The sequence below is a fragment of the Hydrogenophaga luteola genome (genome assembly GCF_042648585.1).
Taxonomy (GTDB): Bacteria; Pseudomonadota; Gammaproteobacteria; order Burkholderiales; family Burkholderiaceae_C; genus Hydrogenophaga; species Hydrogenophaga luteola.
The window spans coordinates 1-56300 of record NZ_JBHRXX010000005.1 but is presented as its reverse complement, the minus strand read 5'-3'; the positions used below and the strand labels follow the sequence as shown (position 1 = coordinate 56300).

Annotated in this window: 54 protein-coding genes and 1 riboswitch (1 of these 55 running past the window's edge); of the genes, 43 read left to right on the top strand and 11 right to left on the bottom strand. The window is 67.5% G+C overall.

Annotated features, from left to right (window positions below):
* From guaD to ACFOPI_RS10315, 5 genes are all read left to right on the top strand, one after another.
* A protein-coding gene (guaD, locus tag ACFOPI_RS10335; RefSeq protein ID WP_382173565.1) for a guanine deaminase crosses the window boundary here: on the top strand, positions 1 to 425 show its final stretch. Its footprint begins 850 nt before the window's first position; 425 of the gene's 1275 nt are visible here — the last part of the coding sequence; its start codon lies off the left edge, out of view; it ends in the stop codon at positions 423 to 425.
* Between the two features lie 60 nt (positions 426 to 485).
* Positions 486 to 1055: a dCTP deaminase gene (gene dcd / locus ACFOPI_RS10330; protein WP_066156404.1), complete on the top strand. Its 570-nt coding sequence runs from the start codon at positions 486 to 488 to the stop codon at positions 1053 to 1055.
* Between the two features lie 180 nt (positions 1056 to 1235).
* Positions 1236 to 2339, top strand: a complete 1104-nt coding sequence (locus ACFOPI_RS10325) for a fatty acid desaturase (RefSeq protein WP_382173563.1) — start codon at positions 1236 to 1238, stop codon at positions 2337 to 2339.
* A gap of 114 nt (positions 2340 to 2453) precedes the next feature.
* On the top strand, positions 2454 to 3359 hold the full coding sequence (gene ypfJ / locus ACFOPI_RS10320; protein WP_382173561.1) for a KPN_02809 family neutral zinc metallopeptidase: 906 nt from the start codon (positions 2454 to 2456) through the stop codon (positions 3357 to 3359).
* Positions 3360 to 3427: 68 nt separating this feature from the next.
* Positions 3428 to 4894, top strand: a complete 1467-nt coding sequence (locus ACFOPI_RS10315) for a DEAD/DEAH box helicase (protein ID WP_382173559.1) — start codon at positions 3428 to 3430, stop codon at positions 4892 to 4894.
* A 10-nt stretch (positions 4895 to 4904) separates the two neighbouring features.
* On the opposite strand, the gene ACFOPI_RS10310 is transcribed toward ACFOPI_RS10315, so the two are convergent.
* Positions 4905 to 5735: a symmetrical bis(5'-nucleosyl)-tetraphosphatase gene (locus ACFOPI_RS10310; RefSeq protein ID WP_382173558.1), complete on the bottom strand. Its 831-nt coding sequence runs from the start codon at positions 5733 to 5735 to the stop codon at positions 4905 to 4907.
* 9 nt (positions 5736 to 5744) lie between these two features.
* On the opposite strand from ACFOPI_RS10310, the gene ACFOPI_RS10305 reads away from it, so the two are divergent.
* Positions 5745 to 7043 carry a hemolysin family protein gene (locus tag ACFOPI_RS10305; protein ID WP_382173556.1) on the top strand — a complete coding sequence of 433 codons (1299 nt, stop codon included), beginning with the start codon at positions 5745 to 5747 and terminating at the stop codon, positions 7041 to 7043.
* Here ACFOPI_RS10305 and ACFOPI_RS10300 read toward each other — a convergent pair.
* The gene (locus tag ACFOPI_RS10300; protein ID WP_382173554.1) at positions 7030 to 7923 is read right to left on the bottom strand and encodes a LysR family transcriptional regulator; all 894 of its coding nucleotides are present in this window, start codon (positions 7921 to 7923) and stop codon (positions 7030 to 7032) included. The two genes, ACFOPI_RS10305 and ACFOPI_RS10300, sit on opposite strands and share 14 nt — an antisense overlap.
* 115 nt (positions 7924 to 8038) lie before the next feature.
* On the opposite strand from ACFOPI_RS10300, the gene ACFOPI_RS10295 reads away from it, so the two are divergent.
* From ACFOPI_RS10295 to ACFOPI_RS10280, 4 genes are read left to right on the top strand one after another with little or no spacing between them, the layout of a single operon-like run.
* Complete coding sequence (locus ACFOPI_RS10295) at positions 8039 to 9460, top strand: form I ribulose bisphosphate carboxylase large subunit (RefSeq protein ID WP_382173552.1); 1422 nt, start codon at positions 8039 to 8041, stop codon at positions 9458 to 9460.
* A 33-nt stretch (positions 9461 to 9493) separates the two neighbouring features.
* Positions 9494 to 9847 carry a ribulose bisphosphate carboxylase small subunit gene (locus tag ACFOPI_RS10290; RefSeq protein ID WP_449272020.1) on the top strand — a complete coding sequence of 118 codons (354 nt, stop codon included), beginning with the start codon at positions 9494 to 9496 and terminating at the stop codon, positions 9845 to 9847.
* Between the two features lie 14 nt (positions 9848 to 9861).
* Positions 9862 to 10665 carry a CbbQ/NirQ/NorQ/GpvN family protein gene (locus ACFOPI_RS10285; RefSeq protein WP_382173550.1) on the top strand — a complete coding sequence of 268 codons (804 nt, stop codon included), beginning with the start codon at positions 9862 to 9864 and terminating at the stop codon, positions 10663 to 10665.
* A 5-nt stretch (positions 10666 to 10670) separates the two neighbouring features.
* Positions 10671 to 13028, top strand: coding sequence for a nitric oxide reductase activation protein NorD (locus ACFOPI_RS10280; RefSeq protein ID WP_382173548.1), 2358 nt, complete (start codon positions 10671 to 10673; stop codon positions 13026 to 13028).
* Positions 13029 to 13038: 10 nt separating this feature from the next.
* Here the strand turns inward: ACFOPI_RS10280 and ACFOPI_RS10275 are convergent, their stop codons facing one another.
* A complete protein-coding gene (locus tag ACFOPI_RS10275; protein ID WP_382173546.1) occupies positions 13039 to 14118 on the bottom strand; it encodes an ornithine cyclodeaminase in 1080 nt (359 codons plus the stop codon).
* A 128-nt stretch (positions 14119 to 14246) separates the two neighbouring features.
* Between ACFOPI_RS10275 and ACFOPI_RS10270 the strand changes: the two genes are divergently transcribed.
* Complete coding sequence (locus ACFOPI_RS10270; RefSeq protein ID WP_382173544.1) at positions 14247 to 14666, top strand: Lrp/AsnC family transcriptional regulator; 420 nt, start codon at positions 14247 to 14249, stop codon at positions 14664 to 14666.
* Between the two features lie 45 nt (positions 14667 to 14711).
* Here the strand turns inward: ACFOPI_RS10270 and ACFOPI_RS10265 are convergent, their stop codons facing one another.
* The gene (locus ACFOPI_RS10265; protein ID WP_382173542.1) at positions 14712 to 15422 is read right to left on the bottom strand and encodes a hypothetical protein; all 711 of its coding nucleotides are present in this window, start codon (positions 15420 to 15422) and stop codon (positions 14712 to 14714) included.
* A 155-nt stretch (positions 15423 to 15577) separates the two neighbouring features.
* Between ACFOPI_RS10265 and ACFOPI_RS10260 the strand changes: the two genes are divergently transcribed.
* Both ACFOPI_RS10260 and ACFOPI_RS10255 read left to right on the top strand, forming a co-directional pair.
* Positions 15578 to 16522: a DUF6502 family protein gene (locus ACFOPI_RS10260; protein ID WP_382173541.1), complete on the top strand. Its 945-nt coding sequence runs from the start codon at positions 15578 to 15580 to the stop codon at positions 16520 to 16522.
* Positions 16519 to 17994, top strand: coding sequence for a DUF5666 domain-containing protein (locus tag ACFOPI_RS10255; protein ID WP_382173539.1), 1476 nt, complete (start codon positions 16519 to 16521; stop codon positions 17992 to 17994). The genes ACFOPI_RS10260 and ACFOPI_RS10255 overlap by 4 nt, the downstream gene beginning before the upstream one ends.
* A gap of 7 nt (positions 17995 to 18001) precedes the next feature.
* Here ACFOPI_RS10255 and ACFOPI_RS10250 read toward each other — a convergent pair whose 3' ends face one another.
* Positions 18002 to 20302 carry an ATP-dependent DNA helicase gene (locus ACFOPI_RS10250; RefSeq protein ID WP_382173537.1) on the bottom strand — a complete coding sequence of 767 codons (2301 nt, stop codon included), beginning with the start codon at positions 20300 to 20302 and terminating at the stop codon, positions 18002 to 18004.
* 67 nt (positions 20303 to 20369) lie between these two features.
* On the opposite strand from ACFOPI_RS10250, the gene ACFOPI_RS10245 reads away from it, so the two are divergent.
* From ACFOPI_RS10245 to ACFOPI_RS10230, 4 genes are all read left to right on the top strand, one after another.
* Positions 20370 to 21191: a hypothetical protein gene (locus tag ACFOPI_RS10245; RefSeq protein ID WP_382173536.1), complete on the top strand. Its 822-nt coding sequence runs from the start codon at positions 20370 to 20372 to the stop codon at positions 21189 to 21191.
* A gap of 29 nt (positions 21192 to 21220) precedes the next feature.
* A riboswitch (yybP-ykoY riboswitch) is annotated at positions 21221 to 21388 on the top strand.
* A 17-nt stretch (positions 21389 to 21405) separates the two neighbouring features.
* Positions 21406 to 21984, top strand: a complete 579-nt coding sequence (locus tag ACFOPI_RS10240; protein WP_382173534.1) for a TMEM165/GDT1 family protein — start codon at positions 21406 to 21408, stop codon at positions 21982 to 21984.
* 92 nt (positions 21985 to 22076) lie between these two features.
* Positions 22077 to 22880: an ABC transporter permease gene (locus tag ACFOPI_RS10235; RefSeq protein WP_382173532.1), complete on the top strand. Its 804-nt coding sequence runs from the start codon at positions 22077 to 22079 to the stop codon at positions 22878 to 22880.
* A gap of 3 nt (positions 22881 to 22883) precedes the next feature.
* Complete coding sequence (locus ACFOPI_RS10230) at positions 22884 to 23633, top strand: ABC transporter ATP-binding protein (protein WP_382173530.1); 750 nt, start codon at positions 22884 to 22886, stop codon at positions 23631 to 23633.
* An 87-nt stretch (positions 23634 to 23720) separates the two neighbouring features.
* Here the strand turns inward: ACFOPI_RS10230 and ACFOPI_RS10225 are convergent, their stop codons facing one another.
* The 4 genes from ACFOPI_RS10225 to ACFOPI_RS10210 form a co-directional block, all read right to left on the bottom strand.
* A complete protein-coding gene (locus tag ACFOPI_RS10225) occupies positions 23721 to 23933 on the bottom strand; it encodes a SlyX family protein (RefSeq protein ID WP_382173528.1) in 213 nt (70 codons plus the stop codon).
* The gene (cysK, locus tag ACFOPI_RS10220; RefSeq protein WP_382173527.1) at positions 23930 to 24850 is read right to left on the bottom strand and encodes a cysteine synthase A; all 921 of its coding nucleotides are present in this window, start codon (positions 24848 to 24850) and stop codon (positions 23930 to 23932) included. The genes ACFOPI_RS10225 and cysK overlap by 4 nt, the downstream gene beginning before the upstream one ends.
* Positions 24847 to 25266, bottom strand: a complete 420-nt coding sequence (gene msrB, locus ACFOPI_RS10215; protein ID WP_382173525.1) for a peptide-methionine (R)-S-oxide reductase MsrB — start codon at positions 25264 to 25266, stop codon at positions 24847 to 24849. The genes cysK and msrB overlap by 4 nt, the downstream gene beginning before the upstream one ends.
* Positions 25267 to 25337: 71 nt before the next feature.
* On the bottom strand, positions 25338 to 26936 hold the full coding sequence (locus tag ACFOPI_RS10210) for an MFS transporter (RefSeq protein WP_382173523.1): 1599 nt from the start codon (positions 26934 to 26936) through the stop codon (positions 25338 to 25340).
* A 212-nt stretch (positions 26937 to 27148) separates the two neighbouring features.
* Between ACFOPI_RS10210 and ACFOPI_RS10205 the strand changes: the two genes are divergently transcribed.
* From ACFOPI_RS10205 to ACFOPI_RS10100, 22 genes are all read left to right on the top strand, one after another.
* Positions 27149 to 28792, top strand: a complete 1644-nt coding sequence (locus tag ACFOPI_RS10205) for a 3-(methylthio)propionyl-CoA ligase (RefSeq protein ID WP_382173522.1) — start codon at positions 27149 to 27151, stop codon at positions 28790 to 28792.
* A gap of 138 nt (positions 28793 to 28930) precedes the next feature.
* Positions 28931 to 30160: a branched-chain amino acid ABC transporter substrate-binding protein gene (locus ACFOPI_RS10200; RefSeq protein WP_382173520.1), complete on the top strand. Its 1230-nt coding sequence runs from the start codon at positions 28931 to 28933 to the stop codon at positions 30158 to 30160.
* Between the two features lie 224 nt (positions 30161 to 30384).
* Positions 30385 to 31407 (top strand): branched-chain amino acid ABC transporter permease, encoded by a 1023-nt coding sequence (locus ACFOPI_RS10195; protein WP_382173518.1) that lies wholly within the window; start codon positions 30385 to 30387, stop codon positions 31405 to 31407.
* Positions 31408 to 31413: 6 nt separating this feature from the next.
* Positions 31414 to 32706, top strand: coding sequence for a branched-chain amino acid ABC transporter permease (locus tag ACFOPI_RS10190; protein WP_382173516.1), 1293 nt, complete (start codon positions 31414 to 31416; stop codon positions 32704 to 32706).
* Positions 32707 to 32750: 44 nt separating this feature from the next.
* Positions 32751 to 33545 carry an ABC transporter ATP-binding protein gene (locus ACFOPI_RS10185; protein ID WP_382174900.1) on the top strand — a complete coding sequence of 265 codons (795 nt, stop codon included), beginning with the start codon at positions 32751 to 32753 and terminating at the stop codon, positions 33543 to 33545.
* Between the two features lie 13 nt (positions 33546 to 33558).
* A complete protein-coding gene (locus tag ACFOPI_RS10180; protein ID WP_382173515.1) occupies positions 33559 to 34254 on the top strand; it encodes an ABC transporter ATP-binding protein in 696 nt (231 codons plus the stop codon).
* A gap of 103 nt (positions 34255 to 34357) precedes the next feature.
* Positions 34358 to 36466: a 3-hydroxyacyl-CoA dehydrogenase NAD-binding domain-containing protein gene (locus ACFOPI_RS10175; protein WP_382173514.1), complete on the top strand. Its 2109-nt coding sequence runs from the start codon at positions 34358 to 34360 to the stop codon at positions 36464 to 36466.
* Between the two features lie 33 nt (positions 36467 to 36499).
* A complete protein-coding gene (locus ACFOPI_RS10170; RefSeq protein WP_382173512.1) occupies positions 36500 to 37675 on the top strand; it encodes an acetyl-CoA C-acyltransferase in 1176 nt (391 codons plus the stop codon).
* A 36-nt stretch (positions 37676 to 37711) separates the two neighbouring features.
* Entirely contained in the window at positions 37712 to 39067 is a 1356-nt protein-coding gene (locus ACFOPI_RS10165) for an acyclic terpene utilization AtuA family protein (protein WP_382173511.1), read from the top strand.
* Positions 39064 to 39387, top strand: a complete 324-nt coding sequence (locus tag ACFOPI_RS10160; RefSeq protein WP_382173510.1) for an AtuA-related protein — start codon at positions 39064 to 39066, stop codon at positions 39385 to 39387. Before ACFOPI_RS10165 ends, ACFOPI_RS10160 begins: the two co-directional genes overlap by 4 nt.
* 31 nt (positions 39388 to 39418) lie before the next feature.
* Positions 39419 to 40384 (top strand): Bug family tripartite tricarboxylate transporter substrate binding protein, encoded by a 966-nt coding sequence (locus tag ACFOPI_RS10155; RefSeq protein WP_382173508.1) that lies wholly within the window; start codon positions 39419 to 39421, stop codon positions 40382 to 40384.
* A gap of 28 nt (positions 40385 to 40412) precedes the next feature.
* A complete protein-coding gene (locus ACFOPI_RS10150; RefSeq protein ID WP_382173507.1) occupies positions 40413 to 42263 on the top strand; it encodes an acyl-CoA dehydrogenase in 1851 nt (616 codons plus the stop codon).
* 25 nt (positions 42264 to 42288) lie between these two features.
* On the top strand, positions 42289 to 43080 hold the full coding sequence (locus tag ACFOPI_RS10145; protein ID WP_382173506.1) for an SDR family oxidoreductase: 792 nt from the start codon (positions 42289 to 42291) through the stop codon (positions 43078 to 43080).
* Positions 43081 to 43506: a PaaI family thioesterase gene (locus ACFOPI_RS10140; protein WP_382173505.1), complete on the top strand. Its 426-nt coding sequence runs from the start codon at positions 43081 to 43083 to the stop codon at positions 43504 to 43506.
* Positions 43506 to 44303 (top strand): SDR family NAD(P)-dependent oxidoreductase, encoded by a 798-nt coding sequence (locus ACFOPI_RS10135; protein WP_382173503.1) that lies wholly within the window; start codon positions 43506 to 43508, stop codon positions 44301 to 44303. The genes ACFOPI_RS10140 and ACFOPI_RS10135 overlap by 1 nt, the downstream gene beginning before the upstream one ends.
* Before the next feature lie 20 nt (positions 44304 to 44323).
* The gene (locus tag ACFOPI_RS10130; protein WP_382173502.1) at positions 44324 to 45340 is read left to right on the top strand and encodes an NADP-dependent oxidoreductase; all 1017 of its coding nucleotides are present in this window, start codon (positions 44324 to 44326) and stop codon (positions 45338 to 45340) included.
* A 21-nt stretch (positions 45341 to 45361) separates the two neighbouring features.
* Positions 45362 to 47014: an isovaleryl-CoA dehydrogenase gene (locus ACFOPI_RS10125; RefSeq protein WP_382173500.1), complete on the top strand. Its 1653-nt coding sequence runs from the start codon at positions 45362 to 45364 to the stop codon at positions 47012 to 47014.
* Positions 47015 to 47030: 16 nt separating this feature from the next.
* Entirely contained in the window at positions 47031 to 47966 is a 936-nt protein-coding gene (locus tag ACFOPI_RS10120) for a glutathione S-transferase family protein (RefSeq protein ID WP_382173498.1), read from the top strand.
* The gene (locus ACFOPI_RS10115) at positions 47963 to 48454 is read left to right on the top strand and encodes a GNAT family N-acetyltransferase (RefSeq protein WP_382173497.1); all 492 of its coding nucleotides are present in this window, start codon (positions 47963 to 47965) and stop codon (positions 48452 to 48454) included. Before ACFOPI_RS10120 ends, ACFOPI_RS10115 begins: the two co-directional genes overlap by 4 nt.
* A 25-nt stretch (positions 48455 to 48479) precedes the next feature.
* Positions 48480 to 49385 carry an SDR family oxidoreductase gene (locus ACFOPI_RS10110; RefSeq protein WP_382173495.1) on the top strand — a complete coding sequence of 302 codons (906 nt, stop codon included), beginning with the start codon at positions 48480 to 48482 and terminating at the stop codon, positions 49383 to 49385.
* Positions 49386 to 49403: 18 nt separating this feature from the next.
* Positions 49404 to 49955: a methylated-DNA--[protein]-cysteine S-methyltransferase gene (locus ACFOPI_RS10105; protein ID WP_382173493.1), complete on the top strand. Its 552-nt coding sequence runs from the start codon at positions 49404 to 49406 to the stop codon at positions 49953 to 49955.
* A gap of 74 nt (positions 49956 to 50029) precedes the next feature.
* Entirely contained in the window at positions 50030 to 51241 is a 1212-nt protein-coding gene (locus ACFOPI_RS10100) for a multidrug effflux MFS transporter (RefSeq protein ID WP_382173491.1), read from the top strand.
* Positions 51242 to 51251: 10 nt separating this feature from the next.
* On the opposite strand, the gene ACFOPI_RS10095 is transcribed toward ACFOPI_RS10100, so the two are convergent.
* A complete protein-coding gene (locus tag ACFOPI_RS10095; RefSeq protein WP_382173490.1) occupies positions 51252 to 52205 on the bottom strand; it encodes a LysR family transcriptional regulator in 954 nt (317 codons plus the stop codon).
* A 107-nt stretch (positions 52206 to 52312) separates the two neighbouring features.
* Between ACFOPI_RS10095 and ACFOPI_RS10090 the strand changes: the two genes are divergently transcribed.
* Both ACFOPI_RS10090 and ACFOPI_RS10085 read left to right on the top strand, forming a co-directional pair.
* Positions 52313 to 53278 (top strand): Bug family tripartite tricarboxylate transporter substrate binding protein, encoded by a 966-nt coding sequence (locus tag ACFOPI_RS10090; protein ID WP_382173488.1) that lies wholly within the window; start codon positions 52313 to 52315, stop codon positions 53276 to 53278.
* Complete coding sequence (locus ACFOPI_RS10085; protein ID WP_382173486.1) at positions 53278 to 54129, top strand: alpha/beta fold hydrolase; 852 nt, start codon at positions 53278 to 53280, stop codon at positions 54127 to 54129. Before ACFOPI_RS10090 ends, ACFOPI_RS10085 begins: the two co-directional genes overlap by 1 nt.
* Here ACFOPI_RS10085 and ACFOPI_RS10080 read toward each other — a convergent pair.
* On the bottom strand, positions 54126 to 55229 hold the full coding sequence (locus tag ACFOPI_RS10080; protein ID WP_382173484.1) for a DUF72 domain-containing protein: 1104 nt from the start codon (positions 55227 to 55229) through the stop codon (positions 54126 to 54128). The two genes, ACFOPI_RS10085 and ACFOPI_RS10080, sit on opposite strands and share 4 nt — an antisense overlap.
* A gap of 132 nt (positions 55230 to 55361) precedes the next feature.
* Between ACFOPI_RS10080 and ACFOPI_RS10075 the strand changes: the two genes are divergently transcribed.
* Positions 55362 to 55760 carry a hypothetical protein gene (locus tag ACFOPI_RS10075; RefSeq protein WP_382173483.1) on the top strand — a complete coding sequence of 133 codons (399 nt, stop codon included), beginning with the start codon at positions 55362 to 55364 and terminating at the stop codon, positions 55758 to 55760.
* 106 nt (positions 55761 to 55866) lie between these two features.
* Entirely contained in the window at positions 55867 to 56145 is a 279-nt protein-coding gene (locus ACFOPI_RS10070; protein WP_382173481.1) for a hypothetical protein, read from the top strand.
* The last annotated feature ends 155 nt before the right edge of the window (positions 56146 to 56300 follow it).

Here is a 56300-nt window from a genome sequence, read left to right as displayed (position 1 = left end):
CCGCCGTCAGCCCGACCAGCAACCTGTTTCTGGGCAGCGGCTTCTTCGACTACGCCGCGGCCGACGCGGCCGGCATGCGCTACGGCTTGGCCAGCGATGTGGGTGGGGGCACCAGTTTCTCGCCCTTCCACACCATGCTCTCCGCCTACTACATCGGGCGGGAAGGGCACACCAAGCCCGGCCTGAGCCTGTCGCCTGGCCAGCTCTGGTGGCAGCACACCGCGGGCGCAGCGCGTGCGCTGGGGCTCGAAGGCGTGGTGGGCAACCTGACGCCTGGGCACGAAGCCGATTTCGTGGTGCTGAACCCGAAGGCCACGCCGCTGCTGGCCCGCAAGACCACGCAGGCCGATTCGCTGGACGAACTGCTGTTTGCGCTGATCGTGCTCGGCGATGACCGGTTGGTGGCGCGGGTTCACACGGCTTGACGCGTTGCAAGACCGGCCTCCCGCCGATCCCTACAATCCGGGGCCAACCGGAGCACACACATGAGCATCAAGAGCGACAAATGGATCCGCCGCATGGCCGAGCAGCACGGCATGATCGAGCCTTTCGAGCCGGGCCAGATCCGGCAGAACGCCGCGGGCCAGAAGATCGTCAGCTACGGCACCAGCAGCTACGGTTACGACATCCGCTGCGCACCCGAGTTCAAGGTCTTCACCAACATCCACAGCACGGTGGTGGACCCGAAGAACTTCGACGAGAAGAGCTTCGTTGACATCAATTCCGACGTCTGCATCATCCCGCCCAACAGCTTCGCGCTGGCCCGCACGGTGGAGTACTTCCGCATCCCGCGCAGCGTGTTGACCATTTGCCTCGGCAAGAGCACCTACGCCCGCTGCGGCATCATCGTCAACGTCACACCCTTCGAACCCGAGTGGGAGGGCTATGTGACACTGGAGTTTTCCAACACCACCCCGCTGCCAGCCAAGATCTACGCCGGTGAAGGCTGCGCCCAGGTGCTGTTCTTCGAAAGCGACGAGGTCTGCGAGACCAGCTACAAGGACCGCGGCGGCAAGTACCAGGGACAGGTCGGCGTGACCCTGCCCAAGACCTGAGGCCAGGGGCGGCTAGAGGGAAATGCCCACTTTTTCCCCTTGACTTTTGTCAGGCAGGTTTCATCGGTGCCAGATAAAATCAGTGAGTTTTTGTGATTCGCGCCCAAATGCGCGCCCGATTGGCGCCGTTTCGGCGGTTCTTGGTGCCCGCCAGCCGGGTGTTCGCTCCTCCTGATCAGCATGTCCGATTCCTCCGCCGCCGCTTCTTCGCCCGAACCGATTCCCCTCGGTCAGCCCTTGCCGCACCGCAAGGTGATCCGGGGTTGGCTGACGCCAATCGCCGAGCAGCGTACGGCCATGGGCATTGTTCTGCTGACCATCGACTGGGCGGTGTTCCTGGCACTCATCGTCGGCACGGTGCTGCTGGACGCCTGGTGGGCCAAGTTGCTGTGTGGTCTGGCCGCCGGCTTCGTGATCGGTCGCCTGTTCATCATCGGCCACGACGCCTGCCACCAGAGCTACACCCCGCACCGGGGCCTGAACCGCATCCTGGGCCGCATTGCCATGGTGCCCTCGCTGACGCCCTACAGCCTGTGGGAAGTCGGCCACAACGTGGTGCACCACGGTTATACCAACCTCAAGGGCGTCGACTTTGTCTGGGCTCCGCTGACCAAGGAAGAATTTGAGGGGCTGACGCCGGGCCGCCGGCTCATGGAGCGCATCTACCGCAGCGGCTGGGGGCCGGCGCTGTACTACCTGGTCGAGATGTGGTGGAACCGCATGTACTTCCCGCGCAAGACCTACATGGGCACCAGCCGCCCCGAGTTCACCCGCGATGGCGTGTTCGTGACGGTCTACGCCGCGCTGTGGATCGCCGCACTGATTGGTGCGGCCTATGCCACCGAGCAGTCGGCCTGGGCTTTGGTGGGTTACGGTTTCGTCATCCCGTTCCTGTTCTGGAACGCGATGATCGGGTTTGTGGTTTACGTGCACCACACCCACACCGCTGTGCAGTGGCACGACGACAAGCACGCCTGGGCCAAGGCCGCGCCGTTTGTCTCTACCACCGTGCACCTGACCTTCCCGATGAAGATCGGCGCCCTGATGCACCACATCATGGAACACACGGCGCACCATGTGGACATGAGCGTGCCGCTGTACAAGCTCAAGAACGCCCAGAAGCTGCTGGAAGATACCCTGCCAGGCCGCATCATCATCCAGCGCTTTTCCTGGCGCTGGTACTTCGAGACCGCGCGCAAGTGCAAGCTCTACGACTTCACTCGCCGTTGCTGGACCGATTTCCAGGGCCGTCCGACCAGCGATTTCAAGCCGGCTGTGGCCTGAAATCCTCAGTCTCGGTACTTTCTCAAGCGCTGCCTCGGCAGCGCTTTTTGTTGCTGCTTTCGTTCGCATAATGTCGCGGTGGCCCGCCGCCGGCGGCTCCCGAGGAGCAGCACCATGAAATGGGAAAACAACCGCCAGTCTGACAACATCGAGGACCGCCGCAACCAGCCGGGGGGCGGCATGTTCGGCGGTGGCGCGCCGCGCCATGTGGGCGGACGTGGCATCGGGTTCGGCACCATCGTGATCGCGCTGATCGCGGGCTGGATTTTCGGCATCAATCCGCTGACCATCCTGGGTGCTCTGGGTGGCGGTGGCGAGCTGGTGTCCAGCTCCACGCAGACCGCGCCGGCCCCGGCGGGGAGCACCGACAGGCCCGACGACGAGATGGGGCGCTTCGTCTCTTCCGTGCTGGCCGGCACCGAAGACGTCTGGACGGCGGTGTTCCAGCAGGGTGGCGCCCAGTACCAGGAGCCCCGGCTGGTGCTGTTCCGGGGTGCGACACCCACGGCCTGCGGCACGGGGCAGTCCGCCATGGGTCCGTTCTACTGCCCGGGCGACCAGAAGGTCTACATCGACCTGAGCTTCTACGACACCCTGCGGCGCCAGCTGGGAGCACCGGGCGATTTTGCCCAGGCCTATGTGATTGCACACGAGGTGGGTCACCATGTGCAGAACCAGATGGGCCTGACGGACAAGATGGAGCAGGCCCGGCGCCGTGTCAGCGAGCGCGAATACAACGCGCTGTCGGTGCGCTTGGAACTGCAGGCCGATTGTTTTGCGGGCATCTGGGCCCACCACAACCACAAGAGCAAAGCGATCCTGGAGCCCGGCGATGTGGAAGAGGCACTGAACGCGGCGGCCGCCATCGGCGACGACGCCCTGCAGCGCAAGAGTCAGGGCATGGTGGTGCCCGACAGCTTCACCCACGGCACCAGCGAACAGCGCCAGCGCTGGTTCCACAAGGGGCTGGAAACTGGCAGCGTACAAGCCTGCGACACCTTCAACACCCGGGCCCTCTGAGCGCCGCTGCCCAACTTTTGGGCAGCCAGGGGTCGAAGTGAGACAATAGCGGGCTAACCCGAAAGTCCATGACCCAATCCTTTTCCGAACTCCAGCTCTCGCCCAACCTCGCCCGTGCCATCGCGGAAATGGGCTACGAGAGCATGACGCCCATCCAGGCGCAGGCCATTCCGGTCGTGCTGCAGGGACGCGATGTGATGGGCGCCGCTCAGACCGGCACCGGCAAGACCGCCGCCTTCTCGCTGCCGCTGCTGCAGCGCATGCTCAAGCACGAAAACGCCTCCACCTCGCCTGCACGCCACCCGGTGCGCGCCCTGGTGCTGCTGCCCACGCGCGAGCTGGCTGACCAGGTGGCCGACCAGATCAAGCAGTACGCCAAATACACCCAGCTGCGCAGCACGGTGGTGTTCGGCGGCATGGATATGAAGCCGCAGACCATCGAGCTCAAAAAGGGCGTCGAGGTGCTGGTGGCCACGCCCGGCCGCTTGCTGGACCACATCGAGGCCAAGAACTGCGTGCTCAACCAGGTCGAGTACGTGGTGCTCGATGAGGCCGACCGCATGCTGGACATCGGCTTCCTGCCCGACCTGCAGCGCATCCTGAGCTACCTGCCCAAAACCCGCACCACGCTGCTGTTCTCGGCCACCTTCTCGCCCGAGATCAAGCGCCTGGCCAGCAGCTACCTGCAGGACCCGATCACCATCGAAGTTGCGCGGTCCAACGCCACAGCCTCCACAGTGGAGCAGCATTTCTACCGCGTGGACGACGACGACAAGCGCCAGACGCTCAAGCAGATCGTCAAAGAGCGCGGCGTGACGCAGGCCTTCGTCTTCGTCAACAGCAAGCTCGGCTGCGCGCGCCTGGCCCGGTCGCTGGAACGCGAGGGCTTGAAGACCACGGCCCTGCACGGCGACAAGAGCCAGGACGAGCGCCTGAAGGCGCTGGACGCCTTCAAGAAGGGTGAAGTCGACCTGCTGGTCTGTACCGACGTGGCCGCGCGCGGTCTGGACATCAAGGATGTGCCGGCGGTGTTCAACTTCGACATCCCGTTCAACGCCGAGGACTATGTGCACCGCATCGGCCGCACGGGCCGCGCCGGTGCCTCGGGTCTGGCCGTGTCCTTTGTCAGTGGCAAGGACACGCGCCTGATGGCCGACATCGAGAAGCTGATCGGCAAGAAATTCGAGCTCGAAGCCCTGGAGCTGGAGGCCGATCGCAAGCCGGCGGGCCGTTTCAACGATGGCCAGCGTGCCTGGCGCGAGGGCGACGACGAAGGACGCCGAGAGATTCGTCAGGCCCGCGAAGCGCGCGAGCCGCGTGAGCCGCGAGAAGACCGCCGTGCGTCGCGTCCGGTGCGAGCGCCTGCTGATCCTCTGTTCGACAAGCCCTACGAGCCCGCCCTGGCGGAAGACGAGAAGCCGTCCTGGGAGATGCAGGCCAAACCGGCTGCCACCAGTCGCTTGTCGCCCAACATCAAAACCCGCAAGAAGGTGCCGGCGCTGTTCAAGGCCTCGGCGCCGGCGGAAAACACCTGAGCCGGGCGGCTCAGGCCCCCGGCTTCTGGGCCTGTGCGCAACGGACGCTGATGCGTTCGGCGTCGCCGCCGGGCCCGATGCGGGCTGCTGTCAGGCAACCGCCCCACACGCAGCCGGTGTCCAGCGCCAGCAGATCGTGGCGCTGCACGTTGCCGAGCGTGGACCAGTGGCCGAACGCGATGCGGGTGTCCTCACTGCGCCGCTGCGGTACCTCGAACCACGGCATGAAGCCAGAAGGCGCTGACGCCGCGCTGTCCTTGGTCTCGAACTCCATCACGCCGTCGGCGCTGCAGAAACGCAGCCGCGTGAGCGCGTTCACGATCACCCTCAGTCGGTCGAGACCGTGGAGCTGCTCGTTCCACTGGTCGGGCCGGTTGCCGTACATGTTGTGCAGGAACACGCCCCAGTCCGGTCCGCGCAGCTCGCTTTCGAGTTCGGCTGCCAAAGCCAGGGTCTGCGCTGCGTCCCACTGTGGCAGCAGGCCCGCATGCACCATCAGCCAGCCCTGCATCTGCAGCGCCAGAGGACGTGCGCGCAACCAGTCGAGCAAGGTCGCCCGGTCGGGAGCCTGCAGGATCTCGTCCAGCGTGTCGCTGCGGTGCGGCTTGCGCACGCCGTGCGCGACCGCCAGCAGGTGCAGGTCGTGGTTGCCCAGCAGGCAGTGCGCGCTGCCCTCCAGCGCGATCATGCGGCGAAGCACCGCCAGCGACTGCGGCCCACGGTTGACCAGATCGCCCAGCAGCACCAGTGTGTCGCGGCTGGGTGAAAACGCGATTTCGTCGAGCAGGCGGCCCAGAGCCTCGTCGCAGCCCTGCACGTCGCCGATCAGGTAAAGTGCCATCGCCCGATTATGGATACCCTGCTGATTCTCTTTCTCACGCTGCTCAACGGCGCGTTCGCGATGTCCGAGATGTCCCTGGCGGCCAGCCGGAAGGCGCGCCTGGCGGCGATGGCAGAGGTGGGTGACAAGGGCGCACAGACGGCGCTGCACCTGCTGGAACACCCGACGCAGTTTTTGTCGTCGGTGCAGGTGGGTATCACCTCCATTGGCATGCTCAACGGCATTGTTGGGGAGGCGGCGTTCAGCGACGACCTTTCGGCCTGGATTCGCGGTTTCGGCGTGGCCGACGGCACTGCCCAGGGTGTGGCCACCGGCATCGTGGTGGCGGTCATCACCTTCGTGACCATCGTGTTCGGCGAACTGGTGCCCAAGCGCATCGGTCAGCTCTATCCGGAGACGGTGGCCCGCTGGGTCTCGCGCCCCATGGCCTATGTCGCCAAGGGGGCCAAGCCTTTTGTCTGGCTGCTCACCCACACCACGCAATGGGTGCTCAAGCTGCTGCGCATCGACACCAGCGCGCAGCAGATCGTGACCGAAGAGGAAATCAACGCCAGCCTGGAAGAGGGCGTGGACGCCGGCATCATCGAGGCGCACGAGCACCAGATGGTGCGCAATGTGTTCCTGCTCGATGACCGTCAGCTGATCTCGATCATGGTGCCGCGCGCCGACATCCATTGGCTGGACGCCGCCGACAGCATTGAGGGCGCCGCGACCCAGGCCTGGTCGGTGGGGCACTCGTGGTACCCGGTGTGCCGCGGTGGGCTGGACGATGTGGTGGGCGTGATCCACCTGCCCCGCCTGCTGGCCTTGCGCGAGGCGGGCACGGCCGGGACCATCGGCGAGCATGCCCAACCCGCGACCTTCGTGCCCGAGACACTGACCGGCATGGAGCTGCTGGAGCAGTTCCGTGAGCGCGCCACGCGCATGGCCTTCGTGGTGGACGAGTACGGCGTGGTCCAGGGCCTCATGACGCCACTGGACCTGCTCGAGGCAATCACGGGCGAGCTGTCGCCCGAGCGGCCGGTAGACGCCTGGGCCACACCCCAGGTCGACGGCTCCTGGCGCGTGGACGGTGCCATGCCCGTGGCCGAGCTCAAGGCCCGCCTGGGCATCGATGCGCTGCCGGACGAGGACAAGGGTCGCTACAACACTGTGGCCGGCCTCATGCAGGCCGAAGCCGGCCAGTTGCTCGCGCAAGGCGAGGGCGTCGACTGCGCGGGTTGGCACTTCGAGGTGATCAAGCTCGAAGGCCGTCGCATCGACCAGGTGCGCATCAGCCCCTTGGCACAACCCCTCACCGATGGGTGAACAGCCAGTCCTTGAAGGCCTGAGCCGCCGCTGACAGGCGCTTGCCGCGCGGCACCACCACGTGCCAGCGGCGGATGAGCGGGAAGCCCCTCACGTCCAGCTGAACCAGCTCGCCCAGCGCGAGCTCCGCCGTCACCGTGTGGGCCGACAGCACGGCCAGGCCCAGGCCACCGGCCACGGTCTGCTTGATCGCCTCGTTGCTGCCCACCTCCAGCCGGTTCTTCAGTGCGATGCCGTGGTCGGCAAAGAACTTCTCAGATGTCAGGCGCGTACCCGAACCGGGTTCGCGCAGGATGAACGGCTCGTTCCTCAGCCGCTCGGGAGCGATGCGTTTTTTGCCCACGAGAGGGTGGTCGGACGGCGCCACCAGCACCAGCGGGTTGTCGGCAAAGGCCTCGCTGACCACGTCCATCTGCTCGGGGGGCTGACCCATGATGTAGAGATCGTCCTCGTTGCCCGCCAGGCGCTGCAGCAGCTTCTCGCGGTTGCCTACCACCATTGCCACGTCGATGCCCGGGTGCGCCGCGCAGAAGCCGCCGAGCAGCTTGGGCACGGTGTACTTCACCGTGGTGAGGATGGCCAGTTTGACGCTGCCGCGTTCCACGCCCTGCAGCGCGGCGAGGTCTTCGCCCAGCCGCTCCATGCGCGCCTCGATGTCCTCGCAGGCCGCGGCCAGCGTTCGGCCCGCGGCTGTCAGGTAAATCTTCTTGCCCAGCTGCTCGAACAGCGGCTGCCCCACCGATTCCGACAGCTGTTTGACCTGCAGCGAGAGCGTGGGCGGCGAGAGGTGCAGCGCCTCGGCGGCGCGCGCGAAGCTGCTGTGTTGCGCGACGGCGTGAAAGATGCGCAGCTGGTGCAGGGTGGCGTGGCGCAGGCTCACGGAGCTTCCATTATGTTTTGGAAAACAGAACGTAATCGTCAGAACATTTTACTTTTATTTATTGGTCACGAGGCCAAGAATCCGCTCCATTCCCACCCAACCAGGAGCAATGCAGATGGCGACGAAAACCTACAACGCGGGCGTCAAGGAGTACCGCAGCACGTACTGGGAGCCCCACTACACCCCCAAGGACACCGACATCCTCGCGTGCTTCAAGATCACGCCGCAGGCTGGCGTGGACCGTGAGGAGGTGGCCGCCGCCGTGGCGGCCGAATCGTCCACCGGCACCTGGACCACGGTCTGGACCGACCTGCTGACCGACCTGGACTACTACAAGGGCCGCGCCTACCGCATCGAGGACGTGCCCGGAGACGACACCTGCTTCTACGCCTTTGTGGCCTATCCGATCGACCTGTTCGAAGAGGGCTCGGTGGTCAACGTGCTGACCTCGCTGGTGGGCAACGTGTTCGGCTTCAAGGCCCTGCGCGCCCTGCGCCTGGAAGACGTGCGCTTCCCGATCGCCTATGTGAAGACCTGCGGCGGCCCGCCCCACGGCATCCAGGTCGAGCGCGACATCATGAACAAGTACGGCCGCCCGCTGTTGGGCTGCACCATCAAGCCCAAGCTGGGCCTGTCGGGCAAGAACTACGGCCGCGCGGTTTACGAGTGCCTGCGCGGTGGCCTGGACTTCACCAAGGACGACGAGAACGTCAACAGCCAGCCCTTCATGCGCTGGCGCCAGCGCTTCGACTTCGTGCAGGAGGCGATCGAGAAGGCCGAACGCGAGACCGGCGAGCGCAAGGGCCACTACCTGAACGTGACCGCGCCGACGCCCGAAGAGATGTACAAGCGCGCCGAATACGCCAAGGAACTGGGCGCGCCGATCATCATGCACGACTACCTGACCGGTGGCCTGTGCGCCAACACCGGCCTGGCCAACTGGTGCCGCGACAACGGCATGCTGCTGCACATCCACCGCGCCATGCACGCCGTGCTCGACCGCAATCCGCACCACGGCATCCACTTCCGCGTGCTGACCAAGGTGCTGCGCCTCTCGGGCGGTGACCACCTGCACTCCGGCACCGTGGTGGGCAAGCTTGAAGGCGACCGCGCCTCGACGCTGGGCTGGATCGACATCATGCGCGACAGCTTCATCAAGGAAGACCGCAGCCGCGGCATCTTCTTCGACCAGGACTTCGGCTCCATGCCGGGCGTGATGCCGGTGGCCTCGGGCGGCATCCATGTCTGGCACATGCCGGCGCTGGTCAACATCTTCGGCGACGACTCGGTGCTGCAGTTCGGCGGCGGCACGCTGGGCCACCCCTGGGGCAACGCCGCCGGTGCCGCCGCCAACCGCGTGGCGCTGGAGGCCTGTGTGAAGGCACGCAACGAAGGTGTGGCGGTGGAGAAGGAGGGCAAGTCCGTGCTGCTGGAAGCTGCCGAGCACTCGCCCGAACTGCGCATCGCCATGGAGACCTGGAAAGAAATCAAGTTCGAGTTCGACACCGTGGACAAGCTCGACATCGCCCACAAGTGAACCCGCAACCCCGCCATTGAAAGGACAACCACCATGAGCATGCAGGACTACCACAGCCGCCTCTCCGACCCCGCCAGCCGCAAGTTCGAGACCTTCTCCTACCTGCCCGCGATGAGCCAGGAGGAGATCCGCAAGCAGGTCGCGTACATCGTCGGCAAGGGCTGGAACCCGGCCATCGAACACACCGAGCCGCAGTACCTGATGGACTCGTACTGGTACATGTGGAAGCTGCCGATGTTCGGCGAGACCGACATCGACCGCATCCTGGCCGAGGCCGAGGCTTGCCACAAGGCCAACCCGGACAACCACGTGCGCCTGATCGGTTACGACAACTTCTCGCAGTCGCAAGGAGCGTCGATGGTGATCTACCGCGGAAAGACCGTTTGAACCGGAGGGGCCCCATGAGCGAAACACTGGACGCCTACCGCATTGCCGCGCAGCCCTACTACCGCTGCGTGGCGGACGAAGTGGCGCTGTTCGAGGCGGCCTATTCGGTGCGCATGCCCATGATGCTCAAGGGCCCCACCGGCTGCGGCAAGACTCGCTTCGTTGAATACATGGCCTGGAAGCTCAGCAAGCCGCTGATCACCGTGGCCTGCAACGAAGACATGACCGCGTCCGACCTGGTCGGCCGCTACCTGCTCGACGCCAACGGCACGCGCTGGCAGGACGGCCCGCTGGCCATGGCTGCGCGGCACGGCGCCATCTGCTACCTCGACGAAGTCGTCGAGGCGCGGCAGGACACCACCGTGGTCATCCACCCGCTGACCGACAACCGCCGCGTGCTGCCGCTGGAAAAGAAGGGCGAACTGATCAAGGCACACCCCGACTTCCAGATCGTCATCTCCTACAACCCGGGTTACCAGAGCCTGATGAAGGACTTGAAGCAGTCCACCAAACAGCGCTTCGGCGCGCTGGACTTCAACTACCCCGACCACGCCATCGAGGTCGAGATAGTGGCGCATGAGACCGGCGTCCAGCCCGACGTGGCGGACAAGCTGGTCGGCATCGCCGAGCGCGCGCGCAACCTCAAGGGCCATGGCCTGGACGAAGGCATTTCCACGCGCATGCTGATCTACGCGGGCAGCCTGATCGCGCAGGGCGTGGCCGTGCAGGCCGCGTGCCGTGTGGCCTTGGTGCGCCCGATCACGGACGACCCGGACATGCGCGACGCGCTCGACGCCGCGGTTTCTACGTTCTTTTGATCGCCATGAGCGTCCACCTGAACGACCACGCCGAGTGGATCGATCAGCTCGATCCGGCCTCGCGCGAGCGGCTGGAACACAGCTGGTCCGACGCCACCAAGGTGTTCTCGGCGCGCGGGCTGGACAACTACGTCAAGGGCGCGGCTGCGCTGCGCGGCCTGGGGCGGGGCGATGAACTGGTCAATGCTTGGATCGATGGCGCACCACAAGTGGCGCGCGAGGTGGGTGAAGACGTGGTGGGTGAACTCGCCACCACCGCCCTCATGCTCGCGTCCAAGACCTCCGGCGCGGTGATCGAACTGGTTCTCGCCACCGCTCCCACCGCCGCGCGCCGCCTGGCCGATGGCTCGCTGTTCCTGCAGTACCTGCAGTTTCTCAACACGCTGGTGGCGCAGGCGCCGCGCGGCCTGCGCCCCATGCTGGGCCAGCTGGATGCGCTGTTCGGCCAGCTCACGCTGGGTGGCCTGCGGCGCTGGGCCACCTGGGGCGCGCAGGCGCACCGCACGAATTACGAAGAACAGATCGCCTACTTCGGCCTGCAGTCCAAAGAGTCGCTGGCCATGCTGCAGAAAGAGCGTAAGGGCACGCTGCTGGTGGACGTGCAGCGGCGCATCAACATGTACTTGCGCGCGCTCTGGGGGCGGGACTTCTTCATGCGGCCGACGGCGGGCGACTACGAGAGCCGCGAGGGCTACCGCCCCTTCATCGAGGACTGGTTCATTCACCTGCCCGACGCCTACGATGCGGTGAACGGCAACGACGGCGTCGTGGACGCCACCGAGCTCTACCGCGCCGCCGCCGCGCACGCCGCCGCGCACGTGGTGTTCACCCGCCGGCCGATCTCGGCCGAGTCGCTGAACTCCTGGCAGATGGCGCTGATCGGTCTTGTGGAGGACGCACGCGTGGAAGCCCTGACACTGGCGCGCTTTCCCGGTTTGCGCCCGCTTTGGGCGCAACTGCACACCGTTCAGACCATACAAGACAAGACGGCGGGGGACTGGCTCAATCGCCTGGCGCGTGCCTTGCTCGACCCCGCCTACGATGAAATCCACCCCTGGATCGCCCAAGGCCGTGCGCTGTTCACCGACTCCTGGCCGCGCCTGCAGGCGGACCCCTACGACAACACCGTGTCCTGGGACATCGGCGTTCAACTCGCGCACAGCTACCATGAGCTCACGCAAGGCCCGGCGTTCCAGCCACGCACCGATCTTCAGACCGCGGCCTACCGGGACGACAACCGCTACTTCTGGGCCTTCGACGGTTTCGACTTCGAGCGTTCCATCGCCGCCGGCTACGAGCCGCCGCAGCAGCTGCGCAAACAGGTCAACCTGATGGAGTTCGTCAACGAGCTGGAGGTGGAAGGTGCCGGCGACGACGCGCAGGAAATCTGGGTGCTGGGCACCGAGCTGTTTCCGTACGAAGACCTGGGCGTGTCCTTCAATGAAAGTGAAGGTCGCGAGCCGGTGCTGCCGCCGGTGCACTACGGCGAGTGGGACCACCTGATCCAGCTTGAACGCCCGGCCTGGGCCACGGTGCAGGAGCGCCGCCCCAAGGCCGGCGACGCGGCGGTGATCGACGGCATCCTGACCGAACACCGGCGCCTGATCGGCCGCATGAAATACATCCTGGACGCCATGCAGCCGCAAGGCGTGCAGCGCATCCGCAAGCTCGAAGACGGTGACGAGATCGACCTGAACGCCGCCCTCGCTTCACTCACCGACTTGCGCATGGGTCGCCAGCCCGACCCGCGCATCATGATGCGCAGCGTGCGCAAGACGCGCGACATCTCGGTGCTGGTGCTGCTGGATTTGTCGCAATCCACGAATGACAAGGTGGCGGGTCAGGAGCACACCGTACTGGACCTCACGCGCTCCGCCTGTGCGTTGCTGGCCGACGCGATCCAGAAGGTGGGCGACCCGTTCGCCATCCATGGCTTCTGCTCCGACGGCCGCCACGATGTGAACTACTGGCGCTTCAAGGACTTCGATCAGCCCTACGACGAGGTGGCCAAGGCGCGGCTGGCCGGCATGGAAGGGCAGCTGTCCACCCGGATGGGCGCAGCGATCCGCCACGCCACGGCCGCGCTCAAGGCGCAGCGCAGCAGCAAGAAGCTGCTGCTGGTGATCACCGACGGCGAGCCGGCCGATGTGGACGTGCGCGACCCGCAGTACCTGCGCCACGACACCAAAAAGGCGGTGGAAGAGGCGGGCCGCAACGGTGTGATCACCTACTGCATGAGCCTGGACCCGCGTGCGGATCAGTACGTCAGCCGCATCTTCGGCGCGCGCAACTACCTGGTGGTGGACAAGGTGGAGCGCTTGCCGGAGAAGCTGCCGGTGCTGTATGCGGGGCTGACGCGCTGAGCGGCGGGACTCAGGCCGCCACGGCGGCTGTGGCCCGCAGCGAACCGAACAGGTTCTTGGGGTCGGACAGTTGCGGCACCAGGGCGATGCGCTCGCCCAGGCCCAGGCTCTCGGCGGTCTGCTGCATGAAGCGCAGGGCCGAGAAGTCCTCCAGCGCGAAGCCGACCGAGTCGAACACGGTGACCTGATCTGCACCATCGCGGCCGCTGCGCTCGCCGAGCAGCACCTGCCAGAACTCGGTGACGGCGAAGTCCGCGCCCTTGTGCTGGATCTCGCCCTCGATGCGCGACTGCGGCTCGTATTCCACGAACACCTTGGCCGCGTCGAGGATGTCGCCGTGCAGCTCGGTCTTGCCCGGGCAGTCGCCACCCACCGCGTTGAGGTGCATGCCGGGCTCGATCATCTCGGGCGTGAGGATCAGCGCGTTGCGTTTGTCGGCGGTGACGGTGGTCACGATGTCGGCGCCCTTCACCGCCTCGGCGGTGCTGGCGCAGACGGTGATGCGCAGGCCGCTGCCCTGCAGGTTGGCCACCAGTTTGGCGCTGGCGGCCGGGTCCACGTCGTAGAGCCGCAGCTCAGTGATGCCCAGCAGGTGCTGGAAGGCCAGGGCCTGGAACTCGCTCTGTGCGCCGTTGCCGATCAGCGCCATCACTCGGCTGCCCGGGCGGGCCAGCACCTGTGCGGCCAGTGCCGACATGGCGGCGGTACGCAATGCGGTGGTCAGCGTCAGCTCGCTCAGGAACAGCGGTGCGCCGGTGGCCACGTCGGCCAGCACACCGAAGGCCATCACGGTGGACAGGCCCAGGCGTGTGTTGCCCGGGTGGCCGTTGACGTACTTGAAGCTGTAGCGCTGCGCGTCGGCCACTGGCATCAGCTCGATCACGCCGACGTCGGAATGCGCGGCCACGCGGGCGGTCTTGTCGAAATCGGCCCAGCGCATGAAGTCGGCGTGGATGTTGTGTGCGATGGCTTCGACGCAGCGGGCCACGCCCTGGCGGCGCACCAGTTCGGCGGCTTCGGTTGCGCCCAGGTAGAGCGTGCCTGCCTCCACGAAGCGGGCGAGGTCGGGGTTGTGAACGGTGGTTTTCATGGCTTGTCTCCGGGCAGCACAGGGGGAGCTGGCAGTGTGGAGGAGGGCTGCGGCAATGAAAACCGCCAAAAATGTACTGAAACGGCAGAAAATCCATCACATCGACAGATTTCGCTGACGTTTTGATCATGGACGACCTCGACCAACGCCTCATCGCCCTGCTGCGCCAGGACGCGCGCCTTTCGGTGGCCGACCTGGCCCACAAGCTGCAGGTCTCGCGCGGCACGGTCACCAACCGGCTGCGCAAGCTCGAAGACACGCAGGTGATCGTGGGCTACACGGTGCGTCTCAAGCCCGAGGCGCAGCCCGAGCGCATCCGCGCCTGGATGGGGGTGCAGGTGGAAGGCAACCGCACGCGCGAGGTGATCGCCAGCCTGCTGGGCGAACCCTCGGTTTCGGCCCTGCACGACACCAACGGCCGCTGGGACCTGCTGGCCGAGCTGGCGGTGGGGTCCATGGCCGAGCTGTCGCAGGCGCTTGAGCGCATCCGCCTGCTGTCCGGCATCCGTGGCACCGAGACCAGCATCCTGCTGACCTCGTACCGCTGACAAGAAGCCCGGCCGAAGCCGGGCTGTGCGAAGCAGGGGCGCGGATCAGGAACCCACCTGGGCGGCCAGATCGTCCAGGCCGGTGTGGCGGATGTGGCCCGGGGCGTCGTCCTGGCCACGACCGCGGCCATTGGGCTTGGGCTTGTTCTGGCCGGGGGCGTTGACGGTCCCAATGGTGTTCAGGCCCGGCGCCGTCAGGGTGCCGCGGGCGCGCACGCGGCCATCGCTGTCGTCCGGCGCGTCCACGCCGTTGTCTTCAACGCCGCGGGGGCGGTCCCGGCCGCTGACATGGCCGTCGGCATGGTGGTTCGGGCCGTCGTCGGCACCGCGGCCGCGGCGGCCACCGTCCGAGCTGCTGCTCGACGAAGACGATGAGCTGCTGCTGGACGACGAGGACGAGCTGCCGCCGTCGTCACCCCCGCGGCCGCGCCCACGCCCCCGGCCGCTGTCGCCAGAGCTGCCGCCGCCGTTCGAGGCGGATGAACCACCCGTCGAACCGCTGGACGACGACGAGTTGCGGCCGCCGTCGTCGCTTCCGCGGCCACGACCACCATCGTCACCGCCGCGACCGCGGCCACGGCCGCCGTCGGCGCTGGAACCGCCGCCGGACGAGCCGGACGACGCCGACGAGCCCTTGGAATCGCCGCCGCGGCCGCGACCGGAGTCGCCGTCCTTGGCCAGCACGGCGCTGGAAGCCAGGCCCAGCGCGATGGCTGCGACCAGGGTGGCGATCCGGGATTTTGTGAAAGTGAACATGGCGTGCTCCTGAAGTGTGTGAACGGGTGGGGGACCGAGTCATGCGCGGAGGACATGCCTCTCACGCAGGACTCCAGTATGTGTGGGAAAATTTCCCACGTCAATGGTTTGTGTGAATTTTTCCCACATGAAGTGTTAAACTTCGTGTCAGTCCCGTGAATCCCAACGACGCCTCTTCCATGCCCGAGTCCGAGCGCGAACCGTCTCCAGCCCTGCGGGGTGCCGCTCCCGGCGGGCCGTCGCCCGCCCTGGTGCGTGCGCTGCGCAAGCTGCTGCGGCCGCTGGTCCGCCTCATGCTGGCGCACGGCATCACCTACACCTACCTGGCCGACCTGCTCAAGGGACTGTTCGTCGAAGTGGCGGAGCAGGACTTCCGGCTCGATGACAAGCCGCCGACCGACAGCAGGGTCAGCCTGGTCAGCGGCGTTCACCGCAAGGATGTGGCACGACTGCGCGGCCTGCTGGCCAGCGCCGAGGCGATCGAATCGTCGGTGGTGCCGCGCGGTGCCCAGCTGGTGGCGCACTGGATGGGCAACCCGAGGTACCTGCTGGAGGACGGCAGCCCACGGCCACTGGCGCGCCTGGTCAGCGAAGGCGGGGAGCTGTCGTTCGAGGCGCTGGTCGCCAGCGTGAACAGCGACATCCGCTCGCGGGTGGTGCTTGACGAATGGCTGAGCCTGGGCGTGGTTCATCTGGACGACCTGGGTCGCGTATGCCTCAACACGGCCGCCTTCGTGCCGTCGCGAGGCGCCGACGAAAAGGCGTTCTATCTCGGCCACAACCTGCACGACCATGCCTCGGCTGCAGTGCACAACCTGCTGGCTGGTCAGCCGCCGTTCATGGAGCGCAGCGTGCACTACAACGGGCTCACGCCGGCTTCGGTGGAGCGGCTGAACAAGATGTCCGAGCAGTCGGGCATGAAGGTCCTGCTGGCGATCAACAAGGCGGCCATGGACGCCGAGGCGCAGGACCAGGCGGATGCCGCTCGGGACGGCCTGCCGCCGCCCGACCAGCGCTTCACCTTCGGCATGTACTTCTTCAGCGAGCGCAGCGCCCCGCCGCCGGCACCCGCGTCCACCGACGAGCAGGAAGCCGCATGAAGCTGCCCGTTTGCCCGACGCGCCGGTGGGTCCTGCCGCTGTTGCTGGCGCTGTCCGGCTGTGGCGGCATGGCGCCGCTGCACCAGACCCCAGGCGCCGCGGCCTGCAGCGTGGCCTCGCTGAGCAACCCGGCCGCCGAACCGTCGGGCATCGGGGGCACCGGCGCGCCAGCGGTGCGCGGGCCGGACCCCGGGGGCATCGGCGGCACAGGCCAGGTCGCCAAGGGCAATGGCATCGGCGGTACGGGCCGACCGGTGCTGGCCGGCGAGGAGGGCCTGGGCGGCACGGGCATCGTGGGCGTGGTCACCGGTTTTGCGAGCATCTGTGTGAACGGCATCGAGGTCGAGTACGGGCCGTCGACGCCGGTGGAACGTGGGGGCCAATCCAGCCGGCTCGGTGACCTGGCGGTGGGACAGCTGGTGGCCCTGCAGGCGGGCGGCACGGGTGACCAGCTGCTGGCCTCCCGGATCGTGGTGATCGACGCCGCCGTCGGCCCGCTGACCGCGCTGGACGCTGCGGCCGGCCGCTTCGAGGTGATGGGCCAGGTCGCCACCGCGCTGGAGCGCAGCGATCTCCAGGGGCTGGTGGTCGGTGACTGGGTGCGTGTCAGCGGTCAGAGGATCTCCAGCGGCGAGATCCGCGCGACACGGGTGCAGCGGGCGATCGCCGGCCAGGCGGTGGTCACCGGTCCGTATGCGTCGTCGGGCGCCGGTGGTGCGCGCGTGGGTGACACGCCGCTGACCCTTTCATCGCCGCCGGATGGTGTCGTGCCAGGGCAGGAAGTCGGCGTGCGCGGCCAGTGGGTCGACGGGCGGCTCCAGGTGCAGGCGCTGCAGGTGCAGCCCACCCGGGCCGCCGTGGCCGGCAGCCGGGAGGTCCTGCTCCAGGGCTATGTGCATAGGCTCAGCGGCCGCGAGCTGCAGCTGGGCTACGAGTCCTTGGTGCTGGACGAACGCTCCCGCATCGAAGGCGGCGACCTGGGAGCCTTGCGCGTCGACCAGCCGGTCCAGGTGCGGGGGCGGGTGGACGAGCGCCAGCGCCTGCTGGTCGAGCGGCTCGAGTTGCGCAGCGAGGGCCGGCGCGGCGAGCGCGAGCGCCAGGCAGCTCCGGCCGGTGCCACCACCACGCCGGCCACCGCCGGCAACAACAGCACCACCGGCAGCGGTTCCGACGACAGCGGCCGCGGACGCGGGCGCGGTCGGGGGGGCCGAGACGGCGGTGGCGGTGATTCGGGCAGCAGTGGCTCTTCCGGCAGCGGTTCCGGTGGGGACTCCGGTGGCGACAGCGGGCGGGGTCGGGGCCGCGGTCGGGGCGGCGACAGTGGTTCGTCCGGCAGCGGCTCATCGGGCAGTGGTTCTTCCGGCAGCGGTTCTTCCGGAAGTGGGTCCTCTGGCAGCAGTTCGTCGGGCAGCGGCGACTCTGGCGGGGATTCCGGTCGTGGCCGCGGCCGGGGGCGTGGCGGGCGCGACTGAGGTTTGGTCAGGGGCGGGGCGCCACCTCGATCCGCCACCAGGACGGGAGCAGGCGCCGCACCTCGGCGCGGGCAAAGCGGTCGTCCAGCAGCCAGACACAGCCCCGGTCCTGCTCGGAGCGGATCACCCGCCCGGCCGCCTGGACCACCCGCATCAGGCCCGGGAACAGGTAGGTGTGGTCGTAGCCATGGCCGGTGCGCTGTTGCAGCCGCTCGCGCATGCGTTCGTTCTCGGCGTTGACCTGGGGCAGCCCCAGGGTGGCGATGAAGGCGCCCACCAGCCGCTCGCCCGGCAGGTCGATGCCTTCGCCGAAGGCGCCGCCCAGCACGGCGAAGCCAACGCCCTGGCCGCCTTCGACGAAGCGCGCGACAAAGGCGTCGCGCTCGGGCTCTTCCATGCCGCGTGTCTGCGCCCAGTGCGGCAGGTCCGGGTGCCGCTGCGCCAGCCGCTGCCGGGCCAGGTCCAGGTACTCGAAGCTGCTGAAGAAGGCCAGGTAGTTGCCGGGACGCTCGTGGAACTGGGTGCCGATGACGTCGACCAGCGCGTCCAGCGAGCGCAGCCGGTCGGGGTAGCGGGTCGAGATCCAGGGTGCGATGCGTACCCGCAACTGCTCGGCCGCGAACGGCGAGGGCAGGTCGACATGGACCGCGTCGGTCGGCAGACCGAGCATCTCCTTCACATGCTCCACGGGTGACAGCGTCGCCGAGAACAGGGTGGCGCTGTGCGCCGTCGCCCAGCGTGCCTCAAGCCAGGGCGCAGGCACCACGTTGCGGATGCGCAGCGTCGGCAGGCGCCGGCCGCGCCCACCCGGTGGCGCGGCCCAGGGCCCCGCCTCGCACAGCGAGTGCTCGCCGAAGCCTTCGGCGATGCGCACGAAATGCATCGCCTCGAACACCCAGTTCTGCAGCGCCGGGTCGGGCGTGGGGCCAGGCTGCGGGGCCAGCAGGTCGAGCAGGGTGTTGCAGGTGTTCTGCAGGCTGAGCAGCCAGTCGTCCGGCAGGCCATCGGCCAGCGCCTGCGCGCCTTCGGCCGGCGGCAGGTCGCGGGCGAAGGCGCTCCAGCGCCGGTGCAGGGCGTCCAGGGCCTTGCGAATGTCCGGGGGCGCCTCGTGCCGCAGGCGCAGGAATTCGTGTGCGTTCAGCGTGGCGCTGTACATGCTGCGTGCGCGGTCGATGAGGTTGTGCGCCTCGTCCACCAGCAGCGCTGCGCGCCAGCCCTGGTCCTCGGCCAGCGCGAACCAGTGCGCGCCCACATCGAACCAGTGGTTGTAGTCGCCCACCAGCACGTCGCACCAGCGCTGCATTTCCTGGCCCAGGTAATAGGGGCAGACACCGTGTTCCAGCGCCAGCGCGCGCAGGCGGTCGCGGTCCAGCCAGGCGACCCGTGCCGCTTCTGCGCGCGCGGCCGGGAGCCGGTCGTAGAAGCCGCGCGCCAGCGGGCAGGACTCGCCGTGGCAGGCCTTGTCGGGGTGCTCGCATGCCTTGTCGCGCGCCACGCGCTCCAGCACCCGCAGCGGCAGGCGCGTGGCGGCACCCAGGCGCTCCAGCGCGTCCAGCGCCAGCTGCCGGCCGGTGGTGCGGGCGGTGAGGAAGAGCAGGCGGTCGGTGCTCTGGCCGGGCATCGCGCGCAGGCTGGCGAACACCGTGGCCATGGTCTTGCCGATGCCGGTGGGCGCCTGCGCCAGCAGGTGGCGTGCGCGGACGTTGGCGCGGTACACGTCGGCCGCCAGTTCGCGCTGCCCGGTGCGGAACGCAGGGAAGGGAAAGGTCAGCGCCGACAGGGCCTCGTCCCTTGCGTGCCGATGCAGCTGATCGGCCCGGGCCCAGGCGAAATACCGCTCGCACAGCTCCTCGAAGAAGTCCCGCAGCGCGTCGGCGGTCCAAGTCTCGGTCAGCACCGTTTCCTGCCCGCTGTCGATGTCGAAGTAGACCAGGGCCACCTCGATCTGCTCCAGCCCCAGCTGTTCGCAGAGCATCCAGCCGTAGATGCGGGCCTGCGCCCAGTGCAGGGCCTGGTGGTTGGCCGGCACCTCACTCGCGTGGCCGCGGCGGGTCTTGATCTCTTCGACCCGCCGGGTGGCGGGGTCGAACCCGTCGGCCCGGCCTTGCACCAGCAGTGGGCCGAAGCGGGCGCTCAGCGCCAGCTCGCGCTGGTAGCCGGCGCCGCGCCGCGCGGTCACGGTCTGGTGCCCCGCGATGCCTTCGACACCGGTCGGCGAGGGCGTGAAGCGCAGGTCCAGGTCGCCGCTGCGCGCGGTGAAATGGCACAGCGTGCGCACCGACACGGCGATGTCGACGACCGGAAACATGGGCGGATGAACCAAGGGAAACACCAGGGGGAGCTGGTCATCGTACTGGATATATAGTCAGTTCATCATGGATGACGCATCCGATTCCCCACACGACCCTGGCCCTGTGCTCACGCGCATCCACCACCGGCGCCTGCGCGAGATCCACCGCTCGGCCGGCTGGCCCTGCCAGGACATGGTCGAGGTGGAACTGCTGGCCGCGGGGTTGCTGGAGCGTCGGCTGGATCAGGGGCGGGAGACGCTGCGCCTGACCGAAGCCGGTATCCAGGTGCTGGCGCGGGTGTTCGCCGGCAACAAGGCAGCGCGCTCGGCCCACGAGGCCCTGGTGGAACAGGTGGCCACCGCGATGGCCCGGTCCGGACGCCTGGCCTGGCGCGGGCTGGCGCTGCGGGTGGCGCTGCCCATGGAGCTGCTGATCAGTGAGTCGTCCGAGCTGGTTGCCGCCGAGCCGGGGCCGCAGGGGCTCTGGGCCGAGCTGGCCACGCCCGAGCCGCCCCCGGCCCACGGCTGGTGCATGGCCTGTCCCGACGTGTTCTCGATCCGTCACAGCTCGGTCGAGGCCTATCTTGAACCGGTGGTGCACGAGATCAAGGTGCACCGCTCGGATTTGCTGGGAGACCTCCGGCGGCCGGCCAAGCGCGCCGCCTACCTGGGCATGGCGGGTGCCTGCTGGTACGTGCTCGGGGAAGACGCCAAAGGCCGGCCGATCGGTGAGCCCGACGAAATCCCGGCCGAGTGCGGCGTGATGCTGGTCGAGCGCGGCGTGCTGCGGGTGGCTCGCGAGGCGCCGCGGCGTGCCATGGAGCGGCTGCCGTTCCACGTGTGGATGGCCCTGGCCAAGGCCGGCCCGGCCTGGCGCGAGGACGACCCGTCGCAACAGGCGCTCTGAGGGGGTGCCCTGGCGGCGCCGGCTACAATCGCCCGGTCATTGGGGAGTAGCCGCTCTTCACCCTGAAGAGGCCCGCGTCAACACACTTGTCCGTTCCCGGACATGGCGCAGGCAGTCCCGCACCTGGCAAGACCTTTGACCACGATGCTCCGCATGAGGCCGGGGTGCGTCGTGGTCAAACGCGTTCTGTGCCGGCCCGTGAAAGTATCCCCACATGGAATCTCTGCTCGTCTCCACCGGCGTTGTTGCGCTCGCTGAAATCGGCGACAAGACACAACTGCTCGCCTTCATCCTGGCCGCGCGCTTCAAGAAGCCCGTGCCGATCATCGCCGGCATCCTGCTGGCCACCATCGTCAACCACGGTCTGGCCGGCGCGCTGGGGGCGTGGATCACCGCGCAGGTGAACCCCGAGATCCTGCGCTGGGTGCTGGGTGCCTCGTTCATTGGCATGGCGATCTGGACCCTGATCCCCGACAAGATCGAGGAAGAGGAAACCCAGGTGGCGCAGAAGCTGGGCGTGTTCGGGGCCACGCTGATCACCTTCTTCCTGGCCGAGATGGGCGACAAAACGCAGATCGCCACCGTGGCCATGGCGGCGCACTACGCGACGCCGCTGCTGGTGGTGATCGGCACCACCCTGGGCATGCTGATCGCCGACGTGCCGGCGGTGTTTGTCGGCGACCGCCTGGCCAACAAGATCCCGATGAAGCTGGTGCACTCCATCGCCGCCGGCATCTTTGCCGTGCTGGGGGTGGCGACCCTGCTGGGGGCTGGTTCCAGTCTCGGCTTCTGACCGGCGCCAGGCGGGTCGGGGCGCCTATGGTAGCCTCGCGCCCGGTATTTCAAGGCAGAGCGCGGGTGATACCGCGCAGGAATCAGGACACCATGGGTTCAGTCGGGGACTGGCGCCAGGCGCCAGCGGTGCGGGACATTGCCGCCGGGCTCAAGAGCTGGCCCATCGTCAGCTTCATGGCGCTGAGCGACGTGCGCGCCCGCTACAAGCGCAGCGTGCTGGGGCCCCTGTGGCTGACGCTGGGCACGGCCATCGGATCCATGGGGCTGGGCCTGCTCTGGAGCGAGCTGATGAAGGTGCCGGCGGCGCAGTTCGTGCCGACGCTCACCGCGGGCCTCATCCTGTGGCAGTTCATCGCAGGCGTGCTGAGTGAATCGAGCACGGTCTACGCGCGCCAGGCCTCGGTGATCCGCAACCTGAGCCTGCCGCTGTCGATCTACCCGCCCCAGCTCGTGCTGCGCCACCTGGTGAACCTGGTGCACAACCTGCCCATCTTCCTGATCGTGGCGCTGGTGTACGGCGTGCCGGTGAGCTGGCACACGCTGCTGGTTGTGCCGGCCATGCTGCTGCTGACCCTCAACCTCTACTGGGTGTGTGTGGTGGTCAGCATCCTGGGCGCCCGCTTCCGCGACCTGGAATACATCATCGGTGCGGTGCTGCCCCTGCTGATGTTCATCAGCCCGGTGTTCTACCGGCCCAACTACCTGCCGTTCAGCGAGACGATCCTCTGGTTCAACCCGCTGTCGCACGCCATCGAGCTGGTGCGCTCGCCGCTGCTGGGGCATGCGCCGCCCGATTTCGTGATCTGGTCCAACCTGGGTGGCCTGGCGCTGGGGCTGTGCCTGGCGTTCTGGCTGTTCAACAACAAGCGCGACCGCATCGCGTTCTGGATCTGAACCATGGCGCGCCTGACCCTGAAGAACGTAACGGTCCAGTACCCGATCTACAACAGCCGCAGCTTCTCGCTGCGCAACCAGATCATGCGGGTGAGCACCGGCGGGCGCATCGAGAGCGAGGCCGGGCAGGTGAGCGTGGTGACTGCGCTCAAGGATGTGTCCTTCGACCTGCGCGACGGCGACGCGGTGGCGCTGATGGGGCACAACGGCGCCGGCAAGAGCACCATGCTGCGCACCCTGGCGGGGGTCTACACGCCGATCTCGGGCCAGATCGTGCGAGAAGGCCGCGTCTCGACCATGCTCGAACTCGGCGCCGGCATCGACGGCGAACTCTCCGGCTACGAGAACATCACCCGCATGGGGGTGTTGCTGGGCATGAGCCTCAAGGAGATCGAAGCCCATGTGCCCGACATCGAGCAGTTCTGCCAGCTCGGCGACTTCCTGCGGCTGCCGGTGCGCACCTACTCGTCGGGCATGTCGACCCGTTTGATGTTCGCGGTGGCGACCACGGTCCAGCCCGACATCCTGCTGGTCGATGAGATCTTCGGCATGGGCGATGCCGAGTTCCAGGTCAACGCCAAGCGGCGCATGGAGAGCCTGATCGAGAAGGTCGGCATCTTCGTCTTCGCCACCCACAACGACGAGCTGATCGAGCGCTACTGCAACCGCTTCTTCCGTCTGGAGCACGGCCACGTGCGCGAGATGACGCGCGACGAAGCCCTGGCCGCCCACTACGCGGCCACCGGTCGCTGAGCGCACAAACGATCCGGCGCCGGCCGCCCCAAGCCGGATCCGCCCCCGCGGGGGCAGCGACCCGCGCAGCGGCGGAGCGTGGGGGCCTCAGTAATGCGGCGGCAGCTCGTCGCGCAGGCTGCGGAAGGCCGGCGGCTGCGACTCGTCGTTGCGCTGTCGCAGCTGGGCGACCTCGTGGATCAGCATCGCGATCTGGTCGTGCTGGCGCGCCACCATGGTGTTGAGCGTGTCGACCAGGTCTTCCAGATAGACGAGCTTGATCTCCAGCTGCGTCAACCGCTCGTCGGTGAGTTCGCTCATGCCGGCAGGAAACCGTCGACCGACAGGTACCGTTCGCCGGTGTCGTAGTTGAAGCCCAGCACCTTGGCGCCGGCCGGCAACTCGGGCAGCTTCTGCGCGATGGCCTGCAGCGTGGCGCCGGAGGAGATGCCGACCAGCATGCCTTCCTCGCGAGCGCAGCGGCGGGCCATCTCGCGCGCCGGTTCGGCGTCGACCTGGATCACGCCGTCCAGCAGCTCGGTTTTGAGGTTGCCGGGGATGAAGCCGGCGCCGATGCCCTGGATCGGGTGGGGCGCCGGGCTGCCGCCGGAGATCACGGGCGAGGCCACCGGTTCGACCGCATACACCTTGAGCTGGGGCCACGCCGCCTTGAGAACCTGGGCGCAGCCACTGAGGTGGCCACCGGTGCCGACGCCGGTGATCAGCACGTCCAGGCCTTCGGGGAAGTCGGCCAGGATTTCCTGCGCAGTGGTCTTGGCATGCACCTCGATGTTGGCCGGGTTGTCGAACTGCATCGGCATCCAGGCGCCGGGCGTGCTTGCGACGATTTCCTGCGCGCGGGCGATCGAACCCTTCATGCCCTTCTCGCGCGGCGTTAGGTCGAAGCTGGCGCCATAGGCCAGCATCAGGCGGCGGCGCTCGATGCTCATGCTGTCGGGCATCACCAGGATGAGCTTGTAGCCCTTGACCGCGGCCACCATGGCCAGGCCGATGCCGGTGTTGCCCGAGGTGGGCTCGACGATGGTTCCGCCCGGCTTGAGCGCGCCCGAGGCCTCGGCGTCTTCCACCATCGACAACGCGATGCGGTCCTTGATCGAGCCGCCCGGGTTGCTGCGCTCGGACTTGATCCACACGCTCTGGCTGGCTTCCGCAAACAGGCGGTTGATGCGGATGTGCGGCGTGCCGCCGATGGTCTGGAGGATGTTCTGGGCTTTCATTCGGGGTCCTTGGGTTGCAGGTCGATGGAGGCGGAATTCATGCAGTAGCGCAGGCCACTGGGGGCCGGGCCGTCCTCGAACACGTGACCGAGGTGGGCGCCGCACTGGCTGCACACGGTTTCGGTGCGGACCATGCCGTGGCTGTGGTCGGTGATCTCGGTGATGGCGCCGGGGATGGCCTTCCAGAAGCTGGGCCAGCCGCAGCCGGCGTCGAACTTGGTGCCCGAGTCGAACAGGTGGTTGCCGCAGCAGATGCAGTGGTAGCTGCCGTCTGCCCAGACCTGTTCGTACTTGCCCGTGAACGGGCGCTCGGTGTAGGCGTGCCTCGTGACCTGGAAGGCCGCGGGTTCGGCGCCTTTCTCTGCGAGCAGCTCGCGCCACTCGGCCTCGGTTTTCTGGATCGGGAAATTGCTCATGGCGGTGCTCCGGAACACCCGGGTCGGGGTGGAGCGGGCATTGTGCCTGCAGGGCCGTGAGCCTGCAGGCTTCAGCCCTGATCCACCGTGGTTTCCATCAGGCTGCGGCGCACCAGCGGCGGCGCCTCGCCGATGTGGAAGGCCAGCTTGCGCAGCCGCAGCGCCTCGTCCGCGGCGGTGACGCGCTCGAAACGCCGCAGGTGGTCGGTCCAGGATTCGTCCACGATCATTTCGACAAAGCGCCCCGGGTCGTTGAGGTCGTGCAGCAATTCCCAGGACAGCGCGCCATGGCGCAGCCGGCCACTGCGTCCCTCAGTGAGCATGAGCTCGCGGAATTCGGCGATCCGGGCCGGGTCGATCTGGTACTCGATGGTGATCAGCACGCGCCCGCCGGCCGGCGGCGCGTCGTTGGTGGGCAGCGTGAAAACCCTTCGGGGCGTGAGGTCCGCCGGCTGGCTGGTGTCTGGCCGCAAGCGGTTGACCCCCCACATGACGAGCAGGCCGGACACCGCGGCCATGCCCAGGCAAGTGCGCACGTCCGTGGCGGTGGCGATCTGGCCCCACAGCGCGGCGCCCGCGGCGCTGGCACCCATGATGGCCATCTGGTAGATGGACATGCCCCGCGCGCGGACCCAGTCCGGGAGGTTCATCTGCATGGTCACGCTCAGGGTGTTGGCAGTGGTGATCCACGCCGCCCCGCCGAGGAACATGGCGGGCACCGCGAGCCAGGGCGTGGTGACCGCCGCCATCGCCGCCATGGAGGCGGCCTGCAGCGCGGCCCCCCGGACGACCAGACCGTCGCGGCTGTAGCGGCTGCGCAACCGCGGCAGGAACGCCGTGGCGGCGATGGCGCCGGCCCCCATCGAGGCCAGCAGCAGGGTGAACATGCCGGCGCCGCCGCCGTCCATGCCGCGGGCCAGCAAGGGCAGCAGGGCCATCAGCGCGGTGGAGTGGAAAAAGAAGATGGCAATGCGCAGCAGCGCACCCTTGAGCGTGCCGGACTGCAGCACATGCTGCAGGCCCACCCGCATGGCGGACAGCAGACGCTCACGGCCGAGCGGGTTGGGCACATGCTCGCGCTGCCAGCGGCTGATGATCACCGCGGCACCGAGGGACAGCACGGCGTTGAGCAGGAAGACCCAGGCGCTGCCGGCGCTGGCGATCAGAGCGCCGGCCAGCAGCGGTCCGAGGATGCGGGACGCGTTCATCGACACCCCGTTGAGGGCCAGGGCCGCCGGCAGCTGCTGGCGCGGCACGAGTTCGGGAACGATGGCTGCGAACACCGGCCAGCGCATCGCCAGGCCGACGCCGTTGGCGAAGGTCAGGGCCAGCAGCACCATGGGGGACACCATGTCCAGGAACACCAGCACGCTCAGCACCGAGGCGACGGCTGCTACCCAGAGCTGCGTGACGAGGAAGTAGCGCTTGCGGTCCAGCCCGTCGGCCAGCGCGCCGCTGGGCAGACCCAGCAGGAAGACCGGCAGGGTCGAGGCGGTCTGGACCAGCGCCACCCAGATCGGCTTGTCGGTCAGCGAGGTCATCATCCAGGCCGCCGCCACATCGTTCATCCACATGCAGACGTTGGCGAACAGCCAGGCGACCCACAGCATGCGGAAGTCCAGGTGCTTCAGCGGTGCCAGGGGCGAGGTGTCGGGCGGGGAGTCGGGCATGCGCGGGAGGAGAAATTGGCAGCCTTCGACTCTGTCACAGGACGCGGCGGCGGGCCTACGTGGAAGTACGCAGAAGCGCCCTCGCGGAGTCCCGCGGAAGACGCCCAGACCGCCGGTCCATGCTGGGAAGCCCGCCCGGTTTCGGGCATGATGTGGGGTTTCAAAACGAACGACCGTTCTTTTTTTTGAGCGGCACATACAGGAGATACCCCATGCTGGGCCAGATGCAAAGCCAACCGCTGCTGATTTCCAACCTCATCGTCCATGCGGACCGCCACCACCACAGCACCGAAATCGTCTCGCGGCGGGTCGAGGGCGACATCCACCGCACCACCTGGGGCCAGATCGCAGCCCGCGCGCGCCGCGTGGCCAACGCGCTGGACAGTCTGCACCTGTCGTTCGGCGACCGCGTGGGCACCCTGGCCTGGAACGGCTACCGCCACCTGGAGCTGTATTTCGGCGTCAGCGGCTCGGGCCGCGTGCTGCACACGCTCAACCCACGACTGCACCCCGAGCAGTTGGTCTGGATCGTCAACCACGCCGACGACCGCGCCCTGTGCTTCGACATGAGCTTCCTGCCCCTGGTGCAGGCTGTGCACGCCAAGTGTCCGGGCGTCAAGCACTGGATCGCGCTGTGCGATGCCGACAAGCTGCCGGCCGACAGCGGCATCCCGAATCTGCACAGCTACGAGGCCTGGATCGGCGCCGCCGCCGACACCTACACCTGGCCCGAGTTCGACGAGAACTGTGCATCGAGCATGTGCTACACCAGCGGCACCACCGGCAACCCCAAGGGGGCCGTGTACTCGCACCGTTCCACGCTGCTGCACGCCTACGGTGCCGCGCTGCCCGACGCGCTGGGTTGCTCGGCGCGCGACGCCATCCTGCCCGTGGTGCCCATGTTCCACGTCAACGCCTGGGGCCTGCCGTACTCGGCCGCGGCCGTGGGCTGCAAGCTGGTGTTCCCCGGCCCGGCGCTGGACGGCAAATCGGTCTACGAGCTGATCGAGGGCGAACAGGTCACCATGGCCGCGGGCGTGCCCACGGTCTGGCAGATGCTGCTGGGCCACATGCAGGCCGGCGGACTCAAGTTCAGCACGCTCAAGCGCACCGTCATCGGCGGCTCGGCCTGTCCGCCGGCCATGATTGCGGCCTTCAACGACCAGTACGGTGTCGAGGTGCTGCACGCCTGGGGCATGACCGAGATGAGCCCGCTGGGCACGGTCTGCACGCTCAAGAACGCGCAGGTCGCGCTGCCGGCCGACGAGAAGATGAAGGTGCGCCTCAAGCAGGGCCGCAGCGTCTTCGGCGTGGACATGAAGATCGTCAACGAGCTGGGCGAAGAGCAGCCCTGGGACGGCAAGGCTTACGGCGACCTGCTGGTGCGTGGCCCCTGGATCATCGCCAGCTACTTCAAGGGCGAGGGCGGCGACCCGCTGCAGTACGACGCGGCCGGCCGCGGCTGGTTCCCTACCGGTGACGTGGCCACCATCGATGCCGACGGTTTCATGCAGATCACCGACCGCAGCAAGGACGTGATCAAGTCCGGCGGCGAGTGGATCAGCTCCATCGACGTCGAGAACATCGCCATGGCGCACCCCGCCGTGGCCATGGCCGCCTGCATCGGCATGAAGCACCCCAAGTGGGACGAGCGGCCCATCGTGGTGGTGGTGAAGAAGCCCGGCGCCGAGGTCACGCGCGAGGATCTGCTGGCCTTCTACGAAGGCAAGATCGCCAAGTGGCAGGTGCCCGACGACGTGGTGTTCGTCGACGCAATCCCGCTGGGCGCGACCGGGAAAATGCAGAAGATGACACTGCGCCAGCAGCTCGCCGGTTACAAGTTGCCGGGGCTCTGAAACCGTCGCTCAGGCGACCTGCGGCGCTACGGAAGTGCAAGCAGAGTCGCCTGTGCGATAGCGCCTAGGGCAATCCCTGAGCGCTGCACAAAGGTCCGGCGCTACGCTGGGGACTTCACTTTCTCCAGGAGATGTCACGTGAAGTTCGCACACCAGTCTGTCGCCGCCGCAGCCCTCGTCCTGGCATTCGGCGCCGCCCACGCCCAGAAGGGCGAGACCGTCAAGATCGCCTGGATCGACCCGCTCTCGGGCCTGATGGCGCCGGTCGGTTCGAACCAGCTCAAGAGCTTCCAGTTCTTCGCCGAGAAGTTCAGCGCCAACAACCCGGCGGGTGTGAAGTTCGAAGTCATCGGCCTCGACAACAAGCTCAGCCCGGCCGAGAGCCTGAACGCCTTCAAGGCCGCGCTGGACCAAGGCGTGCGCTACATCACCCAGGGCAACGGCTCGTCGGTGGCGGGTGCGCTGATCGACGCGGTCAACAAGCACAACGAGCGCAACCCGGGCAAGGAAGTCATCTTCCTGAACCACTCGGCCGTGGACCCCGACTTCACCAACAGCAAGTGCAGCTACTGGCACTTCCGCTTCGACGCCGACACCTCGATGAAGATGGAGGCGCTGACCACCTTCATGAAGGACAAGCCCGACGTCAAGAAGGTCTACCTGCTCAACCAGAACTACTCGCACGGCCACCAGGTTGCCAAGTTCGCCAAGGAGACCCTGGCCCGCAAGCGCCCAGATGTGCAGATCGTCGGGGAGGACCTGCACCCGCTGGCCCAGGTGCGCGACTTCGCACCCTACATCGCCAAGATCAAGGCCTCAGGCGCCGACACCGTGATCACCGGCAACTGGGGTTCCGACCTCGCGCTGCTGGTCAAGGCGGCCAACGAAGGCGGCTACACCGGCAAGTTCTACACCTACTACACCGGCGTCACCGGCACGCCGACCGCGCTGGGCACCGGTGCCGAAGGCCGCGTGTTCCAGATCGCCTACAACCACTACAACATGGGTGGCCAGGTGGGCAAGTGGGCCGACGAGTTCAAGGCCAAGTTCAAGGACGACTTCTACACCGGCTCGGTGATCCACATCTACAACGCGCTGGGCACGGCCATGGCCAAGGCCAAGTCGACCGACCCGGTGAAGGTGGCGGCCGCCATGGAGGGCCTGAAGTTCAACAGCTTCAGCGGCGAGGTGGAGATGCGCAAGCTGGATCACCAGCTGCAGCAGCCGCTGTTCCTGACCGTGTGGCAGAAGGCGGATGCCAAGTACCCCTACAGCCCGGAGAACACCGGAATGACGCTGGCGCCAGTGAAGGAGTTTCCGGCCTATGTGTCGAGCACGCCGACGAGCTGCGACATGAAGCGGCCCTGATCGGGCCCACCCCCGCGCCGCTTCGCGTCACCCCCTCAAGGGGGCAGCGCGAGCGGCCCGGCGGAGCCGGTTCCGCCGCGCTCTGGACTGAGGCACTTCGCGCCGGAGCCGACTGGGACTCTCATGAGAATCACATGGGCATGTTCCTGATGGTGTGAACGGCCATACTCGGTCCGTTTCGGTTCTTTCTCTCCCAACTCCTTCGCCCTCGAAAGGCCTGCTTCATGGAGTTCTTCATCATCTCCATGCTCAACGGCGTGAGCTATGGCTTGCTGCTGTTCATGTTGAGCTCGGGGCTGACGCTCATCTTCAGCATGATGGGCGTGCTCAATTTCGCGCATGCCAGCTTCTACATGGTCGGCGCCTATGTGGGCTACACGCTCTCGGGCCTGATCGGTTTCTGGCCGGCGCTGGTGGTCGCGCCGCTGGTGGTGGGCGCGCTGGGTGCGCTGTTCGAGCGGCTGTCGCTGCGCAAGGTGCACAAGTTCGGCCATGTGCCCGAGCTGCTGGTGACGTTCGGCCTGTCCTACATCGTGCTGGAACTGGTGCAGCTGGTCTGGGGCCGGACGGCGGTGGAGTTCGCGCCGCCCGAAGTGCTGCGGGGTCCGGCCTTCACGTTGGTGCACCACGCCAACGACAGCATCGGCATGGTGCTGGGCGCCGCCGGTCAGGCGGTCTGCAGCGCCGAGGGCGTGATCTGCACACCGTTCCCCGCCACGCGCGCCTTCATGATGGGCATCGCGGTGCTGATGTTGGTCTCGCTCTGGCTGCTGCTCACGCGCACGCGCATTGGCCTGGTGATCCAGGCGGCGCTGACTCACCCCGAGATGGTCGAGGCCCTGGGCCACAACGTGCCGCGGGTGTTCATGCTGGTGTTCGGCGCCGGCACGGGCCTGGCCGGGCTGGCCGGCGTGATCGGTGGCAGCACCTTCGTGACCGAACCGGCCATGGCCGCCACGGTGGGTTCGGTGATCTTCGTGGTGGTGGTGGTCGGCGGCATGGGCTCGCTCTCGGGCGCCTTCCTGGCCTCGCTGCTGATTGGTGTCATCCAGACATTCGCGGTTGGCCTGGACCACTCCTTCGTGAGCGTGGCGCAGCAACTGGGCATGCAGCTCTCGGACGCCACGCTGAACAACGCGGTGCTCAAGCTGACGCTGTCGCAGGTGGCGCCCATCCTGCCCTACCTGTTCCTGGTGCTGATCCTGATCTTCCGGCCCAAGGGTCTTCTGGGTACGCGAGAAGGCTGATCCGACATGAGCAAGACGCACTACGAATTCAAACCCTGGAACGTCGGCCGCTGGGTCGTCTGGTCGCTGTTCGCCATCGTGCTGCTGGTGGCGCCCAAGCTGTTCACCAGCAACCTCTCGGTCACCATGCTGGCGCAGATGGGCATCGCGATCATCGCCTGCCTGTCCTACAACATCCTGCTGGGGCAGGGCGGCATGCTCAGCTTCGGTCACGCGGTCTATTCGGGTCTGGGCAGCTACGTCGCGATCCACGCGCTCAACGCCGTGTCGGACGGGCAGTGGCCGATCCCGGTCAGCCTCATCCCCGTGGTGGGCGGCTTCGCGGGCCTGTTCTTCGCCATCCTGTTCGGCTACGTAACGACCAAGAAGGCGGGCACACCGTTCGCCATGATCACGCTGGGCATGGCCGAGCTGGTGTTCGCGATGTCGCTGATGTTCTCCGACTTCTTCGGCGGCGAGGCCGGTGTTTCGGGCAACCGGGTGGCGGGTCAGCCCTTCATGGGTATCACGTTCGGACCCGCGATCCAGGTCTACTACCTGATCGCGGTCTACACCTTTGTCTGCGTGGCGCTGATGTTCGCCTTCACGCGCACGCCGCTGGGCCGCATCCTGAACGCGGTGCGCGACAACCCGGAGCGGGTCGAGTTCATCGGCTACAACACGCAGAAGGTGCGCTACCTGGCCTTCATGATCGCCGGCTTCTTCGCAGGCATCGCGGGTGGCCTGGGCGCGATCAACTTCGAGATCGTCACGGCCGAGGTGGTGGGTGCGGCGCGCTCGGGTGGCTACCTGCTGTTCACCTTCCTGGGCGGCGCCACGTTCTTCTTTGGTCCCATCATCGGCGGCGTGCTGATGGTGCTGGCCGCGGTGCTGTTGTCCGAGCTGACCAAGGCCTGGCTGCTGTACCTGGGCCTGATCTTCCTCTTCATGGTGATGTATGCGCCGGGCGGCATCGCCAGCCTGATCATGATGAACCTGCGCGTGGCGGCCTTCGGCCGGCTGCGCGAGATCTGGGTGTCCTACCTGGTGCTGGGCGTGACCGCGGTGCTGGTGCTGCTGGGGGCTGGCTCGATGGTCGAGATGATCTACCACCTGCAGCTGAACGCGGCCATGGGCGACACGGTGAAATACCTCGGCGTGGAGCTGGACACCAAGGCCGGCACCACCTGGTTCGGCGCGGTGTTCGTCACACTGACCTGCCTGGGTGTGTTCGAGATCGCGCGGCGCCAGTTCGCAGCCCAGTGGTCGGCCATCCAGACCGACATCGAAAAAGAGATCAAGCGCCGGGAGACGGAATGAGCATCACACCCCACGCCGCCAACCCCGAGCGGTTTGACCAGGGCATGAGCCATGTGCATTCGGGTGGCTACGCTTTGGAGCTGCGCGATCTGCGCAAGAGCTTTGGCAAGACCGAGATCATCCGCGGCGCCAACCTGGCGGTGCGCGCCGGTGAGCGCGTGGCCATCATCGGCCCCAACGGCGCAGGGAAGTCCACGCTGTTCAACCTGATCTCGGGCCGCTTCGCGCCGACCAGTGGCGAGGTGATGCTCAACGGCACACGCATCGACGGCAAGAAGCCTTTCGAAATCAACCGCCTGGGCCTTTCGCGCAGCTTCCAGATCACCAACATCTTCCCCAAGCTCAGCGTGTTCGAGAACCTGCGCTGCAGCGTGCTCTGGAGCCTGGGCTACCGCTACACGCTGTTCCGCTTCCTGGCCGACCTGACCGATGCGAACGACCGGGCCGAGGAGCTGATGAAGATGATCCGGCTCGACAAAAAACGCGACACGCTGGCGATGAACCTGACCTACGCCGAGCAGCGCGCGCTGGAGATCGGCATCACCATCGGTGGTGGCGCCAACGTGATCCTGCTGGACGAGCCCACGGCCGGCATGAGCAAGAGCGAGACCAGCCGCTTCATCGAGCTGATCCGCGAGGTCACGGTGGGCAAGACCCTGCTGACGGTGGAGCACGACATGGGCGTGGTGTTCGGCCTGGCGGACAAGATCGCGGTGGTGGTGTATGGCGAGGTGATCGCCTTCGACACGCCCGAGGCGGTGCGCGCCAATCCGAAGGTGCAGGAGGCCTATCTCGGCTCGGTGCTGGCCGATGAGCAAGCCGCCTCTGCCGGCCATTGATGGAGGTCATCAGATGCTGAAAGTCCAGAACCTCCATGCCTACTACGGCAAGAGCCATGTGCTGCACGGCGTGTCTTTTGGTGTCGGGCAGGGCGAGATCGTCGCGCTGCTGGGCCGCAACGGCTCGGGCCGTTCCACCACCGCCAAGGCCATCATGGGCCTGGTGGACTGCGAGGGCATGATCGACTGGAAGGGCCAGGCCATCCGGGGCCACAAGCCTTTTGAGATCGCGCACCGCGGCATCGGCTATGTGCCCGAGAACCGCGAGATCTTTCCCAAACTGACCGTGCACCAGAACCTGCTGCTGGGCCAGAAGGGCAGTGGCAAGGGCTCGCGCTGGGGCTTTGACGACATGTACGCCATGTTCCCGCGACTGAAGGAGCGACAGCACACCGAGGCCGGCGTGCTCTCGGGCGGCGAGCAGCAGATGCTCACCCTCTGCCGCACGCTCATGGGCGACCCGGACCTGATCATCATCGACGAGCCGACCGAGGGCCTGGCGCCCAAGATCGTGGAGCTGGTGGGCGAGTACCTGCAGAAGCTCAAGGCCCGCGGCATTTCGGTGCTGCTGATTGAGCAGAAGCTGACCATCGCGATGGCGATCTCGGACCGGGTGCTGGTGATGGGGCACGGGAGCATCGTGTTCGAGGGAACGCCGGATTCGCTCCGTGCAGACCCCTACACCCGCAAGGAATGGCTGGAGGTCTGACCCACAAGCGACAGAGGGTCATTGCGGCGTCGCACAAATTTCCTAAAATCGCACGACCGTTCGTTTTTGAACTGCTTTCCCGTTTCACCCCAGAGGAGACCCCATGACCGCTGAGTACCAGGTCCACGGCGACGTCGCCGTCATTTCGCTGAACAACCCGCCGGTCAACGGCCTGGGCCTGTCCACCCGGCAGGCCATCGTCGAAGGGCTGGAGAAGGCCGAGAACGACGCGGCGGTCAAGGCCATCGTGCTGACCGGCGTCGGCAAGGCCTTCTCGGGCGGCGCCGACATCCGCGAGTTCGGTTCGCCCAAGGCGATCCAGGAGCCCAACCTGCTGTCCGTCATCCTGCGCGTGGAGAACACCACCAAGCCGGTCATCGCGGCCGTGCACAGCGTCTGCATGGGCGGTGGCCTGGAGCTGGCGCTGGGCGCGCACTACCGCATCGCCGCCCCCGGCTGCAACGTGGCCCTGCCGGAAGTCAAGCTGGGCCTGATCCCCGGCGCCGGCGGCACGCAACGCCTGCCGCGTGTGCTGGGCGTCGAAGCCGCGCTGAACATGATCGTCAGCGGCGAACCCGTCAAGAGCGAGATGCTGGCCCAGCTGCCCGGCCAGAAGCTGTTCGACAAGCTGGCTGCGTCGCCCGAGTCGCTGGCCGAAGAAGCGCTGGCATTTGCCCGCGAGATGGCCGCCAAACACGCCGACGGTTCCGCCTTCCCGCTGGTGCGCAACCTGCCCTGCAAGCACAAGGACGGCGACGCCTACTTTCAGTTCGCGCGCAACATGGTCAAAGGCATGGCCAAGAACTTCCCGGCCCCCGCCAAGTGCGTGGACGCCGTCGAAGCCGCGACCAAGAAGAAGTTCAACGACGGCATGGTGTTCGAGCGCGAGATCTTCATCAACCTGATGTGGACGCCCGAGTGCAAGTCGCTGCGCCACCTGTTCACCGCCGAGCGCGCCGCCAGCAAGATCCCCGACGTGCCGGAAGACACGCCCAAGCGCGAGATCGCTTCGGTGGCCGTGATTGGCGCCGGCACCATGGGCGGTGGCATCTCCATGAACTTCCTCAACGCCGGCATCCCGGTGAAGATCCTCGAAATGAAGCAGGAGGCGCTGGACCGCGGCATCGCGACCATCCGCAAAAACTACGAAGCCCAGGTCAAGAAGGGCAAGCTCAAGCAGGACAAGTACGAGCAGCGCATGAGCCTGCTGAGCACCACGCTGAGCTATGACGACATCGGCTCGGCCGACCTGGTGATCGAAGCGGTGTTCGAAGAGATCGGCGTCAAGGAAGCCGTGTTCAAGGAACTCGACCGCGTGATGAAGCCTGGGGCCATCCTGGCCTCCAACACATCGACGCTGGACGTCAACAAGATCGCGAATTTCACCAAGCGCCCGCAGGACGTGGTGGGCATGCACTTCTTCAGCCCGGCCAACGTGATGAAGCTGCTGGAGGTGGTGCGCGGTGACGCCACCGCCAAGGACGTGCTGGCCACGGTGATGGCGATCTCCAAGAAGATCAAGAAGACGGCGGTGGTCTCCGGCGTGTGCGACGGCTTCATCGGCAACCGCATGATCGAGCAGTACGGCCGCCAGGGCGGCTTCCTGCTGGACGAAGGCTGCACACCCGAACAGGTGGACAAGGCGATGGAGAAGTTCGGCATGGCCATGGGCCCGTTCCGCATGGGCGACCTGGCCGGCAACGACATCGGCTGGGCGATCCGCAAGCGCCGCTACCAGGAAAAGCCGGACATGAAGTACAGCAAGACCGCCGACCTGCTGTGCGAGAAAGGCCGCTTCGGCCAGAAGGTGGGCAAGGGCTGGTACGACTACGTCGAAGGCAAGCGTGACGCCATCCCGAACGCCGAGGTGGTGCAGATGATCGAGGAGCACCGCAAGGCGCTGGGCATCACGCCACGCAAGATCTCCGACGAAGAGATCGTGCAGCGCCTGGTTTTCTCGCTGGTGAACGAGGCCGCTCACATTCTGGAAGAAGGCATTGCCAACAAGGCCAGTGACATCGACGTGGTCTACATCTTCGGCTACGGCTTCCCGGTGCACCGCGGCGGCCCGCTGAACTACGCCAACGAAGTCGGCCTGTTCAACGTGGTCCAGGCCATGAAGCGTTTTGCGAAGAACCCGCTGGACGATGCGAAGTTCTGGACGCCCGCACCTTTGCTCGCCAAGCTGGCGGCCGAAGGCAAGACCTTCTGATGACCGCACGAATCAAGATTTGAGGAACCCATCATGACCAACGCCGTCATCGTTTCCACCGCCCGCACGCCCCTGACCAAGAGCTGGAAGGGCGCCTTCAACATGACCCACGGCGCCACGCTCGGCGGCCACGCCGTGCAGCACGCCGTGCAGCGCGCCGGCATCGACGCCGCCGAAGTTGAAGATGTGATCATGGGCTGCGCCAACCCCGAGGGCGCGACCGGTGCCAACATCGCGCGCCAGATCGCGCTCAAGGCCGGCCTGCCCATCACCGTCTCGGGCATGACCGTCAACCGCTTCTGCTCGTCTGGCCTGCAGACCATCGCCCTGGCCGCGCAACGCATCATCGCGGGCGAAGGCTCGGTCTATGTGGCCGGCGGTGTGGAGAGCATTTCCTGCGTGCAGCAGGAGATGAACCAGCACATGCTCAAGGACCTCGCGCTGGAGAAGCAGAAGCCCGAGATCTACTGGAACATGCTGCAGACCGCCGAACAGGTGGCCAAGCGCTACAACATCGGTCGCGACGCCATGGACGAGTACGGCGCCGCCAGCCAGCAGAAGGCCGCCGCTGCGCTGGAAGCCGGTCTGTTCAAGGCCGAGATCGCGCCCATCACCGTGACCGCCGGCGTGGCCGACAAGGTCATGGGCCTGATGACCAAGCAGGTCACGGTCGAGAACGACGAAGGCATCCGCCCCGGCACCACCTTCGACAGCATCCACGGTCTGCGCTCGGCACTGCCGGGTGGTCTGATTTCCGCCGGCAACGCCAGCCAGTTCAGCGACGGCGCCGGCGCCTGCGTGCTGATGGACGAAACCCTCGCCGAGAAGCGTGGCCTGCAGCCGCTGGGCCGCTTCCTGGGCTTCGCCGTCGCCGGCTGCGAACCCGACGAAATGGGCATCGGCCCGGTCTTCGCCATTCCCAAGGTGCTCTCGCGCCTGGGCCTGAAGATTCAGGACATCGACCTGTGGGAGCTCAACGAAGCCTTCGCGGTGCAGGTGCTGTACTGCCGCGACAAGCTGGGCATTCCGGCCGACCGGCTGAACGTCAACGGCGGCGCCATCGCCGTGGGCCACCCCTACGGCGTGTCGGGCCAGCGCCTGACCGGCCACGCGCTGATCGAAGGCAAGCGCCGCGGCGCCAAGCGCGTCTGCGTGACCATGTGCATCGGCGGCGGCATGGGCGCGGCCGGCATCTTCGAAGTGCTGTAAATCTTGCGCCGCCGGTCCGAGCAGGAGACTCAACACGTGAGGCCCTACCGGATCGGCGCTGGTGCAGGCTACGCCGGAGACCGCATCGATCCGGCCGTCGAGCTGGCCGAGCGCGGCGAGCTCGACGCGCTGGTGTTCGAGTGCCTGGCCGAGCGCACCATCGCGCTGGCACAGCTGCGCCGCCGCGCCGACCCCGCGCAAGGCTACGACCCGCTGCTGGCCGCACGCCTGCGCGCGGTGCTGCCGGCCTGCCTGCAGCAGGGCACCACCATCGTCACCAACATGGGCGCGGCCAACCCGCTGGCCGCGGGCCACGCGGCGCTGGCGGTCGCGCGTGAACTGAAGCTGCCGCGCCTGCGTGTGGCCGTGGTGCTGGGCGACGACGTGCTGGACTGGGTGCGGCAGCACGACGCGCCGCTGCTCGACAGCGCCGACACTGTGCGCTCGCTGGGCGATCGGCTGATCTCGGCCAACGCCTACCTGGGCGCCGACGCGCTGCTGCCGGCCCTGGCCACGGGGGCGGATCTCGTCATCACCGGCCGCGTGGCCGATCCCTCGCTGTTCCTCGCGCCGCTCATGCAGCACTTCGGCTGGGCGGCTGATGACTGGACGCTGCTCGGCAAGGGCCTGGCCGTGGGTCACCTGCTCGAATGTGCGGCCCAGGTCAGCGGCGGCTACCTGGCCGACCCGGGCCGGGTGGACGTGCCCGACCTGCACCGGGTGGGCTTTCCGCTCGCCGAGGTGGATGCCGACGGCGGCGTGGTCATCACCAAGCTGCCGGGCACCGGCGGTCGCGTGGACCGGCTCAGCTGCACGGCGCAGCTGCTGTACGAGGTGGAAGACCCGGCGGCCTACCTGCAGGCGGACGTGACCGGCGACTTTTCGAGTGTGCGCTTCACCGAGCTGGGCGAAGATCGCTTGCGTGTGGACGGCGCCAGCGGACACGCGCGGCCCGAACAGCTCAAGGTCAGCCTGGGCTACAGCGACGGTTTCATCGGCGAGGGTCAGATCTCTTACGCCGGGCCGGGCGCCCGGGCGCGTGGCGAACTCGCGCTGGAGATCCTGCGCCATCGCCTCGCGTACGACGGTTTGCTGCCGTCGCTCGCGGGGTGCGAACACCGCGCCGAACTCATCGGCGTCAACGCCATGCACGGCGCCGCGCTGGGCGTCGACCGCGAGCCGTATGAAGTGCGCGTGCGGCTGGCCGTGCGTTGCGCGACGCGCGCGCAGGCCGAGCGTGTGGGCCAGGAGGTGGAGGCGCTCTACCTCAACGGCCCGGCGGCCGGCGGCGGCGTCACGCAGTCGGTGCGCGAGGTGGTGGCGGTGGCCTCCACCCTGATCCCGCGCTCGGCGGTGCAGACCCGCGTGGAGGTGCTGGAGTGGACGGCATGAGCAACACCCCTCGCCGAATCCTGCGCGACATTGCCCTGGCCCGTTCCGGCGACAAGGGCAACCGCGCCACGCTCAGCGTGATCGCGCTGGACCCGGCAGACTTTCCGACGCTGGAGCGGCTGCTGACGGCCGACCGCGTGCAGGCGCACTTCGCGGGCGTGGTGGGCGGCGAGGTGCAGCGCTTCGTGCTGCCGCAGCTGCAGGCCGTGCACTTCGTGATGCATGATGCCCTCGCGGGCGGCGTCACCCGCTCGCTCGCGCTGGACGCGCATGGCAAGACCCTGAGCGCGGCGATCCTGGATCTGCCGCTGGACGACTGAGTTCCGATTCACACCACAAGGAGACAAGACGATGCGAACCCTGACCCGAGTCATCGCCGCGGCCGCGGCCGCACTGGCCTGCACTGCGGCCCTCGCGCAGACCTACCCGGACAAACCCATCAAGGCCGTGGTGCCCTTTGCCGCCGGCAGCGCCACCGATCAGATCGGCCGCGCCTTCGCGCAGAAGATGCAGGAGGCCCTGGGCCAGCCCATCGTGATCGACAACAAGCCGGGCGTGAACGGCATGCTCGGCGCCGACGCGGTGGCCAAGGCCGCGCCGGATGGTTACACCCTGCTGATCGGCACCAACAGCACCAACGCGGCGCTCAAGAGCCTGATGAAGCAGCTGCCCTACGACCAGGACAAGGCCTTCGCGCCCGTGGCCTACATGGGCTCGGTGCCGCTGATCATCGCGGTGAACCCGGACGTGCCGGCCAAGACGCTCAAGGAACTGGTCGACCTGGCCAAGGCCAAGCCCAAGAGCATCAACTTCGCCAGCGCCAGCACCTCGCAGCTGGTCTCCACCGAGATGCTCGCCGGCATGGCCGGCATCGAGCTGACCAACGTGCCCTACAAGAGCGGCCCTGCCGCCATGACCGACCTGATCGGCGGCGTGGTGCAGATGTTCAGCGCCGACTTCGCCGTGATGCTGCCGCAGGTCAAGGCCGGCAAGGTGCGTGGCCTGGCCGTCACGTCCACCAAGCGTTCGCCCGCGGTACCCGACATTCCCACGGTCAACGAAGCCCTGGGCCTCAAGGACTACGAGCTGATTGCCTACTTCGCGATGTACGTGCCCGCTGGCACGCCCGCCGACGTGATCGCCAAGCTCAACAAGGCGGCCAACGCCGCGGCCAACAGCAAGGAGGTGCAGGAGAAGTTCGCCGGCATCGGCTTTGCGGTGGAGCCGGGCACGCCGGAGGACCTGGCCAAGCGCGGTGTGACCGAAACCGCCAAGTGGGCCAAGGCCATCAAGGACGCCAAGATCGAGCCGCAATAAGCCGTCAACCTCACCGTTCTCGCCGACCATGAGCCTGCGCCCCACCATCGACTTTCTGCTCAACGACTGGCTGTCGGTCGAGCGCCTGAACCAGCGCGAGCGCTTCGCCGACCACAGCCGCGAGACCTTCGACGCGGTGCTCGACACCTGCGAGCGCATCGCGCGCGAGAAGTACGCGCCCTTCAACCGGCTGGTGGACACGCAGGAGCCGCACTTCGACGGCGAGAAAGTCATCCTGCCGCAGGCCACGCACGACGCGCAGAAGGCCTACGCCGAAAGCGGCATGCTCAGCGCCGCGCAGGATTACGACATCGGCGGCATGCAGCTGCCCTACACGGTGGAGGCCGCGGCCAACGCGTTTTTCGCGATGGCCTCGGTCTCCATCGGCAGCGGCCTGCTCACCGTGGGCAACGCCAACCTGCTGATGGCGCACGGCACCGACCTGCAAAAGCGGGTGTTTGCGCTCAACGAATTCTCAGGCCGCTGGTCGGGCACCATGTGCCTCTCCGAGCCGCAGGCCGGTTCGTCGCTGAGCGACGTGGCGACGCGTGCGGTGCCCGATGGCAGCGACTTCGAGAGCGACCCGCTCGGTCCGCGCTACCGGCTCAAGGGCAACAAGATGTGGATCTCGGCCGGTGAACATGAGCTGACCGAGAACATCGTCCACCTGGTGCTGGCCAAGATCCCTGATGCCGAGGGCAAGCTGGTGCCGGGCACCCGCGGTATCTCGCTGTTCATCGTGCCCAAGAAGCTGGTGGACACCGACGGCAAGCTGACCGGCGAACGCAACGACGTGGCGCTGGCGGGCCTGAACCACAAGTGCGGCTGGCGCGGCACCACCAACACGCTGCTGAACTTCGGCGAAGGCAAGTACCCGGTGCGTGGCGCAAGTGGCGGGGGACTGGATGGCGCCGGTGCCGGCGCCGTGGGCTACCTCGTCGGCCAGCCCGGTCGGGGCCTGCAGTGCATGTTCCACATGATGAACGAGGCCCGCATCGGCGTCGGCATGGCAGCCACCATGCTGGGCATGGCGGGCTACCACGCATCACTCGAGTACGCGAAGAACCGGCCGCAAGGAAGACCGGTGACCTCGGGCGGAAAAGACGCCGCGGCCCCACAGGTGCGCATCATCGAACACGCCGACGTCAAGCGCATGCTGCTGGCCCAGAAGAGCTACGCCGAAGGCGCGCTCGCGCTCGAACTCTATTGCGCCCGACTGGTGGACGAGCAGCACACCGGCGCACCCGAGGCCGCCGACGACGCGCGCCTGCTGCTGGAGGTGCTGACGCCGATTGCCAAGAGCTGGCCCAGCGAGTGGTGCCTGGAAGCCAACTCGCTGGCGATCCAGATCCACGGCGGCTACGGCTACACGCGCGACTTCCCGGTGGAGCAGTACTGGCGCGACAACCGTCTGAACATGATCCACGAGGGCACGCACGGCATCCAGGCCATGGACCTGCTGGGCCGCAAGGTGCTGATGGAAAACGGCAAGGGCCTGGCGCTGCTGGCCGGCCGCATCAACGACACCATCCAGCGCGCCATCCAGGTGCCCGAATTCGCAGGCCACGCCAACGCGCTGGGCAAGGCCCTGCAGGACGTGGGCGCCACCACCAAGGCCGCCTGGGCCACCGCCAACCCGACCGAGGCGCTGGCCAATGCCGTTCCCTACCTGCAGGCCTTCGGCCACACGGTGCTGGCCTGGGTCTGGCTGGACGTGGCCCTGGCCGCGCACGCCGCGCAAGACAGCCCCTCGCGCACCGGCCGCCTGGCCGCCGCGCGCTTCTTCTTCCACTACGAACTGCCCAAGATCGGCGCCTGGCTGCAGGTGGTGCGCACGCGCGACCTGACCTGCGCCGATCTGGCCGAAGACGCTTTCTGAGCTTTCACATTCCAAGGAGACAACGATGACCCGAAACATCCAGCAACTGTTCGACCTCAAGGGCAAGACCGCCCTCGTCACCGGCGGCTCGCGCGGCCTGGGACTGCAGATGGCCCACGCCCTGGGCGAGGCCGGTGCGCGCGTGGTGATCAGCTCGCGCAAGGCGACCGATCTCGAAGAGGCCACGGCCGAACTGCAGGCTGCCGGCATCGACGCGCGCTGGATCGCCGCCGACTGTCAGCACGAGGAAGACATCCGCCGTCTGGTCAGCGAGACGCTGCAGCGCGCAGGCGACGTGGACATCCTGGTGAACAACGCGGGCGCCGCCTGGGGCGCACCGGCCGAAGACCACCCGCTCGAAGCCTGGGACAAGGTGATGAACCTCAACGTGCGCAGCTACTTCTTCCTGAGCCAGCTGATCGCCAAGGCCAGCATGATTCCGAAGAAGCGCGGCAGCATCATCAACACGGCCTCCATCGCCGGCCTGGGCGGCAACCCGCGCGGCATGAACACCATCGCCTACAACACCTCCAAGGGCGCGGTCATCAACTTCACCCGCGCGCTGGCCGCCGAGTGGGGGCCGCACGGCATCCGCGTGAACGCCATCTGCCCGGGCTTCTTCCCGAGCAAGATGACCCAGGGCACGCTCAAGGCCATGGGTGAAGAACAGCTGGCCGCGCACGCGCCGCTGGGCCGCCTGGGCGACGACGAAGACCTCAAGGGCCTGACCGTGCTGTACGCGTCCGACGCCGGCAAGCACATCACCGGCCAGTGGCTGGCGGTGGACGGTGGCGTCTCGGTCATCACGGGTGGTTGAGTGAAGTTCTCGGTCCACATCCCGTTCGTCGAGCTGCTCGGCTTCGAACTGCAGAAGTTCGAGGACGGTGAGGCCACGATTGCCTTTGACCCGAAGCCCGAGCATCAGAACTCGTTCAACGTGGTGCACGGCGGCGCCAGCATGACGCTGCTGGACGTGGTGATGGCGCACGCGGCGCGTTCGGTCGAGCCGGCCATGGGCTGCGTGACGGTGGAGATGAAGACCAGCTTCATGCGGCCCGCCAAGGGTGCGCTGACCGCGCACGGCACGCTGTTGCACCGAACGCCCACCATGGCCTTCACTGAGGGCCGCATCGTGGACGCAGCGGGCAAGCTCTGTGCCCACGCCACCGGCACCTTCAAGTTCGTGCCGCGCCTGCCGGTGGGAAAGGGCACGAACGCGCTGAACACCTTGAAGACCGACTGATGAGCAACTCCGCCACTCCCGTCGCCTTCGTCACCGGTGCCGCCCGCGGCATCGGCCTGGCCATCGCGCGCTGGTTCTTTCACCAGGGCCACCGCGTCGCGGTGATCGACAACGACGCGCCGACCCTGACGGCCACCGAAGCCACGCTGCGTGCCGAGCTCGGCCAACGCGCCGACGACCTGCTGGTCATCCATGGCGACGTGTCCGACCCGGCACAGGTGGCCGCTGCCGTGCAGCGCATCGAGCAGCGCTTCGGCCGGCTCGACGCCCTGGTCAACAACGCGGGCGTCGCCACCTTCAAGCCGATTGGCGAAACCAGCTTCGACGAATGGCGTTGGGTGATGGCGACCAACCTCGACGGCCCCTTCCTGTGCGTGCAGGCCTGTGCGCCGCTGATGCTCAAGCACGGCGGTGGCGCGGTGGTCAACATCGCGTCCATCTCCGGCCTGCGCGCCAGCACCTTGCGCGTGGCCTACGGCACCTCCAAGGCCGCGCTGATCCACCTCACGCGACAGCAGGCGGTGGAGTACGGCAACGCCGGCATCCGCGTCAACGCCATCGCGCCCGGACCGGTGGAAACCGAAATGGCGAAGAAGGTGCACACGCCCGCCATCCGCGCCGACTACCACGACACCATCCCGCTGGCCCGCTACGGCAGCCTGGAAGAGATCGCCAACGCGGTCGGCTTCCTGTGCAGCCCGCAGGCCAGCTACATCAACGGCCAGGTGCTGGCGGTCGACGGCGGCTTCGACGCCGCCGGCGTCGGCCTGCCCACGCTGCGCCGTCCCGCCCCCTGAACAACCCAAGGAGACTTCCCATGGCCACCAATCGCCAGATCCTGCTCGACAACCGCCCCGAGGGCGAAGCCACCGTGAACAACTTCAAGCTGGTCACCACCGAAACCCCGCCGCTCCAGGACGGGCAGGTGCTGGTGCGCCACCACTTCCTGAGCCTGGACCCCTACATGCGCGGCCGTATGAACGACAGCAAGAGCTACGCGGCCTCGCAGCCGCTGGGCGAGGTGATGATCGGCGGCACGGTCGGCGAGGTGGTCGAGTCGCGCCACCCGAAGTTCCTGGCGGGCGACAAAGTGGTCGGCATGGGCGGCTGGCAGGAGTACAGCGTGGTCGACGCGCTGCAGCCCGGCGCGCTGCGCAAGGTCGACACCACGCACGTGCCCCTGTCCTACTACCTCGGCGCGGTCGGCATGCCGGGAGTCACAGCCTGGTACGGGCTGGTGAAGATCATCAATCCCAAGGCAGGTGAGACCATGGTGATCAGCGCCGCCACTGGCGCGGTGGGCAGCGCCTTCGGTGCCCTGGCCAAGGCGCGCGGCTGCCGCGTGGTCGGCATCGCGGGCGGGCCGGACAAGTGCAAGTACGCGGTGGATGAACTCGGCTTTGACGCCTGCATCGACTACAAGCTTCACAAGGACATGTACAGCCTGGCCAAGGCGCTCAAGCAGGAGTGCCCCAACGGCATCGACGGCTACTTCGAGAACGTGGGCGGCATGATCCTCGACGCCGTGCTGCTGCGCATGAACGCCTTCGGCCGCATCGCTGTCTGCGGAATGATCGCCGGCTACGACGGCCAGCCGCTGCCCATGGCCAATCCGGCGCTGATCCTGGTGAACCGCCTCAAGGTCGAGGGCTTCATCGTCAGCGAGCACATGGAGGTCTGGCCCGAGGCGCTGACCGAGCTGGGCACCCTGGTGGCGCAAGGCAAGCTGCGCCCGCGCGAGACGATCGCCCAGGGACTGGAGAACGCACCCGAAGCGTTCATGGGCCTGCTCAAGGGCAAGAACTTTGGCAAGCAATTGGTCAAGCTGATCTGACGCCACCGCGCGGAGGCTGGCATGAACACGACCCACGAAGTCTTCAACCAGCCCGAGCCGCTGGTGGACGTCAACCTGTTCGACGGCAACCGGGCGATGCAGGATGCGCTGAAGTTCAACGCGCCAGCGCTGGTCACCAGCCACCTGAGCGCCCTGGGCCAGCAGGTCGGCAGCGCCGGGATGCAGCAGCACGCGCGGCTGGCCAATGTGTTCACGCCGCAACTCAAGAGCCACAGCCGCTTCGGCCACCGCATCGACCAGGTGGAGTTCCACCCCAGCTACCACGCGCTGATGACGGCGGCCACCGCCGCCGGTCTGCACGGCACGCCGTTCTCCGACGCCGAGCAGGCCTCGGGCACGGCGCATGTGAACCGGGCCGCGGCCTTCATGCTCTTCACCGAGCTGGAGCCGTCCATCCTCTGCCCGATCTCCATGACCTACGCGGTCACGCCCGCGCTGCAGGGCAACCCCGCCATCTACGCCGACTGGGCGCCGCAGCTCACCAGCCGCGCCTACGACCCGGCGCTCAAGCTCTGGAAAGACAAGCCCGGCGTGACCATGGGCATGGGCATGACCGAGAAGCAGGGCGGCTCCGACGTGCGCGCCAACACCAGTCGGGCTCTGCCCGATGGGCTCGACGCCTGGGGCCCGCGCTTCAAGGTGACGGGTCACAAGTGGTTCTTCTCGGCGCCCATGTGTGACGCCTTCCTGATCCTGGCGCAGACGCCCAGCGGGCTGAGTTGCCTGTTCCTGCCGCGCGTGCTGCCGGACGGAACGCTGAACCAGCTCTTCATCCAGCGCCTGAAGGACAAGCTGGGCAACAAGGCCAACGCGAGTTCCGAGGTCGAGTTCGCGGGCGCCACCGCCTGGCTGGTGGGCGAGGAAGGCCGGGGCGTGCCCCAGATCCTCGCGATGGGCACGATGACGCGGCTGGACTGTGCGCTGGGCACCGGCGCCCTGATGCGCCACGCGCTGTCGCTCGCGCTCAACCACACCGCGCAGCGCAAGGCCTTCGGCAAGGCGCTGATCGAGCAGCCGCTGATGCGGAACGTGCTGGCCGACCTCGCGCTCGAATCCGAAGCCGCCACCGCGCTGGCCCTGCGGCTGGCGCGCAGCTTCGACCGCGCCGCCAGCGACGAGCACGAGCGCGTGATGCAGCGCCTGCTCACGCCCGTGGCCAAGTTCTGGATCTGCAAGCGCGGCAGCCACTTTGCGCAGGAAGCCATGGAATGCCTGGGCGGCAACGGCTACGTGGAAGAGGGCGGCGAAGGCATCATGGCCCGCATCTACCGCGAGATGCCGGTCAACAGCATCTGGGAAGGCGCCGGCAACATCATGGCGCTCGACCTTCTGCGCGCCCTGCGCAAGGCCGACGCCGCTGCCGCACTCGCCCACGAGCTGGCGCCCGCCAAAGGCATGCACCCCGCGCTCGACCACCTGGCCGCCAGCCTGCCCACCCGCGTGGAGCTGATGGCCACCGAGATGGAAGCCCGCCGCCTGGCGCAGGACGTGGCCCTGGCCGTGCAGGCCGCGCTGCTGGCGCAGACCTCGACCGGCGCCGTGTTCGCCGCCTTCTGCGAATCGCGCCTGGCCGGGCACTGGGGCCACAGCTTCGGATCACTGGGCTCGGGCACGGACTTCGCAGCCATCATCGCCCGCGCCCAACCACGCTGAATTCAGGGAGAGCCCCATGACCACGCCCATCCTGCACCACTACCCCATGTCGCCCTTCGCCGAGAAGGCGCGGCTCATGCTCGGTTTCAAGGGCCTGGCCTGGCAGAGCGTGTACATCCCCAGCGTCATGCCCAAGCCCGATGTGGTGGCACTGACCGGCGGCTACCGACGCACGCCGCTGCTGCAGATCGGGGCCGACATCTATTGCGACACCGCGCTCATCGCCACGGTGCTTGAACACCTCCAGCCCGAGCCCGCGCTGTTTCCGGATCACCTCAAGGGCATTGCCCGCATCGTGGCGCAGTGGGCCGACGGTGACCTGTTCTGGGCCGCCATGGGCTACACGCTCAGCCCCAAGGGCGCCGCCGCGATGTTCGCCAACCAGCCGCCCGAGGCCGCGCAGGCCTTCGCGGCCGACCGCAGCGCCATGAGCACCGGCATGACCCGCCTGCGTCCCGGCGACGCCACCAGCGCCTACCGCAGCCACCTGCGGCGCCTGGCGAACATGCTGCACGAGCAGCCCTACCTGCTGGGTGAGAAGCCGTGCATCGCCGACTTCGCGGCCTACCACCCGCTGTGGTTCAGCCGCGTGGTCAACCCCGCAATGGCCGGCATCCTGGACGCCACACCCGGTGTGCTGGCGTGGATGGACCGCATGGCCGCCATCGGCCGCGGCAAGCCGGCCAAGCTCAGCTCCACCGAGGCCATCGCCATCGCCGCCGCTGCCGAGCCGGCGCCGCTGCCCCAGGAGGCCTTCCAGGACGACCACGGCATCGCCCTGGGCAGCCGCGTCACCGTGGCGGCGCAGAGCTTCGGCACCGAGACCACCGAAGGCACGCTGGTGGCCGCCACGCGCACCCACTACACGCTGGCCCGCAGCGACGACCGCGCCGGCCACCTGCACGTACATTTCCCCCGCATCGGATATGTACTGAAGGAAGTGAAAGCTTGACCGGAACCACCGTTTTCCACCATAGCGCCGTGCTGCAGTGGCGCTGCCTCCCGTTTGCCGCGCTGAGCGCCAACACCCTCTACCGCCTGCTGCGCCTGCGCAGCGAGGTCTTTGTGGTGGAGCAGGCCTGCGTGTTCCTGGACATGGACGGGCTGGACGCTCAGTGCCTGCACGTGCTCGGCGAGGTGGTCGATCAGGACGGCACCCCGCACCTGCACGCCAGCACCCGCCTGGTGCCGCCCGGTGTGGCCTTTGCCGAGGCCAGCATCGGCCGCGTGGTCACCGCGCCGGCCGCGCGCGGCGGCGGCATCGGCCACGCGCTCATGGCCGAGTCGGTGCGCCTGCTGGAACAGCTCTGGGGCCCGCAGCCCATCCGCATCGGCGCGCAGGCGCACCTGGAAGGTTTCTACAACCGCCACGGCTTCGTGTCGGACGACAAGCCCTACATCGAGGACGGCATTCCGCACCTGGAAATGATCCGTCGCTGAACAACACAACAGAAGGAGACAAGACGTGATCACAGACTTCCAAGGCAAGACCGCCGTGCTCACCGGCGCCGGCTCCGGCTTCGGCCTCGAATGTGCGCGCATCGGCGCCAAGCTCGGCATGAACCTCGTGCTGGTGGACGTGCAGCAGGACGCGCTGGACAAAGCCCAGGCCGAACTCGAAGCGGCCGGCGCCCAGGTGCTCGCCCGCAAGGTCGACGTGTCCAGCGCCGAACAGATGGAAGCCCTGGCCCAGGCCGTGCAGCAGCGCTTTGGCGCGCCGCACTTCGTCTTCAACAACGCGGGCGTGGGCTCGGGCGGGCTGATCTGGGAGAACTCCGTCAAGGACTGGGAGTGGGTGCTGGGCGTCAACGTCTGGGGCGTGATCCACGGCGTGCGCCTGTTCACCCCCATGATGCTGGCCGCCGCCAAGGCCGACCCGGCCTACCGCGGCCACATCGTCAACACCGCCAGCATGGCTGGCCTGCTGACCCCGCCCAACATGGGCATCTACAACGTCAGCAAACACGCGGTGGTGAGCCTCTCCGAAACGCTCTACCAGGACCTGAAGCTGGTGACCGACCAGGTCGGCGCCAGCGTGCTCTGCCCCTACTTCGTGCCCACCGGCATCAGCCAGAGCCACCGCAACAAGCCCGCCGGGCTGGCCGACGAGAAGCCCACGCAGAGCCAGCTGATCGGCCAGGCCATGAGCGACAAGGCCGTGAGCAGCGGCAAGATCACCGCCGCCCAGGTGGCCGACATGGTGTTCCACGCCATGCGGCACGACCAGTTCTACATCTACAGCCACCCCAAGGCGCTGGGCAACGCCCAGAGCCGCTTCGACGCCATCGTCGCCGGCACCAACCCCCCCGACCCGTTTGCGGAGCGGCCCGAGATCGGGGAGGGCTTGCGGCAGGCGCTGCGCGCCGGCTGACGCGCCACCCAGACCGCCATGGACGGCCACGGCCACGGCCACACGCTGTTCGACACCGCCATCGGTGTGTGCGGCATGGCCTGGGGGCCGGCGGGCATCACGGCGGTTCAGTTGCCCGAGCCCTCGCCGGAGGGCACGCGGCAGAGGCTGTTGTGCAACCTGCCGGGCCCCGTGCCTGAGCACGAGCCGCCGCCCATGGTGCAGTCGGCCATCACCGAGCTGAAAGCGGCCCTGCGCGGTGAGCGGCCGGCCGACCTGCGCCACCTGCCGCTGGACATGTCCCGCCTCACGCCCTTCCTACAGCGGGTCTATGAGCGCGCCCGCGCCATTCCGCCCGGCCAGACGCTGACCTACGGCGAGCTTGCCGCAGAGATGGGCGACAGGAACCTCGCCCGCGCCATCGGCCAGGCCATGGGCGCCAACCCGTTCGCGCCGGTCGTGCCCTGCCACCGCGTGCTGGCGGCGGGCGGCCAGCCAGGAGGCTTCTCGGCCAGCGGCGGCGCCATCACCAAATGGCGCCTGCTGGAAATCGAGGGCTACCGGCCCGGCGGTCCGTCGCTGTTCGACTGACGCGCCTTCGCTTCGGTCAAAGGTTGATCCGGTGGCGCCGGGCGGCTTGTTTGCTGCACTGCGACAATCCCCCGATGCTTTCTCGTTATCTCAAGATGGCCCTGATCCTGGGTCTGCTCTCGGCCATCGGCCCCTTCGCCATCGACATGTACCTGCCCGCGCTGCCCGACATCGGGCGCAGCCTGGGGGCAGAGGTGGGCGCGGTGCAGCTCACCCTCACCGCGTTCTTCCTCTCCATCGGCCTGGGGCAGCTGCTCTACGGCCCGGTGTCCGACATGGTGGGCCGCAAGCCGCCGCTCTACGCCGGCCTGGCCCTGTTCACGCTGGCCAGCATCGGTTGCGCGCTGGCCACCGACATCCACACCCTGGTGGCCCTGCGCTTCCTGCAGGGCCTCGGCGCCGCCGCCGGCATGGCGATTCCGCGCGCCATCGTGCGCGACTTGCACACCGGCGCCGAGGCCGCGCGCCTCATGTCGCTGCTGATGCTGGTGTTCAGCGTCTCGCCCATCCTGGCGCCGCTGGCGGGCAGCGGTGTGATCGCGCTGACCGGCTGGCGCGGCGTGTTCTGGGCGGTGGCGCTGGCGGCGGTGGCCGGCATGCTGATGGTGCGCGGCGCGCTGGCGGAAACGCGCAGCGAGGCCGAGCGCGTAGACAGCAGCCTGGGCAGTGCGCTGCGCGCCTACGGTGTGCTGCTGCGCGACCGGCACTACCTGGGCCTGGTGCTCATTGGCGCCTTCGCCATGGCGGGCTTCTTCGTCTACCTGGCTGGCTCGCCCTTTGTGCTGATCAACCACTACGGCCTGAGCCCCACGCAATACAGCCTGGCGTTCGGCCTCAACGCCGCCGCGTTCATCGGCTCCGCGCAATTCACCGGCCCGCTGGGGCGGCGCTTCGGGCTGGCGCCGCTGGCCAAGGGTGCCGTCACCGCCTGTGGCCTGGTGATGGCGATGCTGCTGGCGTATTACCTGGCCGGTGGCGACCAGCTGCTGGTGCTGGTGTCGCTCTACTTCGTGGCCAGCGCCTTCATGGGTATGGTGATTCCCACGGTGTCAGTGCTGGCGCTGGAAGCGCACGGCTCGATTGCGGGCACCGCATCGGCCCTCATGGGCACGCTGCAGATGCTCTGTGGCGCGGTGGCCATGGGCATCGTGGGCCTGTTCGCCAACGGCCAGCCGCTGCCCATGGTGGCGGGCATGGCGTCCGGCGCGCTGACCGCGCTGGCGCTGACCTGGGTCACCCTGCGCCACCGCCCACACGCCACCCCTGTGCAGCGCGTGAGGGGGTGAGAGGCATGCATCAGGCGCGGTGTGCGCCTGGCCGCGCCTGCGCCTGAAGAAATGCCAGGAGCACCTCCAGCGCGGGCCCGCGCCCGTTGGCCGTGGCCAGCACGCCGATGTCGTCGAAGGGCATGCGCTGGGACCGGTTGATCTGGACCAACTGCCCGTGCTGCAGAAATCGCTGCATCACGCTCAGGGGCACCAGACTCAGCAGCGGCTCCTGGCTTAGCAGGGTCCACAGCATGGTGGGTGAGGCGCAGACGATGTTGTAGTGCTTCACAGGCGCAGACGCAGCGAAGAAGTTGTCGAACACCTCGCGTGCGGCGATGGATGTCGGCGGCACCAGCCACGTGCAGTCCAGCAGGGCGGCCATGCCGACGCGGCGTTTGCGCGCCAGCGGGTGGGACGCCCCGGCAACGATGCCGAACTGGTCGGGCCACAGCGGTGTGAAGGCCGTGCCCGCCGGCAGCACCGCCGGACGGCGGCAGATGGTGCAGTCCACCTCGCGGTTGGCCAGCAGGCCGGCGTGCCGCTGGGCATCGGTTTCCAGCAGCTCGATCTGCATCTTCGGGTGCAGGCGCGCGAACGCCGGCAGGGCCTCGCCCAGATGGCTGCCGATGGCCGCGGAAATGGCTGCGATGCGCACCACACCGACCGCGCCCTGGGCGATCTCGGCCGCCCGGGTGGCGGTTTCGTCCACCAGGCCCAGCATGCGCCGCGCCAGCGGCAGCAGCAGCTCGCCCGCAGTGGTGAGCGCCATGCCTTGCGAATGGCGCAGGAACAGGCTGCACCCCAGCAGCTGTTCCAGGTCGGCCAGGCATTGCGTGGCCGACGGCTGCGTCACGCCCACGGCATCCGCCGCCCGTTTGACGGACTGCAGTTCCGCCACCTTCACAAACACATGCAGGTGGCGTAGCCGGGCCCGGCCGAGCAGGCGGTTGCGCAGGGATGAGGCCGAGACGGGTGGGCTCATGGTTGGCGCATCATATAAGCCATGCCTATTGATGGGTGAAAGATTCGATTGGACGGCTATGGCGCCTGTGCGGACACTGAGCGCACAGATTCACAACGGAGACAGCCATGACCCTTCGCCGCAGAACCGCCGCCGTTGCGCTCGCCGCGCTCGCTTTTGCTTCGCTGTCCAGCGCCCAGACCTACCCCGACAGACCGATCACGCTGGTGGTGCCCTACCCGGCCGGAGCGGCCGTTGACCGGGTGGGCCGCGCCCTGGGCGCCGAGCTCCAGCGGCGGCTGGGGCAGCCCGTGGTGATCGACAACGTCGCCGGGGCCTCCGGCACCATCGGTGCCAAGAAGGTGCAGCGGGCCGCGCCGGACGGCTACACGCTGCTGGTGGGCACTGTCAACGACATGCTGGTGGCGCCCGCGGTGCTCAAGGCGGGCTACACCACCATGGATTTCACGCCCGTGACGCGGCTGTCGCAGAACACCACGGTATTGGTGGCCCACCCCGGTTTTGGCGCCAACACCGCCGACGAACTGGTGGCGCTGGCCAGGCGCCGCACCGAGCCCCTGCTGGCGGGCGCCACAGGCGTGGCGATGATGCAGACCATCGGCGGCACCCTGCTGGCGCAGGCTGGCGGCTTTCGCATCGACCATGTGCCCTACAAGGGCGGGGCGCCGCTGCTCACCGATCTCATCAGCGGACAGGTGCCGCTGGGCACGATCGCGCTGACCTCTGCGCTGCCCATGATCCGAGAGGGCCGCATCAAGGCCATCGGCATCATTTCCAGCCACCGCGACCCCACCGCACCCAACATCCCCACGGTCAACGAGGGCCGCAGCGTCAAAGGGGTCGAAGCCGACCTCTGGACCGGCCTGTTGGGCCCGGCCGGCATGCCCGAACCTGTGGTGGCGCGGCTCAACGCGGTGCTCAGGGACATCATGTCCGACGCCGCTTACCGCGACACCGAGTTCAAGGCGGGCAGCGTGGTGGTGGAGCCCAACGACGGCAAGGCGTTCAGGCAGTTCCTGCAGCGCGAGGAAACGCGCCTGAAGCCCTCGCTGGCCGAGGTGAAGGCCAACTGATGCAGAGCACGCTTCTGGGTCAGCCGCTGCAACGGACCACGGTGTCGGGAAACACCGAGATTCACTTTACCCGTGGCGGGCAGGGCGCACCGCTGGTGTTCGTTCACGGGGGCATGGGTGACTGGTCCTCGTGGGCACCCCAGTGGGATGCCTTCACACCGCACTTCCGCTGCACCACCTACAGCCGCCGCTACAGCAGCCCTAACCGCAACCCGCTAGTGGGCGCGGACCATTCGGTGCTGGCCGAAGCGCAGGACCTGGTGCAGCTGCTTGGCCAATGGTGCGACCGGCCTGCGGTGCTGGTAGGCACGTCCTATGGTGCCTACACCGCGCTCCAGGCCGCGCTGGTGGCTCCCCAGCGGGTGCGGGCGCTGGCCATCACCGAGCCGCCGGTGCTGCCGTTTGCCGACGAGGTGCCCGGTGGTCAGGCGGCGCGGTTGCAGTTCCAGCGCGAGGTGCTGGACCCGGCCACCGAAGCGTTCCGACGGGGCGACCCGGACCAGGCCGTGAGCATGCTCACCGACGGCATCAACGGGCTCGGCCAGGGCGAGGCCGGCACGCCCGAAGGCCGCGCACGCCGACTGCGCAACGCGCTGGCCATGCAGGCGCTGTGTCTGTCGGCCGATCCCTATCCGGCGCTGGACCGCGACGCCCTCCAGGCGCTGCGCTTGCCCATCCTGCTGACGCACGGCGACCGCACCCAGGCCATCCACCAGGCGACCACCCGGGCCTTGTCGCGCCATCTGCCGCTGGCGCGCGTGGTGAGGGTGGCCGACAGCGGCCACGGGGTGCATCGCGACAACCCCCAGGCGTTCAACACGCTGGTGCTCGATTTCCTGCGAACCGTCTAGCCGGCCACAGGGGCCGTTGCCAATCCCTCCGCCAGCGCCCGCGCCGACAGCGGTGCACAACCCTCGGCCTTGTTGCTGATCGTCACGTAGGCGTTCTGCCCCGCGCCCGTCACGCCGCGCACCGTGCGCACGATCAGCGCGCGCGTCTCGGCGTCCACATCGTGGATGCGGTCGTAGGGTTCGTAGGAGCGCTGCGCGTCCTCGTAGCCGTAGGCGCCGTGCAGCGGGTTCAGGTTCCAGCGGCAGACCATCGGCCCGGGCCAGAGCGCGCGCAGCAGGGGCAACTGCTCGGCCAGGCGCGGCATCTTGGCGTGCAGGCCCAGGCAGTAGGTGGTGCCGGTCTCCTTGAGCACGGCCGCCAGCTGCGGCGCGATGGCGGGCGAGAGCCACTCCGGGTCGCGCACCTCCACCGCCACCACGCCGTCGGGCGTGGCGCCGCGCACATCGGGCAGCGCCCGCAGCAGGGCGCGCAGCCGCTCCAGCAACAGCGGCAGGCGCTGCAACTGCGAAAACGGCAACGGGCTGAGCTGGAACACCAGCGCGCCCACCTTGTCGCCCAGCCCCGCCAGCGCGGGTGTGATGAACTCCTGCGTCGCCAGCACCGGGTCCAGAAACGCCGTGTTGGGCTGGCGGCCCTGGCCCTGTTCGCCGCGCACCAGCGCGTCCGTCACCAGCGCCGGCGCCTTCACCACGAAGCGGAAGTCGTCGGGCACCTGGCCCGCGTAGCGCGCGTACTGCCCCTCGGTCAGCGGGCGGTAGAACGACCGGTCGATGCCCACGCAGCGCAGCAGCGGGTGCTGGGCGTAGGCGGCCAAGCCGTTCTTGGCCAGCACCGCCTCGCTGTACGGCCCCTCGTCCCACACGATGCCGGCCCAGCCCGGGTAGCTCCAGGTCGAGGCGCCCAGGCGGATGCGCGGGTTCAGGCGGGCGGCGAGGGTGTGGGTGGCTTCGTCGGGGGACAGGGGGAGGACTTCGGTGGAGCGGCGGCGTTTGGGCTGAGCAGGAGCAGCGTCATCGTCCGCCGGGTCGGGTGCGGCGGCGGGTGGCTTCGGTCGGGTGGGTGGTGGTGCGGGTGGTGCACCGAACAGGTCGTCCTGCATAGGGCTGTAGTGTCGGCGAGTAGGTTCTCCGTTGCCGGAACTGACAAGGGCTACTTGGAGACTTGTGACAAAACATTGCAGAATGCTTGTCAACACGACAAAACAAACCCGTCTCAGAACAGGGGAGGATCTGTGAAGCAAGCTGCGCCGTCGGCCTTGTCGATGCCCACCCAACCCAAGGGCCAGGCCGTCTCATCATTCAAAGTCACTAAGAAGCTCCAACCTAGGACCCCCGGAGCGCAAAAGCTCCTGCAACGTTTTGGCGACGCGCTGGTGTGCGTCCGTCGTCGTGTCGCGCCCGAGGGCGAAGCCCGGTGCACCACCGTCGAACTGGTGCTGGAGCAGGTACCCATCCGTTCGCGTACCGACCAACTGGTGGGCGTTCAGGTTGGTTACGGCGAAAAGGCTCTGCAATCACAGGTCAAGGCCGCCGGCGGTGTGTGGGACCTTGCGTCTCGCCTTTGGAGGTTGCCACAGCGCACAGCCCGCCGACTGGGGCTTTCTGACCGCGTACGGGCGCTACAGGAATGAGATAGATGTGGAATCCATATCTATCCAAAAAAACTGTATCTATCCAGATTTGGATGGATGTGGCTTTTGGTTTTGCGGTTTAAATCAAAGTTAGCGGTCACTAGTCATGAGCATCTTTCACTACAGAGCCGAACTTCTCAGACAATCGCCAGATGGCGAGTGTGTTTATAAGTTTTTTCCTGATTGCGTCATGGCAAAAGAAGTATCAGGAGCCTTCTCTGTCAGTCCAGCATCTTGGCAGCCTGAGATCATTGAGGCAGCCGGAGCAGAAGAGAAAGGCTTGGTTTCCACTGACTCAAGGTGTGTTTTCGTATTAACGGCCAAAATCAAAACCGAGTTCGAGATGAACGGGGTTATGCCAAATGAAGTGTTACGCATTTCCTAATCAGAAAACCGCTAACAATTCCGTCGAGAGGGACGGCCCAAAGCTGCGCTTTGGGTTCCCTCCGCCTTTGGCTCCGGCGGCCCCTCACGTCAAACTACAAGGGCTTCCCCCCGAAAGTCAAACACCGATCCATTCGTGATGCATCGCGAAGCGAT

Coding starts and splice junctions, on each gene's coding strand:
- dcd (WP_066156404.1), top strand. CDS start 486: ATGAGCATCAAGAGCGACAAATGGATCCGCCGCATGGCCGAGCAGCAC.
- ACFOPI_RS10325 (WP_382173563.1), top strand. CDS start 1,236: ATGTCCGATTCCTCCGCCGCCGCTTCTTCGCCCGAACCGATTCCCCTC.
- ypfJ (WP_382173561.1), top strand. CDS start 2,454: ATGAAATGGGAAAACAACCGCCAGTCTGACAACATCGAGGACCGCCGC.
- ACFOPI_RS10315 (WP_382173559.1), top strand. CDS start 3,428: ATGACCCAATCCTTTTCCGAACTCCAGCTCTCGCCCAACCTCGCCCGT.
- ACFOPI_RS10310 (WP_382173558.1), bottom strand. CDS start 5,735: ATGGCACTTTACCTGATCGGCGACGTGCAGGGCTGCGACGAGGCTCTG.
- ACFOPI_RS10305 (WP_382173556.1), top strand. CDS start 5,745: ATGGATACCCTGCTGATTCTCTTTCTCACGCTGCTCAACGGCGCGTTC.
- ACFOPI_RS10295 (WP_382173552.1), top strand. CDS start 8,039: ATGGCGACGAAAACCTACAACGCGGGCGTCAAGGAGTACCGCAGCACG.
- ACFOPI_RS10290 (WP_449272020.1), top strand. CDS start 9,494: ATGAGCATGCAGGACTACCACAGCCGCCTCTCCGACCCCGCCAGCCGC.
- ACFOPI_RS10285 (WP_382173550.1), top strand. CDS start 9,862: ATGAGCGAAACACTGGACGCCTACCGCATTGCCGCGCAGCCCTACTAC.
- ACFOPI_RS10280 (WP_382173548.1), top strand. CDS start 10,671: ATGAGCGTCCACCTGAACGACCACGCCGAGTGGATCGATCAGCTCGAT.
- ACFOPI_RS10275 (WP_382173546.1), bottom strand. CDS start 14,118: ATGAAAACCACCGTTCACAACCCCGACCTCGCCCGCTTCGTGGAGGCA.
- ACFOPI_RS10270 (WP_382173544.1), top strand. CDS start 14,247: ATGGACGACCTCGACCAACGCCTCATCGCCCTGCTGCGCCAGGACGCG.
- ACFOPI_RS10265 (WP_382173542.1), bottom strand. CDS start 15,422: ATGTTCACTTTCACAAAATCCCGGATCGCCACCCTGGTCGCAGCCATC.
- ACFOPI_RS10255 (WP_382173539.1), top strand. CDS start 16,519: ATGAAGCTGCCCGTTTGCCCGACGCGCCGGTGGGTCCTGCCGCTGTTG.
- ACFOPI_RS10250 (WP_382173537.1), bottom strand. CDS start 20,302: ATGTTTCCGGTCGTCGACATCGCCGTGTCGGTGCGCACGCTGTGCCAT.
- ACFOPI_RS10245 (WP_382173536.1), top strand. CDS start 20,370: ATGGATGACGCATCCGATTCCCCACACGACCCTGGCCCTGTGCTCACG.
- ACFOPI_RS10240 (WP_382173534.1), top strand. CDS start 21,406: ATGGAATCTCTGCTCGTCTCCACCGGCGTTGTTGCGCTCGCTGAAATC.
- ACFOPI_RS10235 (WP_382173532.1), top strand. CDS start 22,077: ATGGGTTCAGTCGGGGACTGGCGCCAGGCGCCAGCGGTGCGGGACATT.
- ACFOPI_RS10230 (WP_382173530.1), top strand. CDS start 22,884: ATGGCGCGCCTGACCCTGAAGAACGTAACGGTCCAGTACCCGATCTAC.
- ACFOPI_RS10225 (WP_382173528.1), bottom strand. CDS start 23,933: ATGAGCGAACTCACCGACGAGCGGTTGACGCAGCTGGAGATCAAGCTC.
- cysK (WP_382173527.1), bottom strand. CDS start 24,850: ATGAAAGCCCAGAACATCCTCCAGACCATCGGCGGCACGCCGCACATC.
- msrB (WP_382173525.1), bottom strand. CDS start 25,266: ATGAGCAATTTCCCGATCCAGAAAACCGAGGCCGAGTGGCGCGAGCTG.
- ACFOPI_RS10210 (WP_382173523.1), bottom strand. CDS start 26,936: ATGCCCGACTCCCCGCCCGACACCTCGCCCCTGGCACCGCTGAAGCAC.
- ACFOPI_RS10205 (WP_382173522.1), top strand. CDS start 27,149: ATGCTGGGCCAGATGCAAAGCCAACCGCTGCTGATTTCCAACCTCATC.
- ACFOPI_RS10195 (WP_382173518.1), top strand. CDS start 30,385: ATGGAGTTCTTCATCATCTCCATGCTCAACGGCGTGAGCTATGGCTTG.
- ACFOPI_RS10190 (WP_382173516.1), top strand. CDS start 31,414: ATGAGCAAGACGCACTACGAATTCAAACCCTGGAACGTCGGCCGCTGG.
- ACFOPI_RS10185 (WP_382174900.1), top strand. CDS start 32,751: ATGAGCCATGTGCATTCGGGTGGCTACGCTTTGGAGCTGCGCGATCTG.
- ACFOPI_RS10180 (WP_382173515.1), top strand. CDS start 33,559: ATGCTGAAAGTCCAGAACCTCCATGCCTACTACGGCAAGAGCCATGTG.
- ACFOPI_RS10175 (WP_382173514.1), top strand. CDS start 34,358: ATGACCGCTGAGTACCAGGTCCACGGCGACGTCGCCGTCATTTCGCTG.
- ACFOPI_RS10170 (WP_382173512.1), top strand. CDS start 36,500: ATGACCAACGCCGTCATCGTTTCCACCGCCCGCACGCCCCTGACCAAG.
- ACFOPI_RS10160 (WP_382173510.1), top strand. CDS start 39,064: ATGAGCAACACCCCTCGCCGAATCCTGCGCGACATTGCCCTGGCCCGT.
- ACFOPI_RS10155 (WP_382173508.1), top strand. CDS start 39,419: ATGCGAACCCTGACCCGAGTCATCGCCGCGGCCGCGGCCGCACTGGCC.
- ACFOPI_RS10150 (WP_382173507.1), top strand. CDS start 40,413: ATGAGCCTGCGCCCCACCATCGACTTTCTGCTCAACGACTGGCTGTCG.
- ACFOPI_RS10145 (WP_382173506.1), top strand. CDS start 42,289: ATGACCCGAAACATCCAGCAACTGTTCGACCTCAAGGGCAAGACCGCC.
- ACFOPI_RS10135 (WP_382173503.1), top strand. CDS start 43,506: ATGAGCAACTCCGCCACTCCCGTCGCCTTCGTCACCGGTGCCGCCCGC.
- ACFOPI_RS10130 (WP_382173502.1), top strand. CDS start 44,324: ATGGCCACCAATCGCCAGATCCTGCTCGACAACCGCCCCGAGGGCGAA.
- ACFOPI_RS10125 (WP_382173500.1), top strand. CDS start 45,362: ATGAACACGACCCACGAAGTCTTCAACCAGCCCGAGCCGCTGGTGGAC.
- ACFOPI_RS10120 (WP_382173498.1), top strand. CDS start 47,031: ATGACCACGCCCATCCTGCACCACTACCCCATGTCGCCCTTCGCCGAG.
- ACFOPI_RS10105 (WP_382173493.1), top strand. CDS start 49,404: ATGGACGGCCACGGCCACGGCCACACGCTGTTCGACACCGCCATCGGT.
- ACFOPI_RS10100 (WP_382173491.1), top strand. CDS start 50,030: ATGCTTTCTCGTTATCTCAAGATGGCCCTGATCCTGGGTCTGCTCTCG.
- ACFOPI_RS10095 (WP_382173490.1), bottom strand. CDS start 52,205: ATGAGCCCACCCGTCTCGGCCTCATCCCTGCGCAACCGCCTGCTCGGC.
- ACFOPI_RS10090 (WP_382173488.1), top strand. CDS start 52,313: ATGACCCTTCGCCGCAGAACCGCCGCCGTTGCGCTCGCCGCGCTCGCT.
- ACFOPI_RS10085 (WP_382173486.1), top strand. CDS start 53,278: ATGCAGAGCACGCTTCTGGGTCAGCCGCTGCAACGGACCACGGTGTCG.
- ACFOPI_RS10080 (WP_382173484.1), bottom strand. CDS start 55,229: ATGCAGGACGACCTGTTCGGTGCACCACCCGCACCACCACCCACCCGA.
- ACFOPI_RS10070 (WP_382173481.1), top strand. CDS start 55,867: ATGAGCATCTTTCACTACAGAGCCGAACTTCTCAGACAATCGCCAGAT.